Annotated in this window: 58 protein-coding genes, 1 tRNA gene and 1 riboswitch (2 of these 60 only partly in view); of the genes, 9 read left to right on the top strand and 50 right to left on the bottom strand. The window is 66.2% G+C overall.

Annotation, left to right across the window (positions count from 1 at the left end):
* Positions 1-213: the 5' portion of a type VI secretion system Vgr family protein gene (locus CFB52_RS02085; protein ID WP_059577202.1), read on the bottom strand. The gene continues 2967 nt to the left of window position 1, outside the view; 213 of the gene's 3180 nt are visible here — the first part of the coding sequence; its start codon is at positions 211-213; its stop codon lies off the left edge, out of view.
* Between the two features lie 367 nt (positions 214-580).
* On the opposite strand from CFB52_RS02085, the gene CFB52_RS02075 reads away from it, so the two are divergent.
* Complete coding sequence (locus CFB52_RS02075; RefSeq protein WP_099316009.1) at positions 581-1381, top strand: transporter substrate-binding domain-containing protein; 801 nt, start codon at positions 581-583, stop codon at positions 1379-1381.
* Positions 1382-1659: 278 nt separating this feature from the next.
* On the opposite strand, the gene CFB52_RS02070 is transcribed toward CFB52_RS02075, so the two are convergent.
* The 8 genes from CFB52_RS02070 to CFB52_RS02035 form a co-directional block, all read right to left on the bottom strand.
* On the bottom strand, positions 1660-2580 hold the full coding sequence (locus CFB52_RS02070; protein WP_060009431.1) for a hypothetical protein: 921 nt from the start codon (positions 2578-2580) through the stop codon (positions 1660-1662).
* 201 nt (positions 2581-2781) lie between these two features.
* Positions 2782-2857: transfer RNA gene (locus CFB52_RS02065), tRNA-Thr, on the bottom strand.
* Positions 2858-2875: 18 nt separating this feature from the next.
* Complete coding sequence (locus CFB52_RS02060) at positions 2876-3397, bottom strand: ClpXP protease specificity-enhancing factor (protein WP_059640166.1); 522 nt, start codon at positions 3395-3397, stop codon at positions 2876-2878.
* A gap of 70 nt (positions 3398-3467) precedes the next feature.
* Entirely contained in the window at positions 3468-4079 is a 612-nt protein-coding gene (locus CFB52_RS02055) for a glutathione S-transferase N-terminal domain-containing protein (RefSeq protein WP_006400565.1), read from the bottom strand.
* Between the two features lie 94 nt (positions 4080-4173).
* Positions 4174-4932: a cytochrome c1 gene (locus tag CFB52_RS02050; RefSeq protein ID WP_060009428.1), complete on the bottom strand. Its 759-nt coding sequence runs from the start codon at positions 4930-4932 to the stop codon at positions 4174-4176.
* 21 nt (positions 4933-4953) lie between these two features.
* The gene (locus tag CFB52_RS02045; RefSeq protein ID WP_060009425.1) at positions 4954-6336 is read right to left on the bottom strand and encodes a cytochrome bc complex cytochrome b subunit; all 1383 of its coding nucleotides are present in this window, start codon (positions 6334-6336) and stop codon (positions 4954-4956) included.
* Entirely contained in the window at positions 6336-6956 is a 621-nt protein-coding gene (gene petA / locus CFB52_RS02040) for a ubiquinol-cytochrome c reductase iron-sulfur subunit (protein ID WP_006491868.1), read from the bottom strand. The genes CFB52_RS02045 and petA overlap by 1 nt, the downstream gene beginning before the upstream one ends.
* A 218-nt stretch (positions 6957-7174) precedes the next feature.
* Positions 7175-7921, bottom strand: a complete 747-nt coding sequence (locus CFB52_RS02035; RefSeq protein WP_060009422.1) for a Nif3-like dinuclear metal center hexameric protein — start codon at positions 7919-7921, stop codon at positions 7175-7177.
* Between the two features lie 21 nt (positions 7922-7942).
* On the opposite strand from CFB52_RS02035, the gene CFB52_RS02030 reads away from it, so the two are divergent.
* The gene (locus tag CFB52_RS02030) at positions 7943-9148 is read left to right on the top strand and encodes a S1C family serine protease (protein ID WP_059577237.1); all 1206 of its coding nucleotides are present in this window, start codon (positions 7943-7945) and stop codon (positions 9146-9148) included.
* Positions 9149-9343: 195 nt separating this feature from the next.
* Here the strand turns inward: CFB52_RS02030 and tatC are convergent, their stop codons facing one another.
* From tatC to CFB52_RS01885, 29 genes are all read right to left on the bottom strand, one after another.
* Complete coding sequence (gene tatC / locus CFB52_RS02025) at positions 9344-10132, bottom strand: twin-arginine translocase subunit TatC (RefSeq protein WP_059577240.1); 789 nt, start codon at positions 10130-10132, stop codon at positions 9344-9346.
* Positions 10133-10173: 41 nt separating this feature from the next.
* The gene (tatB, locus tag CFB52_RS02020) at positions 10174-10713 is read right to left on the bottom strand and encodes a Sec-independent protein translocase protein TatB (RefSeq protein ID WP_060009419.1); all 540 of its coding nucleotides are present in this window, start codon (positions 10711-10713) and stop codon (positions 10174-10176) included.
* A gap of 26 nt (positions 10714-10739) precedes the next feature.
* Positions 10740-10970 (bottom strand): Sec-independent protein translocase subunit TatA, encoded by a 231-nt coding sequence (gene tatA, locus CFB52_RS02015; protein ID WP_006477115.1) that lies wholly within the window; start codon positions 10968-10970, stop codon positions 10740-10742.
* A gap of 94 nt (positions 10971-11064) precedes the next feature.
* A complete protein-coding gene (locus CFB52_RS02010) occupies positions 11065-11430 on the bottom strand; it encodes a histidine triad nucleotide-binding protein (RefSeq protein ID WP_027783360.1) in 366 nt (121 codons plus the stop codon).
* A gap of 31 nt (positions 11431-11461) precedes the next feature.
* Positions 11462-11854, bottom strand: a complete 393-nt coding sequence (locus CFB52_RS02005; RefSeq protein ID WP_059236499.1) for a hypothetical protein — start codon at positions 11852-11854, stop codon at positions 11462-11464.
* 70 nt (positions 11855-11924) lie between these two features.
* Entirely contained in the window at positions 11925-12290 is a 366-nt protein-coding gene (locus tag CFB52_RS02000) for a phosphoribosyl-ATP diphosphatase (protein ID WP_027783358.1), read from the bottom strand.
* The gene (hisI, locus tag CFB52_RS01995; protein ID WP_060009416.1) at positions 12287-12703 is read right to left on the bottom strand and encodes a phosphoribosyl-AMP cyclohydrolase; all 417 of its coding nucleotides are present in this window, start codon (positions 12701-12703) and stop codon (positions 12287-12289) included. Before hisI ends, CFB52_RS02000 begins: the two co-directional genes overlap by 4 nt.
* Positions 12703-13476, bottom strand: coding sequence for an imidazole glycerol phosphate synthase subunit HisF (hisF, locus tag CFB52_RS01990; protein WP_039366643.1), 774 nt, complete (start codon positions 13474-13476; stop codon positions 12703-12705). Before hisF ends, hisI begins: the two co-directional genes overlap by 1 nt.
* Before the next feature lie 105 nt (positions 13477-13581).
* The gene (gene hisA, locus CFB52_RS01985) at positions 13582-14337 is read right to left on the bottom strand and encodes a 1-(5-phosphoribosyl)-5-[(5-phosphoribosylamino)methylideneamino]imidazole-4-carboxamide isomerase (protein WP_059577248.1); all 756 of its coding nucleotides are present in this window, start codon (positions 14335-14337) and stop codon (positions 13582-13584) included.
* A gap of 164 nt (positions 14338-14501) precedes the next feature.
* Positions 14502-15143 (bottom strand): imidazole glycerol phosphate synthase subunit HisH, encoded by a 642-nt coding sequence (gene hisH / locus CFB52_RS01980; protein WP_059577249.1) that lies wholly within the window; start codon positions 15141-15143, stop codon positions 14502-14504.
* The gene (locus CFB52_RS01975; RefSeq protein ID WP_059577253.1) at positions 15140-15760 is read right to left on the bottom strand and encodes a MarC family protein; all 621 of its coding nucleotides are present in this window, start codon (positions 15758-15760) and stop codon (positions 15140-15142) included. Before CFB52_RS01975 ends, hisH begins: the two co-directional genes overlap by 4 nt.
* A gap of 61 nt (positions 15761-15821) precedes the next feature.
* Positions 15822-16409, bottom strand: coding sequence for an imidazoleglycerol-phosphate dehydratase HisB (hisB, locus tag CFB52_RS01970; RefSeq protein WP_006477126.1), 588 nt, complete (start codon positions 16407-16409; stop codon positions 15822-15824).
* Between the two features lie 65 nt (positions 16410-16474).
* Positions 16475-17548: a histidinol-phosphate transaminase gene (hisC, locus tag CFB52_RS01965; RefSeq protein WP_059577259.1), complete on the bottom strand. Its 1074-nt coding sequence runs from the start codon at positions 17546-17548 to the stop codon at positions 16475-16477.
* A 140-nt stretch (positions 17549-17688) separates the two neighbouring features.
* Positions 17689-19005, bottom strand: coding sequence for a histidinol dehydrogenase (gene hisD, locus CFB52_RS01960; protein WP_059577262.1), 1317 nt, complete (start codon positions 19003-19005; stop codon positions 17689-17691).
* Positions 19006-19029: 24 nt separating this feature from the next.
* Positions 19030-19683, bottom strand: a complete 654-nt coding sequence (gene hisG / locus CFB52_RS01955) for an ATP phosphoribosyltransferase (protein WP_034209773.1) — start codon at positions 19681-19683, stop codon at positions 19030-19032.
* A complete protein-coding gene (gene murA / locus CFB52_RS01950; protein WP_059640178.1) occupies positions 19680-21029 on the bottom strand; it encodes a UDP-N-acetylglucosamine 1-carboxyvinyltransferase in 1350 nt (449 codons plus the stop codon). The genes hisG and murA overlap by 4 nt, the downstream gene beginning before the upstream one ends.
* 14 nt (positions 21030-21043) lie before the next feature.
* Complete coding sequence (locus CFB52_RS01945) at positions 21044-21283, bottom strand: BolA family protein (protein WP_006477131.1); 240 nt, start codon at positions 21281-21283, stop codon at positions 21044-21046.
* A gap of 56 nt (positions 21284-21339) precedes the next feature.
* Positions 21340-22161, bottom strand: coding sequence for an ABC transporter permease (locus CFB52_RS01940; RefSeq protein ID WP_226094291.1), 822 nt, complete (start codon positions 22159-22161; stop codon positions 21340-21342).
* Positions 22158-23084 carry an ABC transporter ATP-binding protein gene (locus CFB52_RS01935; protein ID WP_011694114.1) on the bottom strand — a complete coding sequence of 309 codons (927 nt, stop codon included), beginning with the start codon at positions 23082-23084 and terminating at the stop codon, positions 22158-22160. Before CFB52_RS01935 ends, CFB52_RS01940 begins: the two co-directional genes overlap by 4 nt.
* A gap of 192 nt (positions 23085-23276) precedes the next feature.
* Positions 23277-23552, bottom strand: a complete 276-nt coding sequence (locus tag CFB52_RS01930; protein ID WP_099316008.1) for a lipid asymmetry maintenance protein MlaB — start codon at positions 23550-23552, stop codon at positions 23277-23279.
* Positions 23549-24178, bottom strand: a complete 630-nt coding sequence (locus tag CFB52_RS01925) for a phospholipid-binding protein MlaC (RefSeq protein ID WP_059577402.1) — start codon at positions 24176-24178, stop codon at positions 23549-23551. Before CFB52_RS01925 ends, CFB52_RS01930 begins: the two co-directional genes overlap by 4 nt.
* Positions 24179-24289: 111 nt before the next feature.
* Positions 24290-25252, bottom strand: a complete 963-nt coding sequence (locus CFB52_RS01920; RefSeq protein ID WP_099316039.1) for a VacJ family lipoprotein — start codon at positions 25250-25252, stop codon at positions 24290-24292.
* Between the two features lie 32 nt (positions 25253-25284).
* Positions 25285-25845 carry an outer membrane lipid asymmetry maintenance protein MlaD gene (mlaD, locus tag CFB52_RS01915; protein WP_059577270.1) on the bottom strand — a complete coding sequence of 187 codons (561 nt, stop codon included), beginning with the start codon at positions 25843-25845 and terminating at the stop codon, positions 25285-25287.
* Positions 25846-25869: 24 nt separating this feature from the next.
* Positions 25870-26637, bottom strand: a complete 768-nt coding sequence (gene mlaE, locus CFB52_RS01910) for a lipid asymmetry maintenance ABC transporter permease subunit MlaE (RefSeq protein WP_050013133.1) — start codon at positions 26635-26637, stop codon at positions 25870-25872.
* A complete protein-coding gene (locus CFB52_RS01905) occupies positions 26634-27455 on the bottom strand; it encodes an ABC transporter ATP-binding protein (RefSeq protein WP_006477138.1) in 822 nt (273 codons plus the stop codon). The genes mlaE and CFB52_RS01905 overlap by 4 nt, the downstream gene beginning before the upstream one ends.
* A gap of 84 nt (positions 27456-27539) precedes the next feature.
* Positions 27540-28667 carry a thiamine phosphate synthase gene (gene thiE, locus CFB52_RS01900; RefSeq protein ID WP_099316007.1) on the bottom strand — a complete coding sequence of 376 codons (1128 nt, stop codon included), beginning with the start codon at positions 28665-28667 and terminating at the stop codon, positions 27540-27542.
* Positions 28664-29479 (bottom strand): thiazole synthase, encoded by an 816-nt coding sequence (locus tag CFB52_RS01895; RefSeq protein WP_059577272.1) that lies wholly within the window; start codon positions 29477-29479, stop codon positions 28664-28666. The genes thiE and CFB52_RS01895 overlap by 4 nt, the downstream gene beginning before the upstream one ends.
* Positions 29480-29517: 38 nt before the next feature.
* Positions 29518-29715 carry a sulfur carrier protein ThiS gene (gene thiS / locus CFB52_RS01890; protein WP_099316006.1) on the bottom strand — a complete coding sequence of 66 codons (198 nt, stop codon included), beginning with the start codon at positions 29713-29715 and terminating at the stop codon, positions 29518-29520.
* 32 nt (positions 29716-29747) lie between these two features.
* Positions 29748-30884: an FAD-dependent oxidoreductase gene (locus CFB52_RS01885; RefSeq protein ID WP_099316005.1), complete on the bottom strand. Its 1137-nt coding sequence runs from the start codon at positions 30882-30884 to the stop codon at positions 29748-29750.
* Between the two features lie 225 nt (positions 30885-31109).
* Positions 31110-31233, bottom strand: a riboswitch (TPP riboswitch).
* A gap of 271 nt (positions 31234-31504) precedes the next feature.
* On the opposite strand from CFB52_RS01885, the gene CFB52_RS01875 reads away from it, so the two are divergent.
* The 6 genes from CFB52_RS01875 (at position 31505) to CFB52_RS01850 (ending at position 39073) form a co-directional block, all read left to right on the top strand.
* Positions 31505-33274 (top strand): ABC transporter ATP-binding protein/permease, encoded by a 1770-nt coding sequence (locus CFB52_RS01875; protein WP_059577278.1) that lies wholly within the window; start codon positions 31505-31507, stop codon positions 33272-33274.
* Entirely contained in the window at positions 33271-34047 is a 777-nt protein-coding gene (locus tag CFB52_RS01870) for an SDR family oxidoreductase (RefSeq protein ID WP_060009405.1), read from the top strand. The genes CFB52_RS01875 and CFB52_RS01870 overlap by 4 nt, the downstream gene beginning before the upstream one ends.
* A 128-nt stretch (positions 34048-34175) precedes the next feature.
* Complete coding sequence (locus CFB52_RS01865; protein ID WP_060009401.1) at positions 34176-35438, top strand: MFS transporter; 1263 nt, start codon at positions 34176-34178, stop codon at positions 35436-35438.
* 25 nt (positions 35439-35463) lie between these two features.
* Positions 35464-36747 (top strand): D-amino acid dehydrogenase, encoded by a 1284-nt coding sequence (locus CFB52_RS01860; protein ID WP_060009398.1) that lies wholly within the window; start codon positions 35464-35466, stop codon positions 36745-36747.
* A gap of 633 nt (positions 36748-37380) precedes the next feature.
* Positions 37381-38598, top strand: a complete 1218-nt coding sequence (locus tag CFB52_RS01855; RefSeq protein WP_230971873.1) for a lipid II-degrading bacteriocin — start codon at positions 37381-37383, stop codon at positions 38596-38598.
* Positions 38599-38674: 76 nt separating this feature from the next.
* A complete protein-coding gene (locus CFB52_RS01850) occupies positions 38675-39073 on the top strand; it encodes a hypothetical protein (RefSeq protein ID WP_060009394.1) in 399 nt (132 codons plus the stop codon).
* A 57-nt stretch (positions 39074-39130) separates the two neighbouring features.
* On the opposite strand, the gene CFB52_RS01845 is transcribed toward CFB52_RS01850, so the two are convergent.
* The 3 genes from CFB52_RS01845 to CFB52_RS01830 form a co-directional block, all read right to left on the bottom strand.
* A complete protein-coding gene (locus tag CFB52_RS01845) occupies positions 39131-40597 on the bottom strand; it encodes a glutamate synthase subunit beta (protein WP_059640198.1) in 1467 nt (488 codons plus the stop codon).
* An 85-nt stretch (positions 40598-40682) separates the two neighbouring features.
* A complete protein-coding gene (locus tag CFB52_RS01840) occupies positions 40683-45386 on the bottom strand; it encodes a glutamate synthase-related protein (RefSeq protein WP_059577297.1) in 4704 nt (1567 codons plus the stop codon).
* A gap of 288 nt (positions 45387-45674) precedes the next feature.
* Complete coding sequence (locus CFB52_RS01830) at positions 45675-46388, bottom strand: transposase (protein WP_027783329.1); 714 nt, start codon at positions 46386-46388, stop codon at positions 45675-45677.
* Positions 46389-46581: 193 nt separating this feature from the next.
* Here CFB52_RS01830 and CFB52_RS01825 point away from each other — a divergent pair, with 193 nt between their 5' ends.
* Positions 46582-47313, top strand: coding sequence for an OmpW family protein (locus CFB52_RS01825; protein ID WP_059577302.1), 732 nt, complete (start codon positions 46582-46584; stop codon positions 47311-47313).
* A 177-nt stretch (positions 47314-47490) separates the two neighbouring features.
* On the opposite strand, the gene ugpQ is transcribed toward CFB52_RS01825, so the two are convergent.
* The 9 genes from ugpQ to pilQ form a co-directional block, all read right to left on the bottom strand.
* On the bottom strand, positions 47491-48261 hold the full coding sequence (gene ugpQ / locus CFB52_RS01820) for a glycerophosphodiester phosphodiesterase (RefSeq protein ID WP_099316004.1): 771 nt from the start codon (positions 48259-48261) through the stop codon (positions 47491-47493).
* Between the two features lie 27 nt (positions 48262-48288).
* Positions 48289-49374 carry a sn-glycerol-3-phosphate import ATP-binding protein UgpC gene (locus CFB52_RS01815; RefSeq protein ID WP_059640200.1) on the bottom strand — a complete coding sequence of 362 codons (1086 nt, stop codon included), beginning with the start codon at positions 49372-49374 and terminating at the stop codon, positions 48289-48291.
* A gap of 32 nt (positions 49375-49406) precedes the next feature.
* Positions 49407-50252 (bottom strand): sn-glycerol-3-phosphate ABC transporter permease UgpE, encoded by an 846-nt coding sequence (gene ugpE / locus CFB52_RS01810; protein ID WP_099316003.1) that lies wholly within the window; start codon positions 50250-50252, stop codon positions 49407-49409.
* The gene (gene ugpA / locus CFB52_RS01805) at positions 50249-51133 is read right to left on the bottom strand and encodes a sn-glycerol-3-phosphate ABC transporter permease UgpA (RefSeq protein ID WP_099316002.1); all 885 of its coding nucleotides are present in this window, start codon (positions 51131-51133) and stop codon (positions 50249-50251) included. The genes ugpE and ugpA overlap by 4 nt, the downstream gene beginning before the upstream one ends.
* Positions 51134-51229: 96 nt before the next feature.
* Positions 51230-52564: a sn-glycerol-3-phosphate ABC transporter substrate-binding protein UgpB gene (gene ugpB / locus CFB52_RS01800; RefSeq protein ID WP_099316001.1), complete on the bottom strand. Its 1335-nt coding sequence runs from the start codon at positions 52562-52564 to the stop codon at positions 51230-51232.
* A gap of 88 nt (positions 52565-52652) precedes the next feature.
* Complete coding sequence (locus CFB52_RS01795) at positions 52653-53861, bottom strand: deoxyguanosinetriphosphate triphosphohydrolase (protein WP_059577319.1); 1209 nt, start codon at positions 53859-53861, stop codon at positions 52653-52655.
* 40 nt (positions 53862-53901) lie between these two features.
* Positions 53902-54981, bottom strand: coding sequence for a 3-dehydroquinate synthase (gene aroB / locus CFB52_RS01790; RefSeq protein WP_099316000.1), 1080 nt, complete (start codon positions 54979-54981; stop codon positions 53902-53904).
* The gene (aroK, locus tag CFB52_RS01785; RefSeq protein ID WP_059577324.1) at positions 54978-55532 is read right to left on the bottom strand and encodes a shikimate kinase AroK; all 555 of its coding nucleotides are present in this window, start codon (positions 55530-55532) and stop codon (positions 54978-54980) included. The genes aroB and aroK overlap by 4 nt, the downstream gene beginning before the upstream one ends.
* Before the next feature lie 40 nt (positions 55533-55572).
* Positions 55573-56285: the 3' end of a type IV pilus secretin PilQ gene (gene pilQ / locus CFB52_RS01780; protein ID WP_099315999.1), read on the bottom strand. The gene runs 913 nt beyond the window's last position; 713 of the gene's 1626 nt are visible here — the last part of the coding sequence; its start codon lies beyond the right edge, outside the window — the gene reads right to left on this strand; its stop codon occupies positions 55573-55575.

Here is a 56285-nt window from a genome sequence, read left to right as displayed (position 1 = left end):
CGTGACCGGCTGCGCGATCAGTTTTTTGAGTTCCAGATCGCTGTCGGTCGACAGCACGTCGAGCGTGAACTCGTACGCGCGCCCGATGCGTGAGCGGCCGACTGCCCGCTGTACGGTCAGGACGTTGCTCCCCAATGGCGTCTCGAGCTTCAGCAACCGGTCCTGCTGAAGCAACCCGCCGCGCAATGCGGCGATCGTGTTCTGCATGTTCATGGCTACGGCCTTTTCTTCTTTTGACGCGCCCTCGGATGGCGCGCTGAGCGGTTTCGCTCGCGCGATTTTACAGACAAATTACGGCCCGAATCGGAAAAATGACCTGATTTAAAAGAGTATTTTTAAGTGGATCCAGAATGCCCGCGGCGAACGGTTCGACCAGGCAGTCGCCGTGCACAGCCCATGCCGTCGCGCTGGATTGCCGCCTTCAATCCGCTGAAATCGATTGCAATCAGGGCCAATTCGACTTCCGGTGCGGCGCGGTTGCGAGTAGTGTCTACGTGCCCGTATTGCGGCCCATCGAGGCCAGCCAGCGCCCGGTGCCCGTCGCTCACCACAACACCCTACTGACCACTGGAGATCCGCGATGAAACGTTCGAAGTTCCTGCTGTCGGGCCTGCTGCTCGCGTCGGCCCTCGGCTTCACGGCCGTCGCCGCGCATGCGGAAGACCTGCTCGATTCCGTGAAGAAAGCCGGCGTGCTGCGCGTCGGCCTCGAAGGCACGTATCCGCCGTTCAACTCGCGCGGCACGTCCGGCCAGCTCGAGGGTTTCGACGTCGACGTCGCGAACGCGGTCGCCGGCAAGCTCGGCGTGAAGACGCAATTCATTCCGACCGAATGGAGCGGCATCATCGCGGGCCTGCAGGCCGGCAAGTTCGACGTGATCGTCAACCAGGTCACGATCACGCCGCAGCGCAAGGAAGCGCTCGACTTCAGCGAGCCGTACACGTACTCGGCCGCGCAGCTGATCCAGCGCAAGGACGATACGCGCAACTTCAAGTCGCTCGACGATTTCAAGGGCAAGAAGCTCGGCGTGACGCTCGGCACCAACTACGACCAGATGGCGCGCAGCGTGCCGGGCATCGAGGTACAGACGTATCCGGGCGCGCCGGAGAAACTGCGCGACCTCGCTGCGGGGCGGATCGAGGCGACGCTCGACGACCGGTTGATGCTGCCGTACATGATCAAGACGTCGAACCTGCCGCTGCGCTCGGGTGCGGTGCTGAACGGCGGCAAGCAGGAGATGGCGATCCCGTTCCGCAAGGGCAATCCGAAGTTCGAGAAGGCGATCAACGACGCGCTCGATTCGCTGCGCAAGGACGGCACGCTGAAGAAGATCTCGATGCACTGGTTCGGCAGCGACGTGACGGTGCCGGTCGCGCAGTAAGCGGTTCGCCGCGCGTTCAATGCGTCACGTTTTTCGCTGCGGCGAAGGCGTGACGCGCGGTTGCAGCCTTCCCCTTTGCCTTTTCCGTCAGGCCGCGTCGTCGAAGCGGGCAAGCAGCATCTGGCCGATCGGCGTCAGCGCCGGGCGCGTCGCCACCTCAGTCCTCCGCATCGCGCTTCGTTCGAAAAGTCTTCGAGGTGGTAGGTCAGCCAAATTTGCTAATGACGACGGCCAACGACGTCTCAGATGGAGTCTTGACGACTGTCGCCATATCGCCCCTATTTGCAGGCTTTGGCCAAATCGGACAAAGGGCGCGAAGGAGACTCAGGCAAGCTAAATGGCGCATCGCCGAATGATCGGATCACGGACCCTTTCTCACCGAGCAATACGAAGGTGCTACCAAAGCCCTGCAAGAGATAGAACGGTTCCCTTGTCGACCCCGAAACGTCGGGATCGGCTAGCGCCACCGATCGATATTGCGACAGCATCGAGCGGCCTTCGCATGCCCACGTTTTCAACGTTGTGCTAGCAACCTTCGCAGGAATGTACTGGTAGGGAATGTGCCCCGTAACGGCCGCATACGTCTTGACGAATGCTCGCGCACCGTCCGCCTTCGCCGGGCTAAGCAGCACGAGTTGCAACAGGAGATAGATGCCCGTTGCGAAGAGCGTGACAGAGACCGTGAGTATCAGCGTTAGCGTGATAGGCCGCACCCGCTTGGCCGCCCCACTGGAGCTTGTCTTTCGCGCCATACGACGCAAACCACGGCGGCCGATGACTTTCCACCTCATGCGCTCAACAACTGCCGTGCGCTGCTCGGGCGGGACCCCTTTGCTCGCAGCGCGCGCCGCATATGCGAAGCGCCGGCGCAGCGCCAACTGGTCGCATCCGTCTTGCCACCGGCGACGGCGCTTCACGTTCGGTAACCGGCCAGCCCACCACTCCGGGACCACGACGTTTGCCCAAAGGTACAAGGTGGAAAGCACAACGACGAACGCCGCTGTGCGCCAGACGCTCTGAAGCTGAACGCCCGCGAGAATCGTGTCGTATAGGTCGGGCCGAAACATCATGCCGGGCACGCCAGCCATCTCGGCCCAGCCATCCAGATGAGAACGACCGACTGCGTAACTGAGTGCAGCGGTCACCGAGAAAACTAGCGCAACGCCCTCGAATACGTGTTCAGTAAGGTAGGCCCACATGCGTGAGCCAAGGCTCGGGCGCGGAAACGGCGTGCTTTCGGAAGTGCTCGTCGTCACAGGTTGTTTTTCCAGTTCGATTGCCTGCGGCGATCATGACGAACCATCCGTCTGCATCCGCCCGCCGCTGTACCGAAACTGTACTTTTTGACGCCACAAAAGCACAAGGGGTTACGCGAGAGTCACGTAACCCCTTGATCTTATTGGTGCCGGCTGCAGGACTCGAACCCGCCACCTGATGATTACAAATCAACTGCTCTACCAGATGAGCTAAGCCGGCGTAGCGCGAGATTCTACCTCATTTCACGATCTTGAGGCGAGGTCTGCTGCCGCCTTTCGAGCCGTCGCCGTCGGTTTTCGGCGGTTCGTCGGCGCCTTCGGACGGTTCCTCGTTCGCGCCGCTGTCGGCGACGGGCGCCAACGGCGATACGGACTCGTCACGCGGCGCATCATCGGCCGACGCGGCGTCATCGTCGAACGCGCCCGAATCCTCGCCTTCGCCCGCGACCGCATCGACCTGGAACGCCATGCCCTGCCCGTTCTCGCGCGCATAGATCGCGAGCACGTTGGCCACCGGAATCTCGATCTTGTGCGCCTTCCCGGAGAACCGGGCCGTGAACTCGATCCACTCGTTGCCCATCTGCAACTGGCTCGTCGCCTCGAAGCTGATGTTGAGCACGATCTCGCCGTCACGCACGAACTGACGCGGCACGCGCGTCGAGTTGTCGACCCTCACCGCGATATGCGGCGTGTAACCGTTATCGGTGCACCACTCGTACAACGCGCGCAGCAGATAAGGCTTCGTTGAAATCTCTTGCATCACAATCCTCGAACCCGGAGCGGACGCGCGGCACGCCGCGCCACCGCTCCGTCATGCCTTCATTGCAACATTAGCGACGCATGACCTTTTCGGACGGCGTCAGTGCTTCGATGTAGGCCGGACGGCTGAAGATCCGTTCGGCGTACTTCATCAGCGGCGCGGCGTTCTTCGACAGCTCGATGCCGTAGTGATCCAGGCGCCACAGCAGCGGCGCGATCGCGACGTCGAGCATCGAGAACTCTTCGCCGAGCATGTACTTGTTCTTCACGAAGATCGGCGCGAGCTGCGTCAGGCGATCGCGGATCGCGAGGCGTGCCTTCTCGTGGTTCTTCTCCGCCGCCTTGCCCTTCTCGTTCTCGAGCGTGCTGACGTGGACGAACAGTTCCTTCTCGAAGTTGAGCAGGAACAGGCGCGCGCGGGCGCGCTGCACCGGGTCGGCCGGCATCAGTTGCGGATGCGGGAAGCGCTCGTCGATGTACTCGTTGATGATGTTCGATTCGTACAGGATCAGGTCGCGCTCGACGAGGATCGGCACCTGACCGTACGGGTTCATCACCGAAATGTCTTCCGGCTTGTTGAACAGGTCGACGTCGCGGATTTCGAAGTCCATGCCCTTCTCGAACAGCACCAGCCGGCAACGCTGGGAGAACGGGCAAGTTGTGCCGGAATACAGAACCATCATATTTGCGTTTCCTCAAAAAAGCCGAGGGCCGGCACGCGGCGCAACCCCTTTCACGGGTTCCGCCTTGCGCCGGCCCCACGCCGGTCAGGCGTGTTTACTTGATATCTTTCCAGTACGCGGCATTCAGCCGCCAGGCCAGGAAAGTCAGGACACCGAGAAAGATCAGCACCCACACGCCAAGGCGCTTGCGGGTCTGCTGGGCCGGCTCGGACATCCATGTCATATAGGCCACCAGGTCGGCCACCGCAGCATCGTAGTCGGGCGACGACAGCGTGCCCGGCGTGACCTGCTGGAAGCCGACGAGCACGTGGGCCTTCTCGCCCGTCTCCTCGTCCGTCTTGTCTTCGAATTTGGCTACGCGCTGCCCCTGCAACTGCCACAACACATGGGGCATGCCAACGTTCTCGAACACCGCGTTGTTCCAGCCGGTCGGCCGCGTATCGTCGCGGTAGAAGCTGCGCAGATACGTGTACAGCCAGTCGCGGCCGCGCGCACGCTCCTCGACCGACAGGTCGGGCGGCGTGGTGCCGAGCCAGTTCTTCGCGTCGTCGGGCCGCATCGCGACGGACATCGTGTTCCCGACCTTGTCGGTCGTGAACAGGAGATTCTTTTCGATCTCCTTCTGGGATATGCCCAGATCCGTCAGACGGTTGTAGCGCATCAGGTTCGCGCTGTGGCAGTTCAGGCAATAGTTTACAAACAATTGCGCGCCGTGCTGAAGCGAAACGAGATTTTCCGTGTTATCGGGCGCCCGGTCGAGCGGAAAATTACCCTCCGCCCGCACGGCCGGCGCCGCCAGCAGCGCACACGCGGTCGCCCCGATCAGCGCGAGTGTCGAAAGCAGTTTCTTCATGTCGTTCTCTCCTCGCTCACGTTAATGGGGCTTGAAGCGCACCCGTTCCGGCGGCTGCTTGAACGTGCCAAGCGGCGTCCAGACGGGCATGCCGAGGAAGAACGCGAAATAGATCAGCGCACAGGCCTGCGCGATCAGCGTCGCCGCCGGCGATGGCGGCCGCGTGCCGAGAAACGCGAGGGTCAGGAACGCCGCGACGAAGATCCCGAGGAACACCTTGTGGAACAGCGGCCGGTAGCGGATCGACTTCACCGGGCTGCGGTCGAGCCACGGCAGGAAGAACAGCGTGATCACCGCCGCGCCCATCACGACGACGCCCCAGAACTTCGACTCCGTCAGGTACATGAACACGACGATCGCGGCGGCCAGCACCGGCAGCCCGACCTTCCACTTGCCGCGCGCGCGGACCAGCGCGAGCACGCCGAGCAGCGCGATCACGATCATCAGCACGATCTTGAACGGGTCGGTGGTCGCGCGCAGCATCGCGTAGAACGCGGTGAAGTACCAGACCGGCGCGATCTCCGGCGGCGTCTGCAGCGGGTTCGCCGGGACGAAGTTGTTCGCCTCGAGGAAGTAGCCGCCCATCTCCGGCGAAAAGAACACGATCAGCGCGAACACCATCAGGAACACGCACACGCCGAGGAAATCGTGCACCGAGTAGTACGGGTGGAACGGGATGCCGTCGAGCGGGATGCCGTTCTCGTCCTTCTTCGCCTTGATCTCGATGCCGTCCGGGTTGTTCGACCCGACTTCGTGCAGCGCCACGAGGTGCGCGATCACGAGGCCGACCAGCACGAGCGGAATCGCGATCACGTGGAACGCGAAGAAGCGGTTCAGCGTGACGTCGGACACGACGTAGTCGCCGCGAATCCACAGCGACAGGTCCGGGCCGACGAACGGAATCGCCGAGAACAGGTTCACGATCACCTGCGCGCCCCAGAACGACATCTGGCCCCACGGCAGCAGGTAGCCGAAGAACGCCTCGGCCATCAGGCACAGGAAGATCGCGCAGCCGAAGATCCAGACGAGCTCGCGCGGCTTGCGGTACGAGCCGTACAGCAGCCCGCGGAACATGTGCAGGTACACGACCACGAAGAACATCGATGCACCGGTCGAGTGCATGTAGCGGATCAGCCAGCCCCACGGCACCTCGCGCATGATGTACTCGACCGACGCGAACGCGAGCATCGAGTCGGGCTTGTAGTTCATCGTCAGGAAGATGCCGGTGACGATCTGGTTGACGAGCACGAGCAGCGCGAGGGAGCCGAAGAAGTACCAGAAGTTGAAGTTCTTCGGCGCGTAGTACTCGGATACGTGCTTCTTCCAGGTGGACGTGAACGGGAAGCGCTGGTCGATCCAGCCGGTGAAACCTGTCGTGGAGACTTCGTTGTTGTCGGCGGCCATCACGCTTCTCCTTTCTCGTCCTTGCCGATCACGAGGGTCGTCGCCGACGTGAACATGTAGGGCGGGATGTCGAGATTCTGAGGCGCCGGCTTGTTCTTGAACACGCGGCCGGCGAGGTCGTAGGTCGAACCATGGCACGGGCACAGGAAACCGCCCGGCCAGTCGTCCGGCAGGTTCGGCTGCGGACCCGGCGTGAAGCGTTGGCTAGGCGTGCAGCCGAGGTGCGTACACACGGCCATCACGACGAGAATGTTCTTGCGATCGGCCCGCGACCGATATTCGTTCGCGCAATACGCGGGCAACGGCATCGAATACGGGGATTTCGTGGCCGGATCGGCCACTTCCTTGTCGGCCTTGACGACGTCGGCCAGCATCGAATCGGTGCGATTCAGGATCCAGACGGGTTTGCCGCGCCACGGCACGGTGACCATTTCGCCCGGCTTCAGACCGCTGATGTCGACCTCGACCGGCGCACCGGCTGCTTTTGCTTTCGCGGACGGCGCAAGCGACGCCGCGAAAGGTATGACGGTGGCGACGCCTCCTACGCCACCTGCTACGGATGTCGCAATCAGCCAGGTACGGCGGCCGCTGTCGACGCGTTTCTCTTCCTTGTCTCGCATCACACGCCCCACTTCTGAGTTGGATTTTCCGTCACGACTTTCCATTCCGCCGCTAGTTTGCTCGAATGGAGTCGTCATTTACAAGGCCCGGAGATGAAAATCCCTTCGAAGTGTTTGATAGTTAAGGGTTATCCCCCACTATCGGAGCAATTAAATCATTTCTCTTTTAAGCGAATGCTACATTGCGGAATTTCGATGCACCGCCGCAAATCCGGCGCTCAGACCGGATTATGAATATCGATAAAAAGGTGTTCGAGATCGAATTCCTCGGACAAGTGGCGCCCCAGCGCCTGAATTCCGTAGCGTTCGGTCGCATGGTGCCCCGCCGCAACGAACGCGACACCGCTTTCCGCCGCCGCGTGCGTGGTCGACTCGGATACCTCGCCGGTCAGGAACACGTCCGCCCCGGCGTCGATCGCCGCATCGAAATAGCTCTGCGCGGCGCCCGTGCACCACGCGATGCGGCGCACCTGCGTGTCCGGATCGCCGAGCACGAGCGGCGTGCGGCCGAGCGTGTGCTCGACCTTCGCGACGAAGTGCTCGAGCGTGACGGGCATCGGCAGCGTCGCCATCCAGCCGAGATCGCCTTCGCCGAAACGCTGCTCGCCGATCAGCCCGAGCTTCTCGCCGAGCTGCGCGTTGTTGCCGAATTCGGGGTGCGCGTCGAGCGGCAGGTGAAACGCGAACAGGTTCAGGTCGTTCGCGAGCAGCAGTTTCAGGCGCCGATACTTGCGGCCGGTGATCTGCGGCGCCTCGTTGCGCCAGAAATAGCCGTGATGGACGAGCACGGCATCCGCGCCCCATTCGAGCGCGGCTTCGAGGAGCGCGACCGACGCCGTCACGCCGGTGGCGATCTTCTCGATCTTGCGGCGCCCCTCGACCTGCAGGCCGTTCGGGCAATAGTCCTTGAAGCGCGCGGTTTCAAGGGTATTGTTCAAGTACAATTCGAGTTCGATCCGATCCATATAAACCTCTAATCCATTCAGATGCTTAGACGCTTCTGGCTGTTCTTCGCGCAGGCGGTGACCGTACTGCTCGCGCTGATGTTCATCGTCGTGACGCTCAAGCCGCAATGGCTGCAACGGCAAGGACAGCTCGGCAAGCAGCTCGCCACGCCGATCGTCGCGCTGCGCGAAGTCGCGCCGGGCATCGGCGGCGCACCGGCAACCACGTCGTATGCCGAAGCCGCGCAGAAGGCGATGCCGGCCGTCGTCAACGTGTTCTCCAGCAAGGACGGCTCGCTGCCGCCCGACCCGCGCGCGAAGGATCCGCTGTTCCGTTACTTCTTCGGCGACCGCAACGCCCGCAAGCAGCAGGACGAGCCGGCCGCCAACCTCGGCTCGGGCGTCATCGTGAGCCCTGAAGGTTACATTCTAACGAACCAGCACGTCGTGGACGGCGCCGACCAGATCGAAGTCGCGCTCGCCGACGGCCGCACGGCCACCGCGAAGGTGATCGGCAGCGATCCCGAAACCGACCTCGCGGTGCTGAAGATCAACATGACGAACCTGCCGACGATCACGCTCGGGCGCTCCGACCAGTCGCGCGTCGGCGACGTCGTGCTCGCGATCGGCAACCCGTTCGGGGTCGGCCAGACGGTCACGATGGGCATCATCAGCGCGCTCGGCCGCAACCACCTCGGCATCAACACGTTCGAGAACTTCATCCAGACCGACGCGCCGATCAACCCCGGCAACTCCGGCGGCGCGCTGGTCGACGTGAACGGCAACCTGCTCGGCATCAACACGGCGATCTACTCGCGCTCCGGCGGCTCGCTCGGCATCGGTTTCGCGATTCCGGTCTCGACCGCGCGCACGGTGCTCGAAAGCATCATCACCACGGGCTCGGTCACGCGCGGCTGGATCGGCGTCGAGCCGCAGGACGTCACGCCGGAAATCGCCGAGTCGTTCGGGCTCCAGCAGAAATCGGGCGCGATCGTCGCGGGCGTGCTGCAGGGCGGCCCGGCCGACAAGGCCGGCATCCGGCCGGGCGACATCCTGGTGAGCGTCAACGGCGAGGACATCACCGACACGACGAAGCTGCTGAACGTCGTCGCGCAGATCAAGCCGGGCACGCCCACCAAGGTGCACGTCGTGCGCAAGGGCAAGCAGTTCGACGTGAACGTCGTGATCGGCAAGCGCCCGCCGCCGCCGAAACAGGCACTCGACGAGCAGGACAGCGACAGCGAATGACGGTCGGCGGGCGGCACGCCGCCTGCCGGTCATGACGCGATGCGGAATTGAAAAAGGGCAGCCGGCCGGCTGCCCTTTTACCTTGCTTCAAACGATGCCTGGTACCGGGAAGATGGCTATGCCACGCACCGGCCGGCGGCCAACCGCGGTACCGGGCCCACGCCGACCTGGCCGCAGCGCCACGCGGCGGCGCGGTCAACTCGCGGCTTCGCCGTTGCCTGCCTCGCCCTCTTCCACCGGCTTCTTCGGTACGAAGAACCGCGCGGCCAGCAGCCCGATCTCGAACAGCACGATCAGCGGCAGCGCGAGCATCAGTTGCGAGAACACGTCCGGCGGCGTGACGACCGCCGCGACCACGAATGCGCCGACGATCACGTACGGCCGCATCTCCTTCAGCTTCTTCAGGGACAGCACGCCCATCCGGACGAGCAGCACGACGACGATCGGCACCTCGAACGTGACCCCGAAAGCGATGAACATCCCCAGCACGAAGCTCAGGTAGTTGTCGATGTCGGTCGTCATCTCGGCCCCGAGCGGCGCGTTGTAGTGCGCCATCACGCGGAAGATCGTCGGAAACACGAGGAAGTACGCGAACGCCATCCCGCACAGGAACAGGAAGTAGCTGCTGCCGACGAGCGGCGCGACGAGCTTCTTCTCGTGCTGGTACAGCCCGGGCGCGACGAACGCCCAGATCTGGTACAGCACGATCGGCAGCGCGATCACGAGCGCGACGAGCATCGTGACCTTCATCGGCACGAAGAACGAGCCGGTGACGTCGGTGACGATCATCTTGCCGTCTTTCGGCAGGTTGTCCATCAGCGGCCGCGCGAGCAGCTTGAAGATGTCCGGCGCCCAGTAGACGAGCCCGACGAACACGACGATCACGGCCAGCCCCGCGCGAATGATGCGATCGCGAAGCTCGACGAGATGGGAAATGAAGGTTTCTTCCGGGGCGTCGCCCGGGTTCTGCTGGGGGTCGCTCACACCGGCCCTCGGTAGGATTGACGAGCGAGCATGCGCTCGACTCAGAAGAAGCGCGTCGGCCGGCGCAGGCTGGCCGGCTGGTGGCGCGCGACACGCGCGGCGCCCGACTGCACGTGCGTGCGGCGGGTGGTCGCGCGCTTGTACCAGACAGGTGTCGCCGCCTGCTTGACGCGCCAGTTGCGACGCTTCGGCGCAAGCGCGGTCGAACTGCCTCGCCACGACGGCGCCGCGGGCGTGTCGGAACCCGCGGAACCGACGGAACCGGCGTCGCCGGACGCCCCGTCAAGACCGCCGACCGCGGAATGCCACGTGTCGTTCAGTTCCTTCTCGTGCTCGCGCAGGTTGTCGTGAATCGTCGTCTCGACGTTGCGCGCGGCCGATTCGAAATCGGTCTTCATCGTCCGCAGCGCGTCGAGTTCGATTTCGCGCGAGACCTCGGCCTTCACGTCGTTGATGTACCGCTGCGCGCGGCCGAACAGCGCGCCTGCCGTACGCGCGACGCGCGGCAGGCGCTCGGGGCCGAGCACCACGAGCGCGACGACGCCGATCAGCGCCATCTTCGAAAGACCGAGATCCAGCATCGAGAATGCCTGTCAGCGTGCCGGCGTTACGCCTTGTTCGAATCGGAACGCGTCGTTTCCTTCGCGTTGACGTCGACCGCGCCCGAACGCGGCAGCTGCTGCGCATCCGCCGGCGTTTCGCCTTCCTTCATGCCGTCCTTGAAACCCTTGACGGCGCTGCCGAGGTCGTTGCCGATGTTGCGCAGCTTCTTCGTCCCGAAAACCAGCGCGACGATCAGCAGCACGATCAGCCAGTGCCAAATGCTCAATCCACCCATGATGAAACCTCTCCTCAACCACGCCGCCATGCGGCGCAAATCGCCGGCAACGCGCCGGCTTCGACTATCGGATGCGGGGAAACGCCCCGCGTCGTCAACCCATTCGCTGCCACGGGCGCGGGCCGGCCAGGATATGCGCGTGCAGGTGGTAGACCTCCTGCCCGCCGCCCGGGCCCGTGTTGATCACCGTGCGAAAACCCGTTTCGCCGCCCGTATACGCGACGCCGAGCTGGTCGGCCAGACGCGCGACGAGCAGCATCAGCCGGCCGAGCATCGGCGCATCGGCCTCACCTGCCGCCGACAGCGTCGGCAGGTGCCGGCGCGGAATCACGAGCACGTGCGTGTCGGCCGCCGGGCGGATGTCGCGGAACGCGACGAATTCGTCGTCCTCGTGCACCTTCGTGCTCGGGATCTCGCCTGCCGCGATCTTGCAGAACAGGCAATTCGGATCGTGACTCATGTTGCTCCTGCAAACGCCCGCCCGCGGCCGGTCAGAACCACGCCTGCGGATCGAGCGTCTTGTTGTCGTTCAGGTACAGCCAACCCTTGATGATACGGTACAGCGTCCAGATCCATGTGACAAACATCACCGCGAATCCGATCACCACGAAGGCCAGCGCGAACCCGATCACGTAGGCGATCAGCGCGCGCCAGAACGTGCGGATCTGCCACTCGAAGTGATCGGCGTACGGCGTACCGGCCACATCGCCGCGCTTCACGTAGTTGATGATGATCGCAATGATGCCCGTCACGCCGCCCGTCAGCCAGTGAAATGCATAGAGGCCGTAGAGCACGTGCGTGAGCGTGCGCAGCCCGTTCAGGCGTTCGGCATCCGCTGCGCCCGGCACCGCCGGCGTCGGAAACTGGTTCGACGTATCGTTCATGATGCTACCCCCGTTGGATGACAATTCTTACAGCTTACCGCACTGTTGCCACCGCGGCGGGGCCTGCCCGTCACCCGCCGTTTTCCTCGCGCTCGCGACGCTTGCGCAGCGCTTTTTCCTCGATACCCGACAAGCCTTCGCGGCGCTCGAGCTCGGCGATCACGTCGGCCGGGCTCAGGTCGAAATGCGACAGCATCACGAGGCAGTGGAACCACAGGTCGGCCACCTCGCCGACGAGCGCGCCCGGCGCGCCGCCCTGGCGCACGTCCTTCGCGGCGAGCACGACTTCCGTCGCCTCTTCGCCGATTTTCTTCAGCACCGCGTCGTCGCCCTTGTGGAACAGGCGCGACACGTACGATTGATCGGGATCGCCGCCCTTGCGGCTATCGATCACGGCCGCGAGGCGCAGCAGCGTGTCTTCGGTCGATTGCGTCATTTGTAGATGTGTTCGGGGTCTTTCAGCACCGGCTCGACCGCGACCCACTCGCCGCTGTCCACCGTACCTTCGAATTTCTGGAAGAAGCACGAATGCCGGCCGGTGTGGCACGCGATGCCCGACACCTGCTCGACCTTCAGCAGCACGACGTCCTCGTCGCAGTCGAGCCGCACCTCGTGCACGTGCTGCACGTGGCCCGACTCCTCGCCCTTGAACCACAGGCGCTTGCGCGAACGCGAATAGTAGACCGCGCGCCGGGTCTCGACCGTCTTCGCGAGCGCCTCGCGGTTCATCCACGCGAACATCAGCACGTCGTTCGTCGACGCTTCCTGCGCGATCACCGGCACGAGGCCGTTGTCGTCCCAGCGGACCTTGTCGAGCCACGCGGGCAGGGATTTCGTTTCGGTATTCATCACAGCCTCACCGGGATGCCCTGATCGGCCATGAAGCGCTTCGCCTCGCCGACCGTGTGCTCGCCGTAGTGGAAGATGCTCGCGGCCAGCACCGCGTCGGCGCGGCCGTCCTTGATGCCGTCCGCGAGATCCTGCAGGCAGCCGACGCCGCCCGATGCGATCACCGGCACCGGCACCGCGTCCGACACGCCGCGCGTGAGCGCGAGGTCGAAGCCCGACTTCGTGCCGTCGCGGTCCATGCTCGTGAGCAGGATCTCGCCCGCGCCGAGCTCGGCCATCTTGCGCGCCCATTCGATCGCGTCGAGGCCCGTGTTCTTGCGGCCGCCGTGCGTGAACACTTCCCAGCGCGGCGTCTCGCCGTCGGCCGATACGCGCTTCGCGTCGATCGCGACGACGATGCACTGCGAGCCGTACTTGTCGGCCGCGTCGCGCACGAGCTGCGGATTCGCGACCGCCGACGAGTTCATGCTGACCTTGTCCGCGCCCGCGTTCAGCAGGCGCCGCACGTCCTCGACGGCGCGCACGCCGCCGCCGACGGTCAGCGGAATGAATACCTGCGACGCGACGGCTTCGATGATCGGCAGGATCAGGTCGCGCTGGTCGGAGGTCGCGGTGATGTCGAGGAAGGTGAGTTCGTCGGCACCCTGGTCGTCGTAGCGGCGGGCGATTTCGACGGGGTCGCCGGCGTCGCGCAGCTCGACGAAGTTGACGCCCTTGACGACACGCCCGGCGGTCACGTCCAGGCAGGGGATGATGCGTTTAGCTAGAGCCATGATGTTGGGCCAAATGCCGCGCTGGGACGGCCGGTTACGGAAGCCTCGCGCGAGGCTTCCGGCGGGGCTGCCCGCGGGCAGCCCCGGCGAACGGGACGACCGCGGTTACGCGTTGTCGAGTTCGCCGTTCAGTTCGTCCGCGCGCTTTTGCGCGGCCGCGAAATCGAGATCGCCGGAGTAGATCGCCCGGCCGCAGATCACGCCTTCGACGCCGTGCTCTTCCACTTCGCACAGGCTCTCGATGTCCGTGAGGTTCGACAGGCCGCCGCTCGCGATCACCGGGATGCCGACCGCCTGCGCGAGCTTCACGGTCGCGTCGATGTTGATGCCCTGCAGCATCCCGTCGCGGCCGATGTCCGTGTAGACGATCGATTCGACGCCGTAGTCCTCGAACTTCTTCGCGAGATCGATCACCTCGTGGCCCGTCAGCTTGCTCCAGCCGTCGGTCGCGACCTTGCCGTCCTTCGCGTCCAGCCCGACGATGATGTTGCCGGAGAACGCGGTGCACGCGTCCTGCAGGAAGCCCGGATTCTTCACGGCCGCGGTGCCGATGATCACGTAGGACAGGCCGGCGTCGAGATACTTCTCGATCGTCTCGAGGCTGCGGATGCCGCCGCCGAGCTGTACGGGGATTTCGTCGCCGACTTCGTCGAGGATCGCTTCGATCGCGTCGAGATTCTTCGGCTTGCCGGCGAATGCGCCGTTCAGGTCGACGAGATGGAGCCGCCGTGCGCCGAGGTCGACCCACTTGCGGGCCATCGCCGCCGGGTCCTCGGAGAAAATCGTGGCCTGGTCCATATCGCCCTGTTTCAGGCGCACACACTGACCGTCTTTGAGATCGATGGCCGGAATCAGCAACATAGCAATCGGGTGTCGTCGTGGAAAATGAAAAGAATCCGGCGCGTACCGGCCAAACCGGTGCCGCGCCGTCTCGCTAGTTTAGTACAACTCTTTCGGCGCTTAAGCGCGCGTGCCACGTGCGACAGGCCGTTCGGCCAGGTCGACTGTGGCTCGCGCACCACGTTTTACGGTTTCCAGTGCACGAAGTTGCGATACAGACGCAACCCGACCTCCGCGCTTTTCTCCGGGTGGAATTGGGTCGCGAAGAGGTTGTCCCGCGCGACCGCGGACGTAAACGGCGCACCGTAAGCCGTTTCGCCTACCGTGTGCGCCGGGTTGTCCGGCGTCACGTAGTAGCTGTGCACGAAGTAGAAATACGCGTCGTCGGGCACGCCGTCCCACAGCGGGTGCGGCTGCGCCTGGCGCACGCGGTTCCAGCCCATCTGCGGCACCTTGAAGCGCGAGCCGTCGTCCTGCAGCCGGCCGTCCAGCTCGAAACGCACGACCTTGCCGGGCAACAGGCCCAGGCCCTTCGTGTCGCCTTCCGCGCTCCAGTCGAACAGCATCTGCTCGCCGACGCACACGCCGAGCAGCGGCTTCGTGCGCGATGCGTCGATCACCGCTTCCTGCAGCCCCGATTCGCCGAGGCAACGCATGCAGTCGGGCATCGCGCCCTGGCCGGGCAGCACGACGCGGTCGGCCGCGCGAATCGCGGCCGGCGTGTCGACGATCGCCACGTCGGCGGCCGGTTCGGCCTTCTTGAGCGCCTGCGCGACCGAGCGCAGGTTGCCCATCCCATAATCCACAATCGCAATCGAAGTTTTCATCTCAGTGCAGGCAGTAGCGCCCTCAGTCCATCGACGATGAATTCCACCGCCAGCGCCGACAGCATCAGACCCATCAGCCGCGTGGCGATGTTGATGCCGGTGCGGCCGATCCAGTTCGCGATCGGCTCGGCGAGCCGCATCGCGACGAAACACAGAACAGCCAGGACCGCGCCGATCGCGACCAGCCCGGCCCGCTCATACCAGTGATGCGCGTTCGCCGCATAGATGATCACCGTGCTGATCGAGCCGGGGCCCGTGAGCAGCGGAATCGCCAGCGGCACGACCGCGATGTTGTCCTTCAGCTCGGCTTCGTGGCGCTCCTCCGGCGTGGATCGCGTGTTGCCGATCTGCGCGTTCAGCATGTTGATCGCCATCAGCAGCATGATGATCCCGCCGCCCACCTCGAGCGACCCGACCGAAATGCCGAAGAAGTTGATGATCTGCTGCCCGAGCAGCGCGGTCACCGTCATCACGCAGAACACCGACACCGATGCGATCCGGATCGTGCGCCGCCGCTCGCCGTCCGTCTGCTGCGCCGTCAGGCTCAGGAAGAACGGCACCGCGCCGACCGGATTGATCAGCGCGAGCAGCGAAATGAACGATTTGAGCAGATCCATCGCAAGCCGGCGCGCCGCGCCGAAGCCGTGAGGTTGTCCTTGGCGTCGTCCGTCCGGAGGTTCAGAGGCTGCCTTTGGTCGACGGAATCTGCCCCGCCGCGCGCTCGTCGAGCTCCACCGCCGCGCGCAGCGCGCGGCCGAAGGCCTTGAACACCGTCTCGAGCTGATGGTGCGCGTTGATCCCGCGCAGGTTGTCGATGTGCAGCGTGACGCCCGCGTGGTTCACGAACCCGCGGAAGAATTCGATCGACAGGTCGACGTCGAACGTGCCGATCCGCGCGCGCGTGAACGGCACGTGGAATTCGAGGCCCGGCCGGCCGGAGAAGTCGATCACGACGCGCGACAGCGCCTCGTCGAGCGGCACGTACGAGTGGCCGTAGCGGCGGATGCCCTTGCGGTCGCCGATCGCCTTCGCGACGGCCTGACCGAGCGTGATGCCGACATCCTCGACCGTGTGGTGATCGTCGATATGCGTGTCGCCGTGCGCTTCGACCTCGAGATCGACCAGACCGTGTCGCGCGATCTGGTCGAGCATATGGTCGAGAAACGGCACACCGGTGGCCAGCTTCTGCTGGCCGGTGCCGTCGAGATCGAGCTTCACACGGATCTGCGTTTCGCTGGTATTGCGAACGACTTCCGCCACACGCATGGCAATTCCTTGATTGAGTCTGATGTAAATGGGGATTGATCGTCGCGCGCCGCCGCGCCCTGGGCTCAACCGGGCAGCGCGAGTTTCAAGGCGGCCAGGAGGCGAGCGTTTTCGTCGGGAGAACCGACGGTCAGCCGCACGCATTCGGCCAGTAACGGATGCATTTTACTCACGTTTTTGACCAGCACCCGCTCGGTGAGCAGCGCATCGAACACGGCAGCCGCGTCCGGCACGCGCACCAGCAGGAAATTGCCGGCGCTCGGGAACACCGTCGCGCCCGGCAGCGCGGCCACCGCCTGCGCGAGGCGCGCGCGTTCCGCGCGCAATTCGGCCGCCTGCGCGTCGAGCACGTCGAGGTGGTCGAGCAGGAAATCGGCGGTCGCCTGGGTCAGCACGTTGATGTTGTACGGCGGCCGCACCTTGTCGAATTCGTTCAGCCACGCGGGCGACCCGACGAGATAGCCGAGGCGGATGCCCGCGAGGCCGAGCTTCGACACCGTGCGCATCACGACGACGTTGTCGAACTCGGCGGCGCGCGGCAGCCACGAGCGCTCGGCGAACGGCTGGTACGCCTCGTCGATCACGATCAGGCTGTGCCGCGCGGCCGCGACGATCCGTTCGACGTCGGCATCGTCGTACAGCGTGCCGGTCGGGTTGTTCGGATACGCGAGATAGACGATCGCCGGCCGGTGCTCGGCGATCGCCGCGAGCAGCGCGTCGGCGTCGAGCGTCAGGTCGGCCTTCAGCGGCACGCCGACGAATTCGAGCTGCGCGAACTTCGCCGACAGTTCGTACATCACGAAGCCCGGCACCGGTGCGAGCACCTTCGCACCCGGCTTCGCGCACGCGACCGAGATCATGCTGATGATTTCGTCGGAGCCGTTGCCGAGCAGCACGTCGCAGCCGGCCGGCACGCCCATCGCATGGCGCAGCTTGTCGAGCAGCGCGGCCGGGCGCGGCGCCGGATAGCGGTTCAGCGCGACCTGCGCGAGCCGCTCGCCGAGCGCCGCGGCGAGCGGTTCGGGCAGCGGATACGGGTTCTCCATCGCGTCGAGCTTCACGAACCCGCTCGCGTCCGGCACCGGATAGCTGGTCATCGCGAGCACGTCGCGGCGGATGATGTCTTGTGGCGTCGTCATGGTTTCAAGCCGGCGTGCATCGCGCCGGCGTCAAATGGTCGGCAAGGCGGCGGCTGCCGCCCTGCACTGGTCCCCTGCCCCGATCCGGGGCGGCCGGCGCGGCGCATCGGCGCCTGCCCGGCCCCGCGCACCCTGCGCGCTCAGCCCTTCATCCGGAACTCGGCGCTCCTCGCGTGCGCCTGCAGCCCTTCGCCGTACGCGAGCTCGGACGCGATCTCGCCGAGCGTCTGCGCGCCTTCCGCGCTGACCTCGATCAGGCTCGAACGCTTGATGAAGTCGTACACGCCGAGCGGCGACGAGAAGCGCGCGGTGCGCGACGTCGGCAGCACGTGGTTCGGGCCCGCGCAGTAGTCGCCGAGGCTCTCGCTCGTGTAGCGGCCGAGGAAGATCGCGCCCGCGTGGCGGATCTGCTGGCCCCATTGCTGCGGCTCCAGCGCCGAGATTTCGAGGTGTTCCGGCGCGATGTCGTTCGCGATCCGGCACGCCTCGGCCATGTCGCGCACCTTGATCAGCGCGCCGCGGCCTTCGAGCGACGCACGGATCACGTCCTGGCGCGGCATGGTCGGCAGCAGCTCGTCGATCGCCTTCTCGACGCGCTCGAGGAACGCGCCGTCCGGGCACAGCAGGATCGATTGCGCGAGTTCGTCGTGCTCGGCCTGCGAGAACAGGTCCATCGCGACCCAGTTCGGATCGGTCGTCCCGTCGCACAGCACGAGGATTTCCGACGGCCCGGCGATCATGTCGATGCCGACCGTGCCGAACACGCGGCGCTTCGCCGACGCGACGTACGCGTTGCCGGGGCCGCAGATCTTGTCGACGGCCGGCACCGTCTGCGTGCCGTACGCGAGCGCGCCGACCGCCTGCGCGCCGCCGATCGTGAACACGCGATCGACGCCGCCGAGCAGCGCCGCGGCCAGCACGAGGTCGTTCTTCACGCCGTCCGGCGTCGGCACGACCATCACGATTTCGCCGACCCCGGCGACGCGCGCGGGAATCGCGTTCATCAGCACCGACGACGGATACGCGGCCTTGCCGCCCGGCACGTACAGGCCGACGCGGTCGAGCGGCGTGACCTTCTGGCCGAGCACCGTGCCGTCGCTTTCCGTGTACTGCCAGCTATGCGTGCCGCACTCGATCTTCTGCTTCTCGTGGTACGCGCGCACGCGGGCGGCGGCGGCTTCCAGCGCCGCGCGCGCCTTCGGCGCGAGGCCGTCGAGCGCCGTCTGCAGCGCGTCCTGCGGCAGTTCGAGCGCGCCGACGCTCGTCGCGCTCAGCCGGTCGAAGCGGTTCGTGTACTCGAGCACCGCGGCGTCGCCGCGCGACTTCACGTCGGCGAGGATCTTCGCGACCGATTGCTCGATCGCTTCGTCTTCGCTCGCCTCGAACGCGAGCACGGCGCGCAGCGCGGCGCCGAAGCCTTCGTTCGTCGAATCGAGCTTGCGGATGGTGATGGACATGGGAGTTCCGTTACGGTGATGCGCTCAACCGCCATTCTGCGACGCGCGTTCGAACGCGTCGAGGATCGGCTTGAGCGCCGCGCGCTTCAACTTCAGCGCGGCCTGGTTCACGACGAGGCGCGACGAGATCGCCATGATCTCCTCGACCTCGACCAGATTGTTCGCCTTGAGCGTGCCGCCCGAGCTGACGAGGTCGACGATCGCGTCGGCCAGGCCGACCAGCGGCGCGAGCTCCATCGAGCCGTACAGCTTGATCAGGTCGACGTGCACGCCCTTCGCGGCAAAGTGTTCGCGCGCCGTTTCGACGTATTTGGTCGCGACCCGCAGGCGCGCGCCCTGGCGCACCGCGTTCGCGTAGTCGAAGCCGGCCGGCACGGCCACCGACATCCGGCAGCGCGCAATGTTCAGATCGATCGGCTGGTACAGGCCCGAGCCGCCGTGCTCGACCAGCACGTCCTTGCCGGCCACGCCGAAATCGGCCGCGCCGTATTCCACGTAGGTCGGCACGTCGCTCGCGCGGACGATGATCACGCGCAGGTTCGGATCGGTCGTCGGCAGGATCAGCTTGCGCGACGTTTCCGGATCCTCGGCCACCTGCACGCCGGCGGCGGCCAGCAGCGGCAGGGTTTCCTCGAAAATCCGGCCCTTCGACAGGGCGAGGGTCAGCGGCGCGCTCATGCTTGGCTCCCGGAAAGGCGGCGCACGTTCGCGCCGACGGCGGTCAGTTTGGCTTCCATGCGGTCGTAGCCGCGGTCCAGGTGATAGATGCGGTCGACGAGCGTTTCGCCGTCGGCGCGCAGCCCGGCGATCACGAGGCTCGCCGATGCACGCAGGTCGGTCGCCATCACGTTCGCGCCCGACAGCTTGTCGACGCCCGTCACGAGCGCCGTGTTGCCGTCGATCGTGATGTTCGCGCCGAGCCGGTTCAGCTCCTGCACGTGCATGAAGCGGTTCTCGAAAATGGTTTCGACGACCTGCGCGGTGCCCGTCGCGACCGTATTGAGGGCCATGAACTGCGCCTGCATGTCGGTCGGGAACGCCGGGTATTCCGACGTGCGGATCGTCACCGCCTGCGGGCGGCGGTCCATCTTCACGCGCAGCCAGCTGTCGCCTTCCTCGATCGACACGCCGGCTTCGCGCAGCTTGTCGATCACCGCGTCGAGGATGTGCGGGCGCACGCCCGTCAGCATCACGTCGCCGCCGGCGGCCGCGACCGCGCACAGGAACGTGCCGGCCTCGATACGGTCGGGGATCACCGCGTGGCGGGCGCCGTGCAGCCGCTCGACGCCCTGGATCACGAGGCGGTCGGTGCCGATGCCGTCGATTTTCGCGCCCATCGCGACCAGCAAGTGTGCGAGATCGCTCACTTCCGGCTCGCGCGCGGCGTTTTCGATCACCGTCTCGCCGTCGGCGAGCGTCGCTGCCATCAGCAGGTTTTCCGTCCCCGTCACCGTGATCATGTCGGTCACGATGCGCGCGCCCTTCAGGCGCTTCGCGCGCGCTTCGATGAAGCCGTGCTCGATGCTGATTTCCGCGCCCATCGCCTGCAGGCCCTTGATGTGCTGGTCGACCGGCCGCGCGCCGATCGCGCAGCCGCCCGGCAGCGACACCTTCGCCTCGCCGAAGCGCGCGAGCAGCGGCCCGAGCACGAGGATCGACGCGCGCATCGTCTTCACGAGCTCGTACGGCGCGACGAGGTTGTCGACGCGCGACGCGTCGAGCTGCACGCGGCAGCCGTCGGTCTCGCTCTTCACGCCCATCTGGTTCAGCACCTTCAGCGTCGTGCGCACGTCCTTCAGGTTCGGCACGTTGTCGAGCTCGACCGGCTCGGCGCTGAGCAGCCCCGCGCACAGGATCGGCAGCGCGGCGTTCTTCGCGCCCGACACGACGATCTCGCCGGACAGGCGGTTGCCGCCTTCGATCGCGAGTTTGTCCATCCCCTGTCCCTGCGATTCCCCGTTGGCGGCCGGGTGTGCCGTGGCGACGCTCTGGACGGCGTCGCGCTCGTTGACGGTGACTTGCACTCAGTGATTTCCGTTTATGCGTTCTGCCATTCGGCGGGCGTCAGCGTCTTCATGCTGAGCGCGTGAATTTCCTGCTTCATGCGATCGCCGAGCGCCGCATAGACGAGCTGGTGCCGCTGGATCGGCCGCTTGCCTTCGAAGGCCGCCGACACGATCGTCGCGAAGAAATGCTGGCCGTCGCCTTCGACTTCCAGATGCGTGCAGGCGAGACCGCCGGCGATGTATTGCTTGACCTGTTCGGGAGTCGGCAACATGGTGTAAGGCTCCTGTCGGCGCGCGCCGCCCGTGGGGCGGCCGCGGCCTGTCGATATCAATGACGCAGTTTGTAGCCGGTCGCGAGCAGCCGCATCGCGATCAGCGCGAGCAGCACGAAGAAACCGGTGACGATCGCGAGGCTCGCGAACGGGTTGATGTCGGACGCGCCGAAGAACCCGAAACGGAAGCCGTCGATCATGTAGAAAAACGGGTTGAGACGCGACACTTCGCGCCACACGGGCGGCAGCGAATGCGTCGAATAGAACACGCCGGACAGGAACGTCAGCGGCATGATCAGGAAGTTCTGGAACGCGGCGAGCTGGTCGAACTTCTCGGCCCAGATCCCGGCGATCAGGCCGAGCGTGCCGAGGATCGCCGAGCCGAGCAGCGCGAATGCCATGATGAACAGCGGCGCCGCGAAGTGCATCGGGATAAACCAGATCGTCACGACGAACACGCCGGTGCCGACCGCGAGCCCGCGCACGACCGACGCGAGCACGTACGCGCCGAAGATGTCGCGGTACGACAGCGGCGGCAGCAGCATGAACACGAGGTTGCCGGTGATCTTCGACTGGATCAGCGACGACGAGCTGTTCGCGAACGCGTTCTGCAGCACGCTCATCATCACGAGGCCCGGCACGAGAAAGCTCACGTATTCGACGCCCGGATACACCTCGACGCGGCCCGACAGCGCGTGGCCGAAGATCGTCAGGTACAGCAGCGCCGTCACGATCGGCGCGAGCACCGTCTGGAACGACACCTTCCAGAAACGCAGCAGTTCCTTGTAGAACAGCGTCCGAAACCCGCTTCCCGGCACGCGCCGGGCCGCCCCTTCGAGCGGCAGCGAACGAAGTTCGCGTGGGGAGTGTTGATTCATGCCAGACCCTCGATCACCTCGGCCCCGTTCATCACCTGGACGAACACATCCTCGAGGTCGGCCTTGCGGACCTCGATCTCGTCGAACGTGCAGCCGGCCGCGCGGCATTGCGCGAGGATGCGCTCGACCTCGTCGTAGCTCGCGAGGCGCAGCAGGTGCTCGCCCGGCGCGCGCGCGGCCGGATCGGTCTCCAGCCCGCGCAGCTCGGCCGGCAGCGCGCCCGTCGCGAGCCGCAGGTACAGCTGCAGCCCCGCGAAGCGGCGCAGCAGCGCGTCGGTGCGGTCGAGCGCGACGACTTCGCCCCGGCGCAGCATCGCGATACGGTCGCACAGCGACTCGGCTTCCTCGAGGTAATGGGTGGTCAGCACGATCGTGTGACCCTCGCGGTTCAGGCGCGAGATGAATTTCCACAGCGTCTGGCGCAATTCGACGTCGACGCCGGCGGTCGGCTCGTCGAGCACGATCACGGGCGGCCGGTGCACGAGCGCCTGCGCGACGAGCACGCGGCGCTTCATCCCGCCCGACAGCGCACGCATGTTCGCGTCGGCTTTCTCGGTCAGATCGAGATTGGCCATCACTTCGTCGATCCAGTCGTCGTTGCGGCGCAGCCCGAAATAGCCGGACTGGATCCGCAGCGTCTCGCGGACGGTGAAGAACGGGTCGAAAACGAGTTCCTGCGGAACGACGCCGAGGGCGCGGCGCGCGTTGCGGAAGTCCTGGACGACGTCGTGACCGCGCACCGAGATACTGCCTTCGTCGGCCCGGGCGAGCCCGGCGAGGATACTGATGAGCGTGGTCTTGCCTGCGCCGTTGGGGCCGAGCAGACCGAAAAACTCGCCTTCCTCGACCGACAGGCTGACGCCCTTGAGCGCCTGAAGCGACTTGTAGCGCTTCTTGACGTGACGGATTTCTATGGCTGACATGACTGTGCGCGACGCAACGGCCGCGACGCCTATTCTGTGCTTGCTGCGAAAGAAAATGGGGGCCGGACGCCGATTGGCTGCCCCGCAAAACGCTTGATTATAGGGCAAACCGGCTGGGGGAGCCGGCGCCGACGGCGCGCGGCCTGAAGCGTGCGCGCGCCGGCTGGCGCGGCAGGCTTCGGTCGGACAGGGTCAATGTCGCCCGGCGCCTTCGATGAGCGCGTCGACGCCGTAGGCGCGCGCGAGGCTGGCGAGCTTCGGAGGGAGATTGAGGATGTCGAGGGCCACGCCGCGCGCCTTGGCGGCACGTTGCCATGCGAGCAGCACGGCGAGCGCGGACGAGTCGAACTGCGCGAGCGCCGCGCAATCGACGGCGGTCGCGCCCGCGCCGATGCGCGCAAGACCGTCCGCGAGCGCGGACTTCGCGCTCGCGACGGTCAGCGAGGAGCCGGCTTCGAAGCCGCTCACGACGCCTGCTTGCCCGCGGCAAGCTCCTGGTTGCGCTGCGTCAGGAACTTGATCAGGCCGTCCACGCCGCTTTGCTGGATCTTCTCGTTGAACTGTTGCTGGTACGTCTGGATCAGCCATGCGCCGAGCACGTTCAGGTCGTACACCTTCCAGCCGTTCGCCGTCTTGTACAGGCGGTAATCGATCTGGACCGGCTGGCCGTTGTTCATCGCGACCGTCTTGACCACCACGTCGGTATCGGCCGGATCGGCGCGGAACGGCGGGTACTGGATCTGCTGGTCGGGCTTCAGTTGCGCGAGTGCGCCCGAATACGTGCGGATCAGCAGCAGCTTGAACTGCTCCTGAACCTGCTGCTGCTGCTCGGCCGTCGCCGTGCGCCAGTTGCGGCCCATCGCGAGCTGCGTCGTGCGGCGGAAATCGGTGTACGGCAGGATGTCCTTGTTGACGATCGAGATGATGCGGTTGGTGTCGCCCTGCTTGATCGTCTGCTGCTTGACTTCGTCGAGGACCTGCTGCGTCGCCGTCTTGATCAGCGCTTGCGGGTTCGACTGGTCGACTTGCGCGTGAGCTGCGCCGCCGAACGAGAACAGCGCCGCGAAAACGGGGATCAGGAACAGTTTTTTCATCATAGTGGCCTGCATGAATGAGTCGATGCGAAGGTTGGAGCAGGTAGCTTACGCGCAAGTTCGCCTACGCTACCGACTGAATCGTTTCCGGCTGTAACGAATGTAAGCCCGTCAGTGCAGCCGGATGCTCGGGAACCGGAGCCCGCCCGGCGACGGCGGCGCCACCTGCATCGCCGGTACGTTCGTCTCGCTGGCCGGGTTCGGCGCTTCGGCCGTGCCCGAGGCCGGCGCGGCAACCGCCGCGCCCGATGCGCCCGCCGGCGCCGCCCCGCCCACCGCCGCCGCGCCCGCCGTACCGGCCGCGCCGGCTGCCGCCGGTGCCGCGCCGTCTTCCGGCAAGTCGTACTTCGGCAGCGCGTCGTTGCTCGACGTCGCGGCGGCCTCGCCGCGCGCGTTGCTGATCAGCATCTGGCGGCGCTGCAGATACGCATTGCGCACGAACGAATACTTGTCGAGCGCCGCAGCATCCAGCACGTCGCCCGCGCCGAGCAGGTTCGCGCGCGTGTTGACGAGGTTCACGCCGAACAGGCCCCAGCTCAGGCCGTCCGGCTTCACGTAGGTGAGCGGGTTGCCGACGTAGTCGACGCCGAGGCCGGCCGTGTCGCGCAGCGTGCTCGGGCCGAGCAGCGGCAGCACGAGGTACGGGCCCGACGGCACGCCGTAGCGGCCCATCGTGATCCCGAAGTCGGCCGTGTGCTTCGGCAGCTTCGCGATCGTCGCGACGTCGAACAGGCCGCCGACGCCGAACACCGTGTTGATCACGACGCGCATGATGTCGCCGACGCCGTCGGCGATCCGCAGCTGCACGATGTTGTTCGCCGCGATGTAGACGTCGCCGATGTTCGAGAAGAAGTTCGTCACGCTGTCACGCACCGGCTGCGGCACCACGTACTGGTAACCCTTCGCGACCGGCTTCAGCGCGTACGTGTCGACCGTGTCGTTGAACTTGTACATCGTCCGGTTGAAGCCTTCGAGCGGATCGCCCTTGGTCGGCGTCTGCACGGTCGCGCAGCCGCTCAACGCGGCGACTGCCGCAACCGCCAGCGCGGCGTGCCTGATGCGGATCGTGTGCATGGTCATTACCCTCTTGTCTTTCTCTCGTGTGGTTATTGGGCTGCAGCGCCGGACACCGCGGACGCCGGCACCGCCACCGGCGCGGGCGCGGCGGGCGCCGCCGGTGCCCCGGCTGCCGGCTTCGCGCCGCCCGCGTCGGCGGCCTTGCTGTACAGGAACTGGCCGATCAGGTTCTCGAGCACGATCGCCGATTGCGTCATCGTGATGGTATCGCCGGCCTTCAGCATTTCGGTGTCGCCGCCCGGATCGAGGCCGATATATTGCTCGCCGAGCAGGCCGGACGTCAGGATCTTCGCCGACGAATCCTTCGGGAATTGATACTGACCGTCGACGTCGATCGTGACGACCGCCTGGTAGGTGTTGGTATCGAACCCGATCGACTTCACGCGGCCGACCACGACGCCCGCGCTCTTCACGGCCGCGCGCGGCTTCAGACCGCCGATGTTGTCGAATTTCATTCTCACCGAGTAGGTCGGCTGAAACGACAGCGAGCTCATGTTGCCGACCTTCAGCGCCAGGAACAGCACCGCGAGGAAGCCCACCACCACGAACAGGCCGACCCAGAAGTCGAGAGCAGTCTTTTTCATCGTCATCCCAAAATTTGGCTTGGCTGAGGCTTAGCTGAACATCAGCGCGGTCAGCAGGAAATCGAGGCCGAGTACGGCGAGCGACGCGAACACGACCGTCTTGGTGGTCGCGCGCGACACGCCTTCGGGCGTGGGCTTCGCTTCATACCCTTGAAACAGTGCAATGAAGGTCACGGCGAACCCGAACACGATGCTCTTGATCACGCCGTTGCCGACGTCGGCCCACACCTGGACCCCGCCCTGCATCTGCGACCAGAACGCGCCCGGATCGACGCCGATCAGCACGACGCCGACGAAGTAACCGCCGAGCACGCCGACCGCGTTGAAGATCGCGGCCAGCAGCGGCATCGCGATGATGCCGGCCCACATGCGCGGCGCGATCACGTTCTTGATCGGGTCGACCGCCATCATCTCGAGCGCGGTAAGTTGCTCGCCGGCCTTCATCAGGCCGATCTCGGCCGTGAGCGACGTGCCCGCGCGGCCCGCGAACAGCAGCGCGGTGACGACCGGCCCGAGCTCGCGCACGAGCGACAGCGCGACCAGCAGGCCGAGCGCCTGCTCGGAACCGTAGCGGTTCAGCGTGTAATACCCCTGCAGGCCGAGCACGAAGCCGACGAACAGCCCCGACACGGCGATGATCACGAACGAATAGTTGCCGAGGAAGTGGATCTGCTTCGTGACGAGCCGCGGCCGGCGCAGCAGCGGGAAGAATTCCAGCACGAGGCGCACGAACAGGCGCGTGCCGTAGCCCGCCCGCTCGAGGCCGCCGATGACGTAACGTCCGATCGCGCTGATCATGCGCGCCCTCCGCCGAGCCCGAAATCCGCTGCCAGCGGCGGGCTCGTGTAATGAAATTTGAACGGGCCGTCCGGCGCGCCGTCGATGAACTGCCGCACGCTCGGATCGGTCGACGCGCGCAGCTCGTCGGGCGTGCCCTGCGCGAGCACGCCGCCATTGGCCAGAAAATACACGTAGTCGGCGATCGCGAACGATTCCGGCACGTCGTGCGTGACGAGGATCGACGTCGCGCCGAGCGCCTGGTTCAGCGTGCGGATCAGGTTCGCGGTGATGCCGAGCGAGATCGGATCGAGGCCCGCGAACGGCTCGTCGTACATGATCAGCTGCGGATCGAGCGCGATCGCGCGCGCCAGCGCGATGCGGCGCGCCATCCCGCCCGACACCTCGGACGGCATCAGGTCGCGCGCGCCGCGCAGCCCGACCGCGTTGAGCTTCATCAGCACGAGGTCGCGGATCAGGTCTTCGGGCAAATCGGTGTGCTCGCGCAGCGCGAACGCGACGTTCTCGAACACCGACATGTCGGTAAACAGCGCGCCGAACTGGAACAGCATGCCCATCTTGCGGCGCAGCGCGTACAGGCCGTCGCGCGTTTGCGCGCCGACGTCGGCGCCGTCGAACAGCACCTGGCCGCGGCGCGCACGCACGAGGCCGCCGATCAGGCGCAGCACGGTGGTCTTGCCGCAACCCGAGCCGCCCATGACCGCGACGACCTGCCCGCGCCCGAAGCGCAGGTTCAGGTTGGACAGGACGAGGCGGTCGCCATAGCCGAAGTCGACGTCGCGAAGTTCCAGCAGGGTCTCGGTAGGAGTGGGGCTCACGGAGCTGACAGTCCTTTTACGCAGAACGCCGAATTATAGGGCCTGCATTGGAATGATGTCGTGACGCCGTTCCGGGCCCTGCGGTCAATGATTGTCAAATTGTCCGGCAAAGCACTGCTGCAGTGCAATAAGCGCCGTCCGATAATCGGCCGCGCCCGTGACCGCGCTGACCACCGCGACACTGCCGACGCCTGTGCCCAGCACGGCCGCCAGCGTGTCGAGCCCGACCCCGCCGATCGCGACGAGCGGCGCGCGCGCCCGGGCGAAGCGCGCGTAGCGGGCAATCCGCGCGAGGCCCTGCGGCGGCGCGGCGACGGCCTTCGTCGCGGTCGCGTACACGGGGCCGAGCGCGAGATAGCTCGGCCGCGCGTGCAGCGCGCGCAACATCTCGTAATAACCGTGGCTCGAAAGTCCGAGCCGCAGGCCCGCGCGCGCGATCGCGGCCAGGTCGGCCGTTTCCAGGTCCTCCTGGCCGAGATGGACGCCGTACGCGCCTTCTTCTACCGCGATCTGCCAGTGATCGTTGATGAACACGCGCGCATCGGGATAGCGGCGCCCCGCCGCGACCGCGCGCGCGATTTCCCGGCGCAGCGCGTCCGGCGCCGCATCCTTCACGCGCAATTGCACGGTTCGCGCGCCGCCGTCGAGCACGCGCTCGACCCATGCGGCGCTCGGCACGACCGGATAGAGGCCGAGCCGCGCGGGGCACGGCGCGAACGCCGGTTCCGGCGCAGGCGGCAGCCCGGCGACACGCGGGAATCGCGCGGCATCGACCGGCCATGCGTCGGTGGCGCGCGTCTCGTCGCCGTCACGCCACGCCAGCGCGAGCACCAGCGCGTCGACCGGCGCGAAGCCGCAATCGAGGAACGCGGCGAGCGCCGCGATCCAGTCGTCCGCGAGCGGATGCGCGGCCTCGAGCGCGTAGCGCGCGCCGGCCGCATGCAGCACGGCGCCGCCCTCGTCGAATTCGATCGCCACCGCGTCCGGCGACGCAGGCCGCGACACGGCCGACGCACGCGCCTGCGCGGCACGGTCGCCCGCCGACACGATCAGCACGTCGCCGTCGGCCGGCACGTCGGGCGCCGCCACGCAGAGCCGCCACGGCGCCGCGCCACCCTCCGGCCAGTCGCCGAGCCGTGCGCGAATCCGCTCGGCCGCTTCGGCCAGTTCGTCGGCGGGCGGCCAGAACGCATCGGCGAAGCGCGCGCTCATGCGCCGCCCCCGTCCTGGTGCCAGAACGGCATCCCGACGACCGGCGTGCTCGCGTGCGCGGTCTCGCGCGCATCCATCGGGCCGGCGAGATACGCGGCGCGGCCGGCCTCGACGCCCTGCGCGAACGCGCGCGCCATGATTTCCGGGTGCGTGGCCTGCGACACGGCCGTATTCAGCAGCACGCCGTCGAAGCCCCACTCCATCACCTGACACGCGTGCGACGGCACGCCGAGCCCCGCGTCGACGATCAGCGGCACGTCCGGCAGCCGTTCGCGCAGCACGCGCAGACCGTACGGATTCACGACGCCCTTGCCGGTGCCGATCGGCGCGCCCCACGGCATCAGCGCCTCGCAGCCGACGTCGAGCAGGCGCCGGCCGATCACGAGATCCTCGGTGCAGTACGGCAGCACCTTGAAGCCGTCCTTGACCAGTTGCGCCGCGGCTTCGATCAGCCCGACCGGGTCGGGCTGCAGCGTGTAGTCGTCGCCGATCAGTTCGAGCTTGATCCAGTCGGTATCGAATACCTCGCGCGCCATGTGCGCGGTGGTCACCGCTTCGGCGACGGTCTGGCAGCCGGCCGTGTTCGGCAGCAGCGGCACCGCGTGGCGCTTGAGCAGGTCGAAGAAGCCGGCTTCGGCCGTGCCGCCCGTCATCTGCCGGCGCAGCGCGACCGTCACCATTCCGGGGCGCGACGCGGCGATCGAATCGGACAGCGACTGCAGCGACGGATAGCGCGACGTGCCGAGCAGCACGCGGCTTGCGAAGGTTACGCCGTACAGCGTGAGCGCGTCGGCGGAGGTGGGGGACGTCATGTCGTTTTCCTGGAAGAGCGGGGACGAACCGGCGGCGCTCAGCCGCCCGCGACGGGGTGCACGACGTCGAGCTTGTCGCCCGCCGCGAGCGGACGCGCCGCATGCTGCGTGCGCGCGACGAAGTTGCCGTTCAGCGCGACCGCGTACGGCGGACGCGCGCCGTACGCGGCCAATGCGTCGGCCACCGTCGCGCCGTCGGGCAGCGTCAGGGTCTGTTGATTGATCTGGATATCCATGAGGCTCGGTCGGATTCGGTCGGCGGCGCGCGTCAGGCCGGCTGGCGCGCGTCGTTACGGTGATGAAGCAGTGTCGGCCAGCGGGCGGCGGCGCGCCACGCGGCGAACGCGTCGGGATCGCCGAGCGCGCCGCCGAGCGCGGCCTGCGCGAACGCGACGGCGGCCTGCGCGACTTCCGGCGCGATCATGAAGCCATGCCGGTACAGGCCGTTGACGGCGAGCGTCGACGCGCCGTCCCAGATCACGGCCGGGCGATGATCGGGCAGCGTCGGCCGGCATTGCGCGTTGAGTTCGAGGATGCGTGCCTCGCCGAACGCCGGATGCACGGAAAACGCCGCGCTCAGCAGTTCGAGCGCGGAACGCACACTGACGGGCGACATGTCCTCGCCCTCCACCTCGGTCGCGCCGATCACATAGAGATCGTCCTGCTTCGGCGCGACGTACAGCGGATAGCGCGGATGCAGCAGCCGCACGGGCCGCGTGAGCCCGATGCCGGGCGCATGCACGCGCGCGACCTCGCCGCGGATGCCGCGCAGCGCCGGCAGCGCGGGTTTCGCGCCGAGCCCGCGGCAATCGATCGTGAAATGCGCGGTGGGCGGGTTCGTGTCGTCGACCGACGCGTGCCAGTGCGTTTCGACGCCGCGCTGCGCGAGGCCCGCCGCCAGCGCGCGCAGCGCCTGACGGTTGTCGAGCTGGCCTTCGCGCGGCAGCAGCAGCCCGCGTGCGAAGCGGCCCGCGAGCGCGGGTTCGGCCGCGTCGACCTGCGCACCGGCCAGCGTCACGAAGCCGCCGTCGAACAGCTCGGCCGGCGCGTTCGCACGCACGCGCCGCTCGAACAGCGGCGCCTCCGCGCGGTCGGCCTGATGCCAGACGACGAGCGTGCCGTGATGCTGGAAGAAGACGGGTTCGGGCAGTTCCGCTAGCCACCGCGGCCAGCGCGCGAGCGACGCGGCGCCGAGCTCGGTGATCAGCAGCTCCGCGCTCGCGGCTTCCGCGAGCGGCGCGAGCATCGCGGCCGCGACCCACGCGGCCGACTGCTCGCCGTCCGGGCCGCCGCGCTCGTAGAGCGCGACGCGAAGGCCGTCGCCGGCGAGCCGCCATGCGATCAGGCGGCCGACGAGGCCGCCGCCGAGCACCGCGAAATCGGGCCGTGCGTCCCGGACGTTCATCGCCCGCCCTCCGCGCGCTCACGCGCGACGAACGTCGACGCGTGCGCGCCGCCGCATGCGAACGCACGCGACATCGGGCCGGGAACCGGGTAAAAGACTGAAGATTGTGCGGTCATCATTCCTTCCGTAACGCGCAATGCGCGTACCCAAAAGGACGAAACCGGCAGCAAAGGCCGGCCGGGCGGGACTCGGGCGCTGACCATGTGGGATGGCGGCCAGCGCGGCCCGGCGGGATCAGAAACTTCCCTCGCCGGTATTACCCGGATCGGGTGCGAAGGGTCTTTCTCAGCCTCGCCGCGCTGCCCGGAACATCCGCCGGCCGCGTCACGAAGCACCCCTGTTTCGTCGTCGGCCATTAGACCATAAAAGCGGAAAGCGCCGCAAACTGTCCCCGTTGCGGCAAATTCGCCGGCGTGTTGCGCCGCTCTGGCACAATGCCCGCAGGCCGGCCGCGCGAGCGGCCGGTTGCCGCGTCACCGCCGGTTTTTAAGTGCCGTTTAAGACGCACGGGCGACCATCCGGACGCCCGCCGTCAGTCGGCGCCGCGCCCCGGCATGCCGTATCGCGGCGCGCGCCCCGGTTTCACCCGGCCCGCGCGCCGGCTCATCATCAGGAAGCACATGACCCAATCGATCGATCCCGTCCGCTCCGCCTCCGACGCGCCGCAGGACGAGCGCCCGGTATCCGCATGGAGCCTCATCAAGCCCTACTGGGTGTCGTCCGAATGGAAAATCGCGTGGGGGCTGCTGGTCACGATCATCACAATGAACTTCGCGAGCGTATGGCTAAGCGTGCGCTTCAACGGATGGTACGGACGATTCACGAACACATTGCAGGCAAAGGATGCACAGCACTTTCCACATCTGATGCTGGAATTCTGTGCCATCGCGTTTGGCGCCATTATTCTGTTCGTGTTCCGCCGCTATCTGACCCAGATGCTTTCGTTCCGCTGGCGGCAATGGCTCACTAACCGATTCCTCGATGAATGGTTGAATGACCGTGCGTTCTATCGGATCGAGCGGGACCGATTGACCGACAACCCCGACCAGCGCATCACCGATGACCTTCAAGCGTTCGCAACCACTTCGCTCTCGCTGTCGCTTGATCTGTTGTCGACTGTTGCATCGCTTGCGTCATTCACCGTGATCCTGTGGACCCTGGCCGGTCCGCTGACCGTTCCGATCGGTGGTACGTCTATCGTCATTCCGGGCTACATGGTGTGGGTCGCTGCAATATATGCGCTAGTTGGCTCTTACCTAATGCATCGGGCCGGCCATCCGCTTGTGTCGATCAACTACCAGCAACAGCGTGTCGAAGCCGACTTTCGCTTCGGTATGATTCGCGTACGAGAAAACGCCGAACAGATCGCGTTCTATGACGGCGCCGATTTCGAAGGCAATAATGCGCGACAACTTTTCGGTCGAATCCGTGACAACTGGTGGCGACTGATGAAGTACACAATGCGGCTGAACTTCGTGTTGAATTTCTACAGCCAAGTCGCGAATATCTTTCCGTTGATCGCAGCGGCCCCCGCATACTTCGCAGGTGCCTTCTCGTTCGGAACACTGATGCAGATTTCGCAGGCCTTCGGTAGTGTCAGCGACTCGTTTTCGTGGTTCATCAATAGTTACGGCTCGCTCGTCGAATGGCGCGCCACCGTCAACCGTCTGCGCGAATTCAAGCGCGTGATGGGCACGTCGCACCTGAAGGAAAGCCTGTCGCCCGCGACCGAGCACGGCGGCATCAACCTGCACTACATCGACGCCGCGAAGCTGTCCACGTCGTCGCTCAAGCTCGCGCTGCCGAACGGCAACGCGCTCGCCAACATCGGCGACGTCACGATCGAGCCCGGCTCGCGCTGGCTCGTGGTCGGCAAGTCCGGTTCCGGCAAGAGCACGTTCATGCGCGCGCTCGCGGGCCTGTGGCCGTTCGGCGACGGCGCGATCGACGCGCCGGTCGGCGCGCGGATGATGTTCGTGCCGCAAACGAGCTACTTGCCGATCGGCACGCTTAAAGCCGCGCTCACCTACCCGGCGACGCCCGACACGTTCAGCGACGAAGCGTGCCGCGACGCGCTGCGCGCGTGCCGCCTCGAGGATTACGTCGAGCGCCTCGACGAAACCGCGCACTGGACCCGCGTGCTGTCGCCGGGCGAGCAGCAGCGTCTGGCCGGCGCGCGCGTGCTGCTGCACAAGCCCGACTTCCTGTTCCTCGACGAAGCGACCAGCGCGCTCGACGCCGACAACGAGGCGCGCCTCTATCACCTGTTCGCCGAACGGCTGCCGAAGGCCGCGATCGTCAGCATCGCGCACCGCGAGTCGCTCGCCGCGTTCCACGTCGGCACGATCAACGTCGAGCGCGTGAACGACGACGACAAGGTCGCCGCGTGAGCGCACGCGCCGCGCCCATCGCACGGATCGCGCTGATCACCGGCGCAGGTTCGGGGATCGGCGCGGCGCTCGCGCGGCGGCTCGCGGCGCCTGGCGTCGCGCTGGCGCTGCATGCGCGCGGCGCGGACGATGCGGCACGCGCGCGGCTCGCCGACGTCGCCCATGCGTGCACGGCGGCCGGCGCGGAATGCCTGACGCTGACCGGCGATCTCGGCGAGCCGGGTGTTGCCGCCGCGCTCGTCGACGCAGCCGCCACCCGCTTCGGCGGGCTCGATCAACTCGTCGCGAACGCCGGTTTCGCCGCACGGCAATCCTTTTCCGATCTTTCCGCGGGCGCGCTCGCGTCCGCCTTCGCGGCGATGCCCGGCGCATTCTCCGCGCTCGCGGGCCGCGCGCGGCCGCTGCTCGAAGCGTCGGCCGCACCGCGGATCGTCGCGGTCAGTTCGTTCGTCGCGCACCGCTACCGCGCCGATGCGCCGTTCGCGGCTACCGCCGCCGCGAAAGCGGCGCTCGAATCGCTGGTGCGCACCGCGGCCGCCGAATTCGCCGCGCACGGCATCACCGTCAACGCGGTCGCGCCGGGTTTCACGCGCAAGGATCACGGGCCGAGCGCCGGCAACGCCGCCGCGTGGGCGCAGGCCGAACAGGCGACGCCGCTCGGCCGGATCGCCGAGCCCGGCGACGTCGCCGCGCTGATCGCGTTCCTGCTGTCGGACGCGGCGCGGCAGATCACCGGCCAGGTCATCCACGTCGATGGCGGCCTGACGCTCTGACGCGTCGCCCTTCCCTCCGCCCTTTCCGCACGAACCCGAAGCCGCCTTTTTGGCGGGCAGGATCGCGCCCGTAAAATAGCCGCGACGCGGCAGCGCGGGACCAGACGAGGCGACAGGGAGCGGCAAGCATGCAGGCATTCCAGTGGTTCAACGAACTATCGACGCGCGAACGCCGGACGCTGTATGCCGGCTTCGGCGGCTATGCGGTCGATGCGTTCGACTTCATGATCTATTCGTTCCTGATTCCGACGCTGATCGCGACCTGGGGCATGACGAAGAGTGAGGCCGGGATGATCGCGACGAGCTCGCTGATCTCGTCGGCGATCGGCGGCTGGGTCGCCGGCATCCTCGCCGACCGCTACGGCCGCGTACGCGTGCTGCAGTGGACGATCGCGACGTTCGCGCTGTTCACGTGCCTGTCCGGCTTCACGCATTCGTTCTGGCAGCTCCTTGCGACGCGCACGCTGCAGGGTTTCGGTTTCGGCGGCGAATGGTCGGTCGTGACGATCATGATGGCCGAGACGATCCGCTCGCCCGAGCATCGCGCGAAGGCCGTCGGCACCGTGCAGAGCAGCTGGTCGTTCGGCTGGGGCGCGGCCGCGATCCTCTACTGGGCGTTCTTCGCGCTGCTGCCCGAGCAGGTCGCGTGGCGCGCGTGCTTCTGGATCGGCATCGTGCCCGCGCTGTGGATTCTCTACATCCGCCGCAACGTCAGCGATCCCGACATCTACACGGCCACGCGCCGCGCGCGCGACGAAGGCCGCGTGTCGGGCCATTTCCTCGAGATCTTCTCGCCGCCGCACCTGCGTGCGACGCTGCTCGGCAGCGCGCTGTGCACCGGCATGCTCGGCGGCTACTACGCGATCACGACGTGGCTGCCCACCTATCTCAAAACCGTGCGCCACCTGTCGGTATTCAACACGAGCGGCTATCTGGTCGTGCTGATCGTCGGTTCGTTCGTCGGCTACGTGGTCGGCGCGATCCTGTCCGACCGGCTCGGCCGCCGCGCGTCGTTCATCCTGTTCGCGGTCGGCTCGTTCTCGCTCGGCATGGCGTACACGATGCTGCCGATCACCGATACCGCGATGCTGCTGCTCGGCTTCCCGCTCGGCATCGTCGTGCAGGGCATCTTCGCGGGCGTCGGCGCGTATCTGTCGGAGCTGTATCCGGGCGCGATCCGCGGCTCGGGCCAGGGCTTCTGCTACAACCTCGGCCGCGGGCTGGGCTCGTTCTTCCCGATCCTCGTCGGCGCGCTGTCGCAGTCGATGTCGCTCGTGAAGGCGATCGGCCTCGTCGCGGGCGGCGGCTACCTGCTCGTGATCGTCGCGGCGCTCGTGCTGCCCGAAACGCGCGGCAAGTCGCTCGCCGACGATCCGGCCGTCGCGTCGTGAGCCCCCGTTTCGTTCCGGACACCGCATGCACGCGATCGTTCTCGGCGCCGGCGTGATCGGCGTCACCACCGCCTGGCACCTGCGCGAAGCAGGCTGCGACGTCACCGTGATCGAACGCGAGGCCGACGTCGCGCAAGCGACGAGCCTCGGCAACGCAGGCGTGATCGCGCCCGGCTACGTGACGCCGTGGGCCGCGCCCGGGATGCCCGGCAAGATCCTCAAATATCTGTTCAAGCCCGCGTCGCCGCTGATCTTCCGGCCGACGCTCGATGCCGCGCAGTGGCGCTGGATCGCGCGCTGGCTGCGCGAATGCGAATTCGAGCGGTTTCGCGTGAACAAGCAGCGGATGCAGCGCATCGCGTATTACAGCCGCGCGTGCCTGCATGCGTTTCGCGAACGTCATCCATTCGACTACGGCGCGAGCCGCGGCTACCTGCAACTGCTGCGCGGCGCGTTCGACGTCGAGATGGCGCAGCCCGCGCTGAAGGTGCTGCGCGATGCCGGAATCGCGTTTCGCGAACTGGATGCCGCCGGCTGCACCGCGATCGAACCGGGCCTGCGCTGGGCGCGGCAGCCGCCCGTCGGCGGTATCTACCTGCCCGACGACGAAGCGGGCGACTGCGCGCGCTTCACGCGCGAATTGCGGGCGCTGTGCGAAGCGAACGGCGTGACGTTCCGGTTTCGCACCGCGATTCGCGCGCTCGATGTCGCGAGCGGCAAGGTGCGCGGCGTGCGGGTCGACTCGCTCGGCCCAGGCGCCGCCGCCCGGCGCGATGCGCTGCTCGCCGCCGACGCGATCGTCGTCGCGCTCGGCGTCGACAGCGCGGGCCTGCTGCGGCCGCACGGCATCGACGTGCCGCTGTATCCGGTGAAGGGCTACTCGGCCACGCTCGCGGTCGTCGACGATGAAAAGGCACCGTGCGCCGCGCTGATGGACGAATCGCTGAAGACCGCGATCACGCGCTTCGGCCCGACGCTGCGCGTCGCCGGCACCGCGGAGCTCGGCAACCGCCGGGCGGCATTGCGGCAGCAGGCGCTCGACACGCTGATGAAGGTGCTCGACGACTGGTTCCCGCACGCGGCCGATCGCGCGTCGGCGCGTTTCTGGGTCGGCCGCCGGCCGATGACGCCCGATGGCCCGCCGCTGCTCGGCGCGAGCGGGATCGACGGCCTCTGGCTCAACGTCGGCCACGGCTCGACGGGCTGGGCGATGTCGATGGGGTCGGGAAAGGTGGTGGCGGATCTCGTCACTGGACGGACGCCGGAGATCGATCTGGCCGGGCTGACGCTCGCGCGCTACGACGGGTAGTGCAGCCGGCCGGTCGTACCGTCGAAGCGATGCACGGTCGCGACCAGCGGCATGGCGCGCGGCCGTCGGCGCGGGTCGCTACCGCGGCGGCGTCCGGCCTTCGGCCGCGGCGATCGGCGCCCCGCTACCGGCACTCCCGGCCGATCAGGAGTCGATCGAGATCGAGCGAGGCCAGCTACATCACGACTGTTACGTCACCGGGCGCGAAAGAACTCGGATGCTTCCGCTCGGTAAAACCAGCGCAATGATGTCGGGCGACCGACTGATTCGGCAGCAATCCTCAAACAGCGCTTACCGCCGCAGGTTGAATCCCCGGCGGGCATACGTCTCCTGAACAAATACCCCCTTCGCCTTAGACCGCCTCGTAACTGTTGGACACATTGCCCGCCAACAGGACATGTCGAGAAAAGCATCCCCGCATTTCGATTTTTCTCGCCTCTTGTCGGAACGCTACGCAATGGGAACAGGGCAGCCAGCTGGCCCTGCATTTTCAGCGCTCCGTGGCCCAGAGCCGGCATACGGGGGATTTCGAGACAAGGCGGAGCCGTCGCATGCCTCCATGAATCTCGTTTCATACCAGTCCGCAGGATCAATCCAGACGACTTCGTCACGAAGACGTGCAAGAGAAATTCCTTGCCGACCGCAGAAAAAAATATAACCGTCTTACGTTCAGACCTGCCAATCAATCATCGAAATCACCACTGCACGGGGCATGAAATGACGACACGCAATCCTTGGAAACAGATAAACCAATCCGCCAAAGAACAACAACAGCCTTGGATGCGACGACGTTTTCTGGTTGCGTCAACAGTGCTCCCATTTGGCACGCTGCTGAAGCACGCGACGGCCGTGGCTCAGAACAATGTGCTTCCGCCCATCACGATCACAGCACCACAGCCACCGGATTTCAATTTCGGTGATTTCGGCGTCAAGGTAAACGACATTCCGGGCGCCAATCCCGGAGCCGGAATTCCAGCACCGACGGTTTGCTTCAACCAGTATTGCACATCAAATTTCATGTTGCTTTTTGCAAACACGGGAAACATGATCCGCGCCACCGATATGTTCCTCAAACACCTTGAGATATTTGGCAAAAACGACACAGCATTCTGGCGAAATCAACTGACACTGGTAGGCGGCTTCACTCCGTGGCTGGCCCTTGGTGGCTACAAGCATTTACCCGGCGCCAACCCATATGGATTTAGCTTCGAGCCTGGGCAATACGCCAACATCACTGCATTATTCGGCATATACATTGGCCAGTCACACGGCATCCCTCCGACGAGCACATTTTCATCGTATGGAAACCCATTGATGTTCGTCGAAGCAATCAATCACTGGATACACGGAGACGGAACCCAACAAACCATCAATATTGAATCTCTCAACTTGAAAATGGGCATCGCCGATTTCAGAGAAATAGCGAAAGCCGTTGAGAATCCCGGGTACGGCCCCGGCACCTACTCGTTCGACACAGCTTTCAGCACCAACATCTTCAATCACGGAACAAAGGACCTCTGGAGCGCCTCGGTCTTTGGGCGAGTATCCGGCAGAATACGTGGCACGCTTGTGATGCTTGAGGACAATACATATCGGTTTGACGGCTACTACTCGCTCAATCCCGATCGGTTCGATGCGGATCCTTCCAACCGGCCATTCCTCCAGGAGGCTGCGACGACGTTTCTCGCCAAGCTCGGCGCCGTCTTGGGACACAAGGACTATCAAATCAATTTTTTCGGTGAAAAACATCTCTCGTTCTCAGGCCAACGGCCGGTGAAGAATGCAGGCACACGCCCACCTCAGGCAGTCCATAGACCGTCGTTCGGTGGACTAATGCGCCCGCCTCGCTAGCATGCCACCGGGCGGCTCCGGAAATGTGGCTGCCCAACTCAATCTCCCACGTTCTTTACGTCCCATCGGGCATTTCATGATTTCCAAAGCCATGCGAGGCGTTCTTAGGCTAGTTCTTTGGCTGGTTGGCGCAGTAATCTGCGCCTATACGCTGCTGTTCATCGTCGTCGCGACTTCCCGATATGAGAGAACCGAAGGTAGTTGCCCCGACATGTCCCTCGACGCGCTACGGAAAAATGTCCAGGCCCGTCTTCTCGACGAGCATGGAATACCGCCGGGCAGCATCCAATTCGACGGCGCGCCGGAGTATCACGCATGGAAGCTGGGTGTGTGGGAATTCCCGCTGCGCGTCGAGGGAACCCGATATACCGCGATGATCGATTGCAACGGGCAGCTTGCAAGCTACGGGCGAACCATCGATCCGTTAGGCGCCCCAACCGGGCAAGCCTATGATCGCCCACCGCTTCAGAAATAAAAAAACCGGGCGCCCTCTCGGACGCCCGGCTTTCACGAAACCCGCTCGCGCTTCGACTCAGCGCGGCAGTTCCGAATGCCCCATCAGGTACGCATCGACCGAGCGCGCGCACTGGCGGCCTTCGCGGATCGCCCACACCACGAGCGACTGGCCGCGACGCATGTCGCCTGCCGCGAACACCTTGTCGACCGACGTGTAGTACGAACGATCGCCTTCGGTCGCCGCGCGCGCATTGCCGCGCGCATCCTTCGCGACGCCGAACGCGTCGAGCACCGGCGCCGCCGGCTGCGTGAAGCCCATCGCGAGCAGCACGAGGTCGGCCTTCATCTCGAACTCGGAACCCGGCACTTCCTGCATCTTGCCGTCCTTCCACTCGACGCGCACCGCGATCAGCTTCTCGACCTTGCCGTTCTTGCCTTCGAGACGCTTCGTCGCGACCGCCCAGTCGCGCTCGCAGCCTTCCTCGTGCGACGACGACGTGCGCAGCTTGATCGGCCAGTACGGCCACACGAGCGGCTTGTTTTCCTCTTCCGGCGGCTGCGGCAGCAGCTCGAACTGCGTGACCTGCTTCGCGCCGTGACGGTTCGACGTGCCGACGCAGTCCGAACCCGTATCGCCGCCGCCGATCACGATCACGTGCTTGCCCTTCGCCAGCAGCTGGTCGGGGAGCTTGTCGCCCGCGTTCACGCGGTTCTGCTGCGGCAGGAAGTCCATCGCGAAATGCACGCCCGCGAGCTCGCGGCCCGGCACCGGCAGGTCGCGCGGCGTTTCCGAACCGCCGGCGATCACGACCGCGTCGAATTCTTCCTTCAGCGTGTCCGGCGAAATGGTTTCCTTCGCGAGGCTGCCGATCGACTCGGGCAGCGGATCCTTGCCGATGAACACGCTGGTGCGGAACGTCACGCCTTCCGCCTCCATCTGACGCATGCGGCGGTCGATCAGCCACTTCTCGAGCTTGAAGTCGGGAATCCCGTAACGCAGCAGGCCGCCGATGCGATCGTTCTTCTCGAACACCGTCACGTCGTGACCGGCACGCGCGAGCTGCTGCGCGGCGGCGAGGCCTGCAGGGCCCGAACCGACGACCGCCACCTTCTTGCCCGTCTTGTGCGCGGCCGGCTGCGGCTTCACCCAGCCTTCCGCCCAGGCCTTGTCGATGATCGCGTGCTCGATCGACTTGATGCCGACCGGGTCGTCGTTGATCCCGAGCGTGCACGCGGCTTCGCACGGCGCCGGGCAGATGCGGCCCGTGAACTCCGGGAAGTTGTTGGTCGAGTGCAGGACTTCGATCGCCTGCTGCCAGTCCTGGCGGTAAACGAGATCGTTGAAGTCCGGGATGATGTTGTTGACCGGGCAGCCGTTGTTGCAGAACGGGATGCCGCAATCCATGCAGCGCGCGCCCTGGACCTTCGCGTCCGCGTCGGTCAGTGCCGCGACGAATTCCTTGTAGTGCTTCACGCGCGTGAGCGGTGCTTCGTACGCCTCGTGGCGGCGTTCGAACTCCAGAAAACCGGTTGCCTTGCCCATAAGGTGCTCTTCTGTTCGGTATATCGGGTGGGGGAGCCGCGCGCGGCCGTCAGGCGCGCGCGGCATTCGCTATGTCGTTCGTCGCTCAGGCGGCCAGCACTTCCTTCGCCGCCTTCTTCGCACCGATCTCGCCCAGCGCGCGCTTGTATTCGTGCGGGAACACCTTCACGAACTGGCGGCGCGCCGCGTCCCAGTTTTCCAGCAGCGACTTCGCGCGCGGCGAACCCGTGAACTGGAAATGACGCTCGACGAGCCCCTTGAGCAGCGCTTCGTCCGTCGTGCCTGCGTGCCAGAGCGCGCGGTCGACCGTGCGCTCCTGCTCGGCCTGCTGCAGCACCGGCTCGAGCGCGACCATCGACTTGTTGCACTTCGCCGCGAACGTGCCTTCCGGATCGTAGATGTACGCGAGGCCGCCCGACATGCCGGCCGCGAAGTTGCGCCCCGTCTCGCCGAGCACGACGACCGTGCCGCCCGTCATGTATTCGCAACCGTGGTCGCCCGTGCCTTCGACGACCGCCGTCGCGCCCGAGTTGCGCACGCAGAAGCGCTCGCCCGCCACGCCGCGGAAGAAGGCTTCGCCTTCGATCGCGCCGTACATCACCGTGTTGCCGCAGATGATGTTTTCCTCGGACTTGCCGCGGAAGTCGTTGGTCGGACGGATGATGATCCGGCCGCCCGACAGGCCCTTGCCGACGTAGTCGTTGCCGTCGCCGACGAGGTCGAGTGTCACGCCCTTCGCGAGGAACGCGCCGAAGCTCTGGCCGGCCGTGCCCTTCAGCTGGATGTGCACCGCGTCGTCGGCCAGGCCGTCGTGGCCGTGCTGCTTCGCGATCACGCCCGACAACATCGCGCCGACCGTCCGGTTCACGTTGCGCACCGGCTGGATGAACGACACGTGCTCGCCGTTCTCGATCGCGGCCTTCGCCTTCTCGATCAGCACGTGGTCGAGCGCGCGTTCGAGGCCGTGATCCTGCACGTCGACGTGGCGGCGCGCGACGTCCTCGCACTCTTCCGGCTGGTAGAACACGCGCGAGAAGTCGAGGCCCTTCGCCTTCCAGTGCTCGATGCCCTTGCGCGTATCGAGCAGGTCGGCGCGGCCGATCAGGTCGTCGAACTTCGCGATGCCGAGCTGCGCCATGATCTCGCGCACTTCCTCGGCGACGAAGAAGAAGTAGTTCACGACGTGCTCGGGCTGGCCCTTGAACTTCGCACGCAGCACCGGGTCCTGCGTCGCGACGCCGACCGGGCACGTGTTCAGGTGGCACTTGCGCATCATGATGCAGCCCTCGACGACGAGCGGCGCCGTCGCGAAGCCGAATTCGTCCGCGCCGAGCAGCGCGCCGATCACGACGTCGCGGCCCGTCTTCATCTGGCCGTCGGCCTGCACGCGGATGCGGCCGCGCAGGCGGTTCAGCACCAGCGTCTGCTGCGTTTCGGCGAGGCCGAGTTCCCACGGCGTGCCCGCATGCTTGACCGACGACAGCGGCGATGCGCCCGTGCCGCCGTCATGACCGGCGATCACGACGTGATCGGCCTTCGCCTTCGCGACGCCGGCCGCGACCGTGCCCACGCCCACTTCCGACACGAGCTTCACGGAGATGCTCGCGCTCGGGTTCACGTTCTTCAGGTCGTGGATCAGTTGCGCCAGATCCTCGATCGAGTAGATGTCGTGGTGCGGCGGCGGCGAGATCAGGCCGACGCCCGGCACCGAGTAACGCAGCTTGCCGATGTATTCGGACACCTTGTGGCCCGGCAGCTGGCCGCCTTCGCCCGGCTTCGCGCCCTGCGCCATCTTGATCTGGATCTGGTCGGCCGACGCGAGGTACTCGGCGGTGACGCCGAAGCGGCCCGACGCGACCTGCTTGATCTTCGAGCGCAGCGAATCGCCGTCCTTCAGCGCAATGTCGCTGACGATCTCGTCGCCGATCACCGACTTCAGCGTCTCGCCCGCCTTGATCGGAATGCCGCGCAGTTCGTTGCGATAGCGCTTTTCGTCCTCGCCGCCTTCGCCGGTGTTCGACTTGCCGCCGATCCGGTTCATCGCGACCGCGAGCGTCGCGTGCGCTTCGGTGCTGATCGAACCGAGCGACATCGCGCCCGTCGCGAAGCGCTTGACGATCTCCTTCGCCGGCTCGACGTTTTCGATCGGGATCGCCCTGGTCGGCTCGACCTTGAACTCGAACAGGCCGCGGAACGTCATGTGACGCTTGGTCTGGTCGTTGATCAGGTGCGCGTATTCCTTGTACGTCTGGTACGAGTTGCTGCGCGTCGCGTGCTGCAGCTTCGCGATCGAATCCGGCGTCCACATGTGGTCTTCGCCGCGCACGCGGTACGCGTACTCGCCGCCCGCGTCGAGCATGTCGCGCAGCACCGGGTTGTCGCCGAATGCGTCGCGGTGCAGGCGGATCGCCTCTTCCGCGACTTCGAACAGGCCGATGCCGCCGACCTTCGACGCCGTGCCCTTGAAGTACTTCTCGACGAGGTCGCTCGACAGGCCAAGGGCTTCGAAGATCTGCGCGCCCGTGTACGACATGTACGTCGAGATGCCCATCTTCGACATCACCTTCTGCAGGCCCTTGCCGACCGCCTTCGTGAAGTTGTAGACGGCCTTCTCCGGCGACAGGTCGCCCGGCAGCCCCTCGGCCATCTTCGCGAGCGTTTCCATCGCGAGGTACGGGTGCACGGCTTCCGCGCCGTAGCCCGCGAGCAGCGCGAAGTGGTGCGTTTCACGTGCGGAGCCCGTCTCGACGACGAGGCCCGTGCTCGTGCGCAGCCCTTGCTGGACGAGGTGCGTGTGGATCGCCGACGTGGCGAGCAGCGCCGGAATCGCGACGTGCTCGGCATCCGTCTTGCGGTCCGACACGATCAGGATGTTGTAGCCCGACTTCACCGCGTCGACGGCTTCCGCGCACAGCGACGCGAGGCGCGCCTCGATGCCTTCCTTGCCCCACGCGACCGGATAGCAGATGTTCAGCTCGTATGCGCTGAACTTGCCGCCCGTGTACTGGTCGATCGCGCGGATCTTCGCGATGTCCTTGAAGTCGAGCACCGGCTGCGACACTTCGAGCCGCATCGGCGGGTTGATGTTGTTCGTGTCGAGCAGGTTCGGCTTCGGGCCGATGAACGACACGAGCGACATCACCATGTTCTCGCGGATCGGGTCGATCGGCGGGTTCGTCACCTGCGCGAACAGTTGCTTGAAGTAGTGATAGAGCGTCTTGTTCTTGTTCGACATCACCGCGAGCGGCGAGTCGTTGCCCATCGAACCGACGGCTTCCTCGCCCTGCTGCGCCATCGGCGCCATCAGGAACTTCAGGTCTTCCTGCGTGTAGCCGAACGCCTGCTGGCGGTCGAGCAGCGCGGCGCCCTGCGTGCGGCCGGCCGCGACTTCCTCTGCCTTCGGCTCGATCTCGTCGAGCTTGATGCGCACGGCGTCGATCCAGCTCTTGTACGGCTTCGCGTTCGCGAGGTTGTCCTTCAGTTCCTTGTCGTCGATGATGCGGCCGTGTTCCATGTCGATCAGGAACATCTTGCCCGGCTGCAGGCGCCACTTCTTGACGATCTTCGATTCGGGGATCGGCAGCGTGCCGGCTTCCGACGCCATGATGACGAGGTCGTCGTCGGTCACGATGTAGCGCGCCGGGCGCAGGCCGTTACGGTCGAGCGTCGCGCCGATCTGGCGGCCGTCGGTGAACGCGATCGCAGCCGGGCCGTCCCACGGCTCCATCATCGCGGCGTGATATTCGTAGAACGCGCGGCGGTTCTCGTCCATCAGCGTGTGCTGTTCCCACGCTTCCGGGATCATCATCATCACCGCGTGCACGAGCGGGTAGCCGGCCATCACCAGCAGCTCGAGACAGTTGTCGAACGAGGCGGTGTCCGACTGGCCCGGATAGATCAGCGGCCACAGCTTCGGCAGATCGTCGGCCAGCACGTGCGACGCGATCGCGCCGGTACGCGCGTTCAGCCAGTTCACGTTGCCCTTCACGGTGTTGATCTCGCCGTTGTGCGCGATCATCCGGTACGGGTGAGCGAGTTCCCACGCCGGGAACGTGTTGGTCGAGAAGCGCTGGTGCACGAGCGCGAGCGCGGACACGACGCGCTCGTCCTGCAGGTCGCGGTAGTACACGCCGACCTGGCCGGCCAGCAGCAGGCCCTTGTAGACGACCGTGCGCGCCGACATCGACGGCACGAAGTATTCCTTGCCGTGCTTGAGTTTCAGCGCCTGGATGCGGTGGCTCGCCGTCTTGCGGATCACGTACAGCTTCCGCTCGAGCGCGTCCGTCACCATGATGTCCTTGCCGCGCCCGATGAAGATCTGGCGGATCAGCGGCTCGCTCGCCTTGACCGTCGGCGAGATCGGCATCGCATGGTCGACCGGCACGTCGCGCCAGCCGAGCACGACCTGGCCTTCGGCCTTCACCGTGCGCTCGAGCTCCTGCTCGCACGCAAGACGCGACGCGTTTTCCTTCGGCAGGAAGATCATCCCGACCCCGTATTCGCCGGCCGGCGGCAGGTCGACGCCCTGCTTCGCCATTTCCTCGCGATAGAACGCGTCCGGAATCTGGATCAGGATGCCCGCGCCGTCGCCCATCAGCGGATCGGCGCCGACCGCGCCGCGGTGATCGAGGTTCTCGAGGATCTTCAGGCCCTGCTGGATGATCTCGTGGCTCTTCTTGCCTTTGATGTGAGCGACGAAACCGACGCCGCAGGCGTCGTGTTCGTTTTGCGGGTCGTACAGACCTTGTGCGGCGGGCACCGCGGCGAGCGGCTGCTGGTGGTCGTTCATGGGGACACCGTCGTAAAGGGGGCCTGGAGGCCGTTGAACCGTTTTCTTGTTGCCGTCGATCCCGCTTCCCGAGGGAGACGGCGCGGCCGACAGTGGTTGGGCAAGCTTCGCCCGGGCCACCGGAATTCGGAATATACGCGACGAATCAAGGGAATAGCAACAAAAACCGCTTGATCGAACCCCAATTAAACCAATGCCTCGATCCGGTGCCGTTTTATTGGGGACGTATCGTTTTGGTGCAAAAAGAAGCGGCGCCCGCAGCGCCGCTCCTGGCCCGCCTTTCCGGCATTACTGCTGGATCGGCGGCGTGTTCTCGCGCACCTTTCTGGGGCGTCCGCGCGGCAACGGCGAGACGCGCCGGTTGGCGGTGCGCGCCGCCCACTCGCGGTAATTCTCGCCGCCGAGCACCCAGCCCTTCAGCGTCGCCTGCTGCAACTGGTCGGCCTGCCGCTCGTCGAGCGGCTGCTCGCACAGCTCCTTGTACGCGCGCTGGCGGTCGAACGGCGTGTTGCCGAGCGCCCAGTAGAGCGGATGGTCGGTGATCAGGCTGTCGACGGTGAGCCCGACGTGATGCCGGTAGCTCGACCAGCGATAGGCCTCGGGCGTCGCGACGAGCTGCGAACGCACCGGGCTCATCTCGACCACGCGGCTCGCGAGGAGGAAATAGCGCTCGCCTTCGATCACCGTCGCGCGATAGCGGCCTTCCCACAGGGTGCCGCGCCGCGAATAGCGCCGGTTGAAATGCGCGACGTAGCGACGGCCGACGGCCTGCATCGCCTTCGGCAGGCTGGCCTCGTCGCTGGGGGTCACGAGCAGTTGCACCTGGCGCGGCAGCAGCACGTAGGCATGCACCGACAGGTGATGATCGCGTGCGGCGGCCTTCAGGCAATCGATGAAGAGTTCGTAGTCCTGGTCGTCGACGAACGCGGGTTGCTGATCCAGGCCGCGCAGTATCACGTGCTGCGGCTGGTCGGGAACGTAGAGTCGTGCTAACCGTGCCATGCTGAATGTCCGTTTGAACGCGTTAGGAAATACCCGGAGGTCCGAAAATGCGCACCTGCGTAGAATGCCTGTCCTGTCAGGGCGCGGAAGCGTACGGTCGTGCGAATCCTAGGGTGAAAACTCTAACTTACGAGCTTGTTTGGTTTTAAACGCAGTCGTCATAATGAGCACGCCTTTGATCGGAGGAGACACAATGAAACGAAAACTGGCCATTACGGGGGCCGCAGCGCTCGCATTCACGTTAGCGGGCGGTCCGGCACACGCACAATCCGCAGGCGATTTCTACGTCAGCACCGGTTGGCTGCACCTTTCGCCGCAGGACAGCAGCGACCCGCTGTTCGTCTATGGCGTAGGCGGCACGCCCATCAACCAGTCGATTCCCAACACCGGCGCCGGCATCAACGACGCCGATACGCTCGGGCTCGCGGCTGGCTACTTCGTCACCGACCATATCTCCACCGAGCTCGTCATGGGGATACCGCCGAAGTTCGACATCACCGGCAAGGGTCAGTTCGAAAGATTCGGCGTGCTCGGCCGTGCGTACCAGTGGAGCCCCGCCGTACTGCTTCGCTACCACTTCAACGACGCCAACGCGAAGTTCCGTCCGTATGTCGGCATCGGCGCCACGTATGTCTGGTTCACCGGCGCGAAGATCACGAACGGCAGCTTCGAGAACGGCGTGCTCGGCGGCCCGACCAGCGCGACGACCAGCAACCAGTGGGCGCCCGTCTTCAACGCCGGCTTCACGTACAACTTCACGAAACACTGGTTCGCCGGCCTGTCGCTCTCGTACATCCCGGTCAGCGTGACGGCGACCTTCACGACGGCCCGCCGCACGCCGGTCGGCACGCTGACGGAAACGTCGAAGGCCCACATCTCGCTGAACCCGATCGTCACGTACCTGAACGTCGGCTATCGCTTCTAAGCGTAGTCGAATATTTGGGGAATGGTTAATCCTGCTGCAATTTGTAGCGGAATTTTCCTGGCGTAACGTCTCCACGATGCAAAACGCCCCGGCGGGCATCCCGCCGGGGCGTCGTTTTTTCGCGTCGGGCACGTTTCGGACAAGGGTTTCACCGGGCACCGCCCGCCGCCGCGGCCGTCAGACGACGTCGATGTCGTCCAGCGCATCGGGCGCGATCAGGTCGATACGGTCCGTGCAGACGGCATCGACGCCCCAGCGCGCGAGCTCGCGCGCCCGTTCGAGGTCGTTCACCGTGTAAACCAGGATGCGCAATCCGGCGCGCTTGATCGCGCGCACGAGCGGTTCGTCGAGCCGGGTGTGGTCTGCGTGCAACGATACGCAGTCGAGCGCGTCGATCACCTGCGCGCGCCAGTCGTCCGGCACGACTTCGTAGAGCATCCCGCGCGGCAGCATGGGCGCGCTCGCGCGTGCCTGTCGCAGCGCGTCGAACGAGAACGACGACAGCAGCGGCGCCACGGCGGCATCGCGCCAGTATGCGGCCGCGTCGGCCGCCACGCGTTGCCCGGTTTCGCGCTCGCGCCCCGGGCACGGCTTGATCTCGACGTTCGCGGCCAGCCCGTGCGCGATGCAGCGCGCCGCCGCCGCCTCGAGCGTCGGCATCCGCTCGCCCGCGAAGCGCGCATCGCGCCACGCGCCCGCGTCGAGCGCGGCCAGCGCCGCATAACGCATGCCTGCCGCCGCGCCATGGCCGTTCGACGTCCGGTCGACCGTGTCGTCGTGCAGCAGGAAGGTCACGTCGTCGGCCGACAGCTTCGCGTCGAACTCGACCATCCGGTGACCGCGCCGCGCGCCCTCGTCGAGCGCGGCCAGCGTGTTCTCCGGCGCGAGCGTGCCGCCGCCGCGATGGGCGACGACGCGCGGATAGGGCCAGTCGGTACGGATCGTCATCGTCGGTCTCCCGTCGGTCGAACGGTTTCAGCCGGCGCGCCTGCCGGTCTCGGGATCGAAGAAATGCAGCCGGTGCGCGGGCAGCGCGGCCGCCAGCGCCGTGCCGCGCGCGGGGCGGTCCGCGTGCGGCAGGCGCACCGCGACGTCGTGATCGCCCCAGCGGCCGTGTGCGAGATTGTCCGCGCCGAGCAGTTCGCAGGAATCGACCGGCAGCGTCGCGTGCGCCGCGCCCGGCTGCGGCGTCATGTGTTCGGGACGCACGCCGAGCACCCAGTCGCGCCCGGTGGCGATCTCGCTGCCGATGCCGGGCGCGCCGGCGACCGGCAAAGCCGGACCGCCGCCCGCGACGGTGAAGGTCGCGCCGTCTTCCGACAGCCGGCCATGCAGCAGGTTCATCGCGGGCGAGCCGATGAACCCCGCGACGAACACCGTCGCCGGCTTCTCGTACACGTCGACCGGCGCGCCGATCTGCTCCGCGTAGCCGCGGTTCATCACGATCACGCGCTGCGCGAGCGTCATCGCCTCGATCTGGTCGTGCGTCACGTACACGCTCGTCGTCGCGAGCCGCGCATGCAGCCGCTGGATCTCGAGCCGCATCTGCACGCGCAGCTTCGCGTCGAGGTTCGACAACGGCTCGTCGAATAGGAATACCGACGGCTCGCGCACGATCGCGCGCCCCATCGCGACGCGCTGCCGCTGGCCGCCCGACAGTTCGCGCGGCCGCCGCGCGAGCAGCGGCTCGAGCTCGAGGATCTTCGCGGCCGCGGCCACCCGCGAATCGATCGTCGCGCGCTCGATCCCGCGAATCTTCAGCCCGTAGCCCATGTTCTGCGCGACCGTCATGTGCGGGTACAGCGCATAGTTCTGGAACACCATCGCGATGTCGCGGTCCTTCGGCTCCAGCGCGTTGACGACCCGGTCGCCGATCGCGATCTCGCCGTCGGTCACGCTCTCGAGCCCCGCGATCATCCGCAGCAACGTCGACTTGCCGCAGCCCGACGGGCCGACCAGCACGATGAATTCGCCGTCGGCGATCTCCACGTCGATGCCGTGCAGCACGTGCTGCTTGCCGTCGTAGGATTTCCTGACGCCCTTCAAGCTCAGCGCAGCCATACCTGGTCCTTCTCCCAGTTACCGTCGGTCGTTCATTTCTCGGAATCGACGAGGCCGCGCACGAACCAGCGCTGCATCGCCAGCACGACGACGAGCGGCGGAACCATCGCCAGCAGCGTCGCCGCCATCACGTATTGCCATTCGGTCGCGGCGTCGCCGCTCGCGATCATCGTCTTGATGCCCACCACGGCCGTCGACAGCGACGCTTCCGTCGTGATCAGGATCGGCCACAGATACTGGTTCCAGCCGTAGATGAACGTGATCACGAACAGCGCCGCGATACTCGTCTTCGACAGCGGCAGCACGACATCCCAGAAAAAGCGCAGCGGCCCCGCGCCGTCGATGCGCGCGGCATCCATCAGCTCGTCGGGCAGCGTCATGAAGAACTGGCGGAACAGGAACGTCGCGGTCGCCGACGCGATCAGCGGCAGCGTGAGCCCCGCATAGGTGTTCGTCAGATGCAGCGTCGACACGACCTGCACGGTCGGGAAGATCCGCACTTCCACCGGCAGCATCAGCGTGATGAAGATCAGCCAGAACGCCGTGTTGCGAAACGGAAAGCGGAAATAGACGATCGCGTACGCGGACAGGATCGACACCGCGATCTTGCCGACCGCGATCCCGAGCGCCATCGCGAAGCTGTTCACGAGCAGGCGGCCGAACGGCGCCGTCGTGCCGCCGCTGCCGTGCCCCCAGATGTACGCGACGTTCTCGAACAGGTGCGTGCTCGGCACGAGCGACAGCGGCACCGTGAACACTTCCTGCGCGTTCATCGTCGCCGCGCAGAACGCGACGTAGACAGGGAACACGATCAGCACGACGCCGGCGATCAGCACCGCGTGGCAGAACAGGTCGAAGCCCTTGCGATTTTCGATCATGCGTATTGCACCCTGCGTTCGACGAAGCGGAACTGGATCACCGTGAGCGCGACGACGATGATCATCAGCACGACCGACTGCGCGCCCGAGCTGCCGATGTCGAGCCCCTGGAAGCCCTCCGCGAAGATCTTGTAGATCAGCGTCTTGGTGCTCTGCGCCGGGCCGCCGCCGGTGGCCGCGTCGATCACAGGGAACGTGTCGAAGAACGCGTAGACGAGGTTCACGACCAGCAGGAAGAAGCTCGTCGGCGACAGCAGCGGCAGCACGATGTTGAAGAAGCGCCGCACCGGCCCCGCGCCGTCGATCGCCGCCGCCTCGATCAGCGAGCGCGGGATCGCGTGCAGCCCCGCGTAGAAGAACAGGAAGTTGTAGCTCACCTGCTTCCACACCGACGCCAGCACGACGAGGAACATCGCCTGCTCGCCGTTCAGCGCGTGGTTCCAGACGATGCCGCCCTTCGCGAGCGCATAGGTGATCAGGCCGATGCTCGGGTTGAACAGGAACGCCCACAGCACGGCCGCGATCGTCGGCGCGACCGCGTACGGCCAGATCAGCAGCGTGCGGTACGCGCGCGCGCCGCGGATCACGCGGTCGGCGCAGGCGGCCAGCAGCAGCGACACGACGAGGCCGCTCACCGTGACGAGCGAACTGAACACGAGCGTCGTGCGGAACGAATCGAGATACAGCGGATCGGCGAACAGGTGCGTGAAGTTCGCGAGGCCGACGAATTCGCTCGACGTGCCGAACGCGTCCTGCATCTGCGTGGACTGCCACAGCGCGACGCCGGCCGGCCACAGAAAGAACACGGCGGTGATCGCGAGCTGCGGCGCGATCAGCAGGTACGGCACGGCGCTCGTACCGAAACGGGAACGGGATTGCATCGCGGATATCCGGTCAGGCGAAACGGAAGGGAAACCGCGCCGCCGGACGGCACGCGCTGACGCGCAGCGCCGCCGGCGGCACGAAGCGATGCGTGCTCAGCCGCCCGACTTCTCGAAGCGGCGCAGCAGTTCGTCGCCGCGCGACGCGGCCGAATCGAGCGCGTCCTTCGGCGACTTCTTCTGCGCCCAGACCTGTTCGAACTCCTCGTCGACGATCGTGCGGATCTGCGGCATGTTGCCCAGCCGCAGTCCCTTCGTGTACGGCAGCGGCGGCTTGTTCAGCATCTGCTTGATCGCGGTTTCGGCGCTCGGGTTCTTCGCGTAGAAGCCCTGCTGGCGCGTCAGGTCGTATGCGGCGGTCGTGACCGGCAGGTAGCCCGTGTCCTGGTGCCACTTCGCGGCGACGGGCGGCGAAGCCAGGTACGCGAGGAATTTGGCCACACCCTTGTAGGTCGCCGGATCCTTGCCGGCCAGCACCCACAGGCTTGCGCCGCCGATGATCGCGTTCTGCGGCGCGCCCTTCACGTTCGCGTCGTACGGCATCATCCCCGTGCCGTAGCTGAACTTCGCGAACTTCTGCACGTTCGCGAGCGCGCCCGACGACGTCGTCAGGATCCCGCAGTCGCCGCTGTAGAACTTCGCCGACGCTTCGTCCTTGCGGCCCGCGTACGTGAACGTGCCGTCCTTCGCCATTTGCTGGAGGAAGGAGATATGTTCGATCTGCTGCGGCTTGTTGAACTCGAGCACGGCGTCGGTGCCGTCGAAGCCGTTGTTGCGGCTCGCGAACGGCAGCCCGTGCCACGCGCTGTAGTTTTCGAGCTGGATCCAGCCCTGCCACCCGGTCGTGAAGCCGCACGCCATGCCCGACTTGCGCAGTTTCTCGGCGTCGGCCTTCACGTCGGCCCACGTCTTCGGCGGCTGGTTCGGATCGAGGCCGGCCTTCTTGAACGCGTCCTTGTTGTAGTACAGCACCGGCGTCGAGCTGTTGAACGGCATCGAGACGAGGTGGCCCGTCTTCGCGTCGCTGTAGTAGCTCGCGATGGTCGGCACGAACGCCTTTTCGTCGAGCGTCACGCCGGCCTGCTTGAACACGTCGTAGACCGGCACGACCGCCTTCTTCGCCTGCATCATCGTCGCCGTACCGACTTCGTAGACCTGGAGGATCGCCGGCGCGTTGCCGCTGCGATAGGCCGCGATGCCGGCCGCGAGCGCCTGGTCGTAAGTGCCCTTGAAGACCGGCACGATCTTGTAATCGCTTTGCGACGCGTTGAACTGGTCGGCGATCGCGTTGACCCGCTCGCCGAGCGCGGCCTCCATCGCATGCCAGAACTGGATTTCCGTCGCGGCGAGCGCGACGTGCTGCGCGCCGAACAGCAGCGCGCCGCCGAGCGCGATCGAACGAACCAGTGTCCCCGCAGGCTTCTTCTTCATCGACCTCTCCTATGAAAACGTTACCAACAGCGTGTGCAACATTCCCGTCGCCATTGAACCGGCGAAGTCTAGTGATCGTTTATGACAGTCAGTTGTCGTTGACGACGAACAGCCGCTGATATTCCTTCAGCGCGAAGCGGTCGGTCATGCCGGCGATGTAGTGCGCGACGAGACGCGGCTGCTGCGCCGCGTCGTCGGACTGATACGGCGGCGGCAGCAGGCGCGGATCGTCGATGAACGCGTCGAACAGCCCCGTGACGACGCGTTGCGCCTTGCTCGCCATGCGCATCACCTTGTAGTGGCGATACAGGTTCTTGAACAGGAAGCGCTTGAGGGCGGCCGCCTGCGCGGCGACCTCGGGGCTATGCGACACGAGCGGCGGCGCGGCGCGCACGTCGTCGAGCGACGCGGGCGCGACGCGGGCGAGATTGCGCGTGGTCTCATCGATCAGGTCGACGATCAGCGTGTTGATGATGCGGCGCACCGTCTCGTGCACGAGACGGCGGCCTTCGAGGTGCGGGAATTCGGCGAGCGCCGCTTCGTAGTGGCGCTGCCACAGCTCGACTTCCGCGAGCTGCTCGATCGTGATCAGCCCCGAGCGCAGGCCGTCGTCGACGTCGTGGTTGTTGTAGGCGATCTCGTCGGCGATGTTCGCGAGCTGCGCCTCGAGCGACGGCTGGCGGCCCTGCAGGAAGCGCTCGCCGAGCGCGCCGAGCTTGCGCGCATTCTCGCGCGAGCAGTGCTTCAGGATGCCTTCGCGCGTCTCGAAGCACAGGTTCAGCCCGTTGAACGCGCCGTAGTGCTCCTCGAGCTCGTCGACCACGGCGAGGCTCTGCAGGTTGTGCTCGAAGCCGCCGTGCTCGCGCATGCACGCATTCAGCGCGTCCTGCCCGGCATGCCCGAACGGCGTATGGCCGAGATCGTGCGCGAGCGAGATCGCTTCGACGAGATCCTCGTTCAGTCGCAGGTTGCGTGCGACCGAGCGCGCGATCTGCGCGACTTCGAGGCTGTGCGTGAGCCGGGTGCGGAACAGGTCGCCTTCATGATTGACGAAGACCTGGGTCTTGTATTCGAGCCGGCGAAACGCGGTCGAATGGACGATGCGGTCGCGATCGCGCTGGAACTCGGTGCGCGCCGCCGGCGGCGGTTCCGGATGGCGGCGGCCGCGCGACTGCGACGCGTGCGCGGCATACGGAGCGAGATGGGCTTCCAGCGCCGCGAGCGTCGGCGGCTCGGCCACCGGCGCGGCGGATGCGCGGCTGGCTTCGGGCAGTGTGCTGCTGGATGTCTCGCTCACGTCTCCTCCATGTCGGCGGCGCCGGCGAATCCGGGCGCCGTTAGCCGGTCGTCTGCGCCAGTGTAGCGAATACCGCTTCGTCCGGCGCCTGCGTGATCAACGTATCGCCGAATCGCTTCAGCAGGATGAACTTGATCGCGCCGGCCTCGGCCTTCTTGTCGACGCGCATCAGATCCATGTAGCGCGCGTCGCCGAGCGCGGGCCCGCGGGTCGGCAGGTGCGCGGCCGCGATCACCGCATCGAGGCGCTGCCGCGACGCTTCGTCGAGGAGGCCGAGCCGCACCGACAGGTCGCCCGCCATCACCATCCCGCAGCCGACCGCCTCGCCGTGCAGCCATTCGCCGTAGCCGAGCCCGGCCTCGATCGCATGGCCGAACGTGTGGCCGAAGTTCAGGATCGCGCGCAGGCCGCCTTCGCGCTCGTCGGCCGCGACGACGCTCGCCTTGATCTCGCATGAACGCTTCACCGCATGCGCGAGCGCCGCGGGTTCGCGCCGGTTCAGCGCATCGACGTTCGCCTCGATCCAGTCGAAGAACTCGGCATCGGCGATCGCGCCGGTCTTGATGACTTCGGCGACGCCGGCCGCCAGCTCGCGATCGGGCAGCGTCGTCAGCGCGCCGATGTCCGCGATCACGGCCTGCGGCTGGTAGAACGCGCCGATCATGTTCTTGCCGAGCGGGTGGTTGATGCCCGTCTTGCCGCCGACCGACGAATCGACCTGCGACAGCAACGTCGTCGGCACCTGGATGAACGACACGCCGCGCATGTAGCACGCGGCCGCAAAGCCCGTCATGTCGCCGACCACGCCGCCGCCGAGCGCGACGAGCGTCGTCTTGCGATCGGCGTGATCCGTCAGCAGGCCGTCGAAGATCAGGTTCAGCGTTTCCCAGTTCTTGTACGCCTCGCCGTCCGGCAGCACGACCGTCGACACGCGCTTGCCGAGCGGTGCGAGCGCCGCGCGCAGCGCGTCGCCGTAGAGCGGATCGACCGTCGTGTTCGTGACGATCGTGACGGACGAACCCTTGATGTGGGGCGCGAACAGCTCGGCGCGGCCGATCAGGCCGGCGCCAATATGAATCGGATAGGCGCGGTCGCCCAGATCGACGTTGACAGTAATCATGCTTGTAGCGGCTTGGCGATGACGCCGGCCAGTTCGAGTTGCATCAGCACCATGTTGACGAGGCCGTTGACCGACGGGCGGCCGGTCTCGATGACGAAATCCGCGCATTCGCGGTACAGCGGGTCGCGCACTTCATACAGCGCTTCGAGACGCCCCTTCGGATCTTCCGTCTGCAACAGCGGGCGGTTCTTGTCCTTGCGCGTGCGCAGCCACAGATCGTGCGGATTGGCGCGCAGGTAGACGACGATGCCGTGGCTTTTCAGGCTATCGCGATTTTCCGGGCGCAGCACCGCGCCGCCGCCCGTGGCGAGCACGATGTTCTCGCGCTGCGTGAGATCGGCGATCACCTGCGTTTCACGATCGCGAAACCCGGCCTCGCCCTCCAGCTCGAAGATCACCGGAATGCGCGCGCCCGTACGGGCCTCGATTTCGTGGTCGGAGTCGAAGAACGTCCTGTCGAGACGACGCGCGACCGCACGGCCCACGGTGGTCTTACCCGCTCCCATAAGGCCGACGAAAAATACGTTTGCATGTGGGTCCCGCGCTTGCAACGGCTTCCTCTGCTTCAATCTTGCTGGTGTGTGGCGCAGCTTACTGGCAAAGCGGCTGCCTTGTCGAGCCTGCGCCGGCGGCTTCCGGCCCCGTTTTCTCGGCATCCGCGCCGCCCGCGCCGGGCGCGCCGCAACGCGCGTCGACGACGGTCGGCGTGATGAAGACGACCAGTTCGTGGCGCTGGTCGCGCTGCGCGCGGTGCCGGAAAAGCGCGCCCAGAAGCGGTATTTTGCCCAAGAGCGGCACCCGCGTCACATCGTTCCGGTTCAGTTGCTCGTAGATGCCGCCGATCGCGACCGTCCCGCCGTTCTCGACCTCGACGCGCGTCTGCACGTGCTTCGTGTGGATCGCGGGGCCCGCTGCGGTCGGCTCCCCGACGCTGTCCTTCGTCACGTCGAGATCGAGCACCACGCGCCCATCCGGCGTGATCTGCGGCTCGACCTCCAGCTTGAGCGTCGCGCGGCGGAACTGCACGCCGCTCATGCCATTACCGACCTTCGCCTGGTACGGGAGTTCGGAACCCTGCTCGACGATGGCCTTGACGCGGTCGGCCGTCACCACCCGCGGACGCGAAACGATCTGGCCCCGGCCCTGCGCCTCCAGCGCGCTCAGCTCGATGTCGAGTACGCGGCTGAGCGGCGCGGCGAACAGCGTGAAGCCGGCGGTGGCCGCGTCGAAGCCGCCGAGCGGCCGCGCGGCGAGATCGAGCGCGTTGCGCGTGTCCGCCGTGAAGGGCGTGCCGTCGGCCGGCG

The organism is Burkholderia sp. AU18528 (assembly GCF_002223215.2).
Classification (GTDB): Bacteria; Pseudomonadota; Gammaproteobacteria; order Burkholderiales; family Burkholderiaceae; genus Burkholderia; species Burkholderia semiarida.
The sequence above is the reverse complement of the archived record's forward strand: the minus strand, read 5'-3'. Positions and strand labels throughout refer to the sequence as shown.

Coding starts and splice junctions, on each gene's coding strand:
- CFB52_RS02075 (WP_099316009.1), top strand. CDS start 581: ATGAAACGTTCGAAGTTCCTGCTGTCGGGCCTGCTGCTCGCGTCGGCC.
- CFB52_RS02070 (WP_060009431.1), bottom strand. CDS start 2,580: ATGTGGGCCTACCTTACTGAACACGTATTCGAGGGCGTTGCGCTAGTT.
- CFB52_RS02060 (WP_059640166.1), bottom strand. CDS start 3,397: ATGCAAGAGATTTCAACGAAGCCTTATCTGCTGCGCGCGTTGTACGAG.
- CFB52_RS02055 (WP_006400565.1), bottom strand. CDS start 4,079: ATGATGGTTCTGTATTCCGGCACAACTTGCCCGTTCTCCCAGCGTTGC.
- CFB52_RS02050 (WP_060009428.1), bottom strand. CDS start 4,932: ATGAAGAAACTGCTTTCGACACTCGCGCTGATCGGGGCGACCGCGTGT.
- CFB52_RS02045 (WP_060009425.1), bottom strand. CDS start 6,336: ATGGCCGCCGACAACAACGAAGTCTCCACGACAGGTTTCACCGGCTGG.
- petA (WP_006491868.1), bottom strand. CDS start 6,956: ATGCGAGACAAGGAAGAGAAACGCGTCGACAGCGGCCGCCGTACCTGG.
- CFB52_RS02035 (WP_060009422.1), bottom strand. CDS start 7,921: ATGGATCGGATCGAACTCGAATTGTACTTGAACAATACCCTTGAAACC.
- CFB52_RS02030 (WP_059577237.1), top strand. CDS start 7,943: ATGCTTAGACGCTTCTGGCTGTTCTTCGCGCAGGCGGTGACCGTACTG.
- tatB (WP_060009419.1), bottom strand. CDS start 10,713: ATGCTGGATCTCGGTCTTTCGAAGATGGCGCTGATCGGCGTCGTCGCG.
- tatA (WP_006477115.1), bottom strand. CDS start 10,970: ATGGGTGGATTGAGCATTTGGCACTGGCTGATCGTGCTGCTGATCGTC.
- CFB52_RS02010 (WP_027783360.1), bottom strand. CDS start 11,430: ATGAGTCACGATCCGAATTGCCTGTTCTGCAAGATCGCGGCAGGCGAG.
- CFB52_RS02005 (WP_059236499.1), bottom strand. CDS start 11,854: ATGAACGATACGTCGAACCAGTTTCCGACGCCGGCGGTGCCGGGCGCA.
- CFB52_RS02000 (WP_027783358.1), bottom strand. CDS start 12,290: ATGACGCAATCGACCGAAGACACGCTGCTGCGCCTCGCGGCCGTGATC.
- hisI (WP_060009416.1), bottom strand. CDS start 12,703: ATGAATACCGAAACGAAATCCCTGCCCGCGTGGCTCGACAAGGTCCGC.
- hisF (WP_039366643.1), bottom strand. CDS start 13,476: ATGGCTCTAGCTAAACGCATCATCCCCTGCCTGGACGTGACCGCCGGG.
- hisA (WP_059577248.1), bottom strand. CDS start 14,337: ATGTTGCTGATTCCGGCCATCGATCTCAAAGACGGTCAGTGTGTGCGC.
- hisH (WP_059577249.1), bottom strand. CDS start 15,143: ATGAAAACTTCGATTGCGATTGTGGATTATGGGATGGGCAACCTGCGC.
- CFB52_RS01975 (WP_059577253.1), bottom strand. CDS start 15,760: ATGGATCTGCTCAAATCGTTCATTTCGCTGCTCGCGCTGATCAATCCG.
- hisB (WP_006477126.1), bottom strand. CDS start 16,409: ATGCGTGTGGCGGAAGTCGTTCGCAATACCAGCGAAACGCAGATCCGT.
- hisC (WP_059577259.1), bottom strand. CDS start 17,548: ATGACGACGCCACAAGACATCATCCGCCGCGACGTGCTCGCGATGACC.
- hisD (WP_059577262.1), bottom strand. CDS start 19,005: ATGTCCATCACCATCCGCAAGCTCGATTCGACGAACGAAGGCTTCGGC.
- hisG (WP_034209773.1), bottom strand. CDS start 19,683: ATGAGCGCGCCGCTGACCCTCGCCCTGTCGAAGGGCCGGATTTTCGAG.
- CFB52_RS01945 (WP_006477131.1), bottom strand. CDS start 21,283: ATGTTGCCGACTCCCGAACAGGTCAAGCAATACATCGCCGGCGGTCTC.
- CFB52_RS01940 (WP_226094291.1), bottom strand. CDS start 22,161: ATGAATCAACACTCCCCACGCGAACTTCGTTCGCTGCCGCTCGAAGGG.
- CFB52_RS01935 (WP_011694114.1), bottom strand. CDS start 23,084: ATGTCAGCCATAGAAATCCGTCACGTCAAGAAGCGCTACAAGTCGCTT.
- CFB52_RS01925 (WP_059577402.1), bottom strand. CDS start 24,178: ATGAAAAAACTGTTCCTGATCCCCGTTTTCGCGGCGCTGTTCTCGTTC.
- CFB52_RS01920 (WP_099316039.1), bottom strand. CDS start 25,252: ATGCACACGATCCGCATCAGGCACGCCGCGCTGGCGGTTGCGGCAGTC.
- mlaD (WP_059577270.1), bottom strand. CDS start 25,845: ATGACGATGAAAAAGACTGCTCTCGACTTCTGGGTCGGCCTGTTCGTG.
- mlaE (WP_050013133.1), bottom strand. CDS start 26,637: ATGATCAGCGCGATCGGACGTTACGTCATCGGCGGCCTCGAGCGGGCG.
- thiE (WP_099316007.1), bottom strand. CDS start 28,667: ATGAGCGCGCGCTTCGCCGATGCGTTCTGGCCGCCCGCCGACGAACTG.
- CFB52_RS01895 (WP_059577272.1), bottom strand. CDS start 29,479: ATGACGTCCCCCACCTCCGCCGACGCGCTCACGCTGTACGGCGTAACC.
- thiS (WP_099316006.1), bottom strand. CDS start 29,715: ATGGATATCCAGATCAATCAACAGACCCTGACGCTGCCCGACGGCGCG.
- CFB52_RS01885 (WP_099316005.1), bottom strand. CDS start 30,884: ATGAACGTCCGGGACGCACGGCCCGATTTCGCGGTGCTCGGCGGCGGC.
- CFB52_RS01875 (WP_059577278.1), top strand. CDS start 31,505: ATGACCCAATCGATCGATCCCGTCCGCTCCGCCTCCGACGCGCCGCAG.
- CFB52_RS01865 (WP_060009401.1), top strand. CDS start 34,176: ATGCAGGCATTCCAGTGGTTCAACGAACTATCGACGCGCGAACGCCGG.
- CFB52_RS01860 (WP_060009398.1), top strand. CDS start 35,464: ATGCACGCGATCGTTCTCGGCGCCGGCGTGATCGGCGTCACCACCGCC.
- CFB52_RS01850 (WP_060009394.1), top strand. CDS start 38,675: ATGATTTCCAAAGCCATGCGAGGCGTTCTTAGGCTAGTTCTTTGGCTG.
- CFB52_RS01845 (WP_059640198.1), bottom strand. CDS start 40,597: ATGGGCAAGGCAACCGGTTTTCTGGAGTTCGAACGCCGCCACGAGGCG.
- CFB52_RS01840 (WP_059577297.1), bottom strand. CDS start 45,386: ATGAACGACCACCAGCAGCCGCTCGCCGCGGTGCCCGCCGCACAAGGT.
- CFB52_RS01830 (WP_027783329.1), bottom strand. CDS start 46,388: ATGGCACGGTTAGCACGACTCTACGTTCCCGACCAGCCGCAGCACGTG.
- CFB52_RS01825 (WP_059577302.1), top strand. CDS start 46,582: ATGAAACGAAAACTGGCCATTACGGGGGCCGCAGCGCTCGCATTCACG.
- ugpQ (WP_099316004.1), bottom strand. CDS start 48,261: ATGACGATCCGTACCGACTGGCCCTATCCGCGCGTCGTCGCCCATCGC.
- CFB52_RS01815 (WP_059640200.1), bottom strand. CDS start 49,374: ATGGCTGCGCTGAGCTTGAAGGGCGTCAGGAAATCCTACGACGGCAAG.
- ugpE (WP_099316003.1), bottom strand. CDS start 50,252: ATGATCGAAAATCGCAAGGGCTTCGACCTGTTCTGCCACGCGGTGCTG.
- ugpA (WP_099316002.1), bottom strand. CDS start 51,133: ATGCAATCCCGTTCCCGTTTCGGTACGAGCGCCGTGCCGTACCTGCTG.
- ugpB (WP_099316001.1), bottom strand. CDS start 52,564: ATGAAGAAGAAGCCTGCGGGGACACTGGTTCGTTCGATCGCGCTCGGC.
- aroB (WP_099316000.1), bottom strand. CDS start 54,981: ATGATTACTGTCAACGTCGATCTGGGCGACCGCGCCTATCCGATTCAT.